Raw genomic sequence first — 56,435 nt, 5'->3', positions numbered from 1 at the left:
GCGGACCAGGACCTCCAGCAGATGCCACTCGGTGGGGGTGAGCCGGACGTCCCGGCCGTCCCGGTTGACCTTCTTCGCTGCGAGATCGACGGTGAAGTCCTCGGTCTCGACGATCACGATCTCGTCGTCGCCTCCTCCGGCCGGCTCGGCACGGCGGACCGCGGCGCGCAGCCGGGCCAGCAGCTCGTCCATGCCGAACGGCTTGGTGACGTAGTCGTCGGCTCCGGCGTCGAGTGCCTCGACCTTCTCGTCGGAGGTGTGGCGGGCGGAGAGCACGAGGATCGGGACGCGGGTCCAGCCCCGCAGGCCCTTGATCACCTCGACGCCGTCCATGTCGGGCAGGCCGAGGTCGAGGACGACGACGTCGGGGTGGCGGGCCGCCGCGAGCTGCAGCGCGGTCGCGCCGTCGGGGGCCGCGTCGACTTCGTACTTGCGCGCCTTCAGGTTGATCACGAGGGCGCGTACGATCTGCGGCTCGTCGTCGACCACGAGCACTCGGGTCATGAGTGCCTTCCTTCCGTCTCTTGTCCGTGCGTCGGGGTGGCTCTGCCGGGTCAGCCGGTGATCCGGGCGGGGAGTTCGGGGCTGACCGGAACGGCTCCGCGTGCCGCCCGGAGGGTGAGGACCATGGTCAGCCCGCCGCCAGGGGTGTCCTCGGCGGACAGTGTGCCGCCCATCGCCTCGACGAAGCCGCGGGCGACGGCGAGGCCGAGCCCCACGCCGACGCCGCGCGGGGCGTCGCCGTAGCGCTGGAAGGGCTCGAAGATACGATCCTTCGCCTCGTCCGGGACGCCGCGGCCACGGTCCACGACCCGTACGTCGACGCGGTCGCCGAGCGCGCTCGCGGACACCATGACGGGTGTCGCGTCGGGACTGTATTTGACGGCGTTCTCGACGATGTTGGCGACGGCCCGCTCCAGCAGCCCCTTGTCGACGCGCACCATCGGCAGCGTCTCGGGAATGTCCAGCTCGACCGCGGTGTCGGGGACGCCGACGAGCGCCATGGGCACCACCTCGTCGAGGTCGATGTCGCGGATGAGGGGGGTGACGGTGCCGGTCTGCAGGCGGGACATGTCGAGCAGGTTGCCGACGAGGTGGTCGAGCCGGTCGGCGCCGTTCTCGATGCCTTCGAGGAGCTCGGCGCGGTCCTCCTCGGACCATTCGACGTCGTCGGAGCGGAGCGAGGAGACGGCGGCCTTGATGCCCGCGAGCGGGGTGCGCAGATCGTGGCTGACGGCCGCGAGGAGCGCGGTGCGGATGCGGTTGCCCTCGGCGAGCTTACGGGCCTCCTCGGCCTCTCCGACGAGGCGCTGCCGCTCGAGTACGACGGCGGCCTGGGCGGCGAAGGCACCGAGTACGCGGCGGTCCTCGGCGGGCAGGACCCGCCCGGAGAGGGCCAGCGCCATGTGGTCGCCGACGGGCATGTCGACGTCGGCGTCCTCGGGCCGGCCGGCGGGGGCGGGGCCCACACTGCCCGCACAGGTCCACGGGTCGACGTCGCCCGCGCGCTCCAGCAGGGCCACCGACTCCATCCCGAAGGTCTCACGGACCCGCTCCAGCAGGGCGTCGAGAGCGGTCTCGCCGCGTAGCACACTGCCGGCCAGGAACGAGAGGATCTCGGACTCGGCACGCAGCCGGGCGGCCTGCTCGGTACGGCGGGCCGCGAGGTCGACGACCGAGGCGACCGATATGGCGACCGCCACGAAGATCACGATGGCGACGATGTTCTTGGGGTCGGCGATGGTGAGCTTGTGCAGCGGCGGGGTGAAGAAGTAGTTCAGCAGCAGTGAGCCGACGGCGGCGGAGGCCAGCGCCGGGAGCAGTCCGCCGAGCAGCGCCGCGGCCACGGTCAGCGTCAGGAACAGCAGCATGTCGTTGGCGAGGCCGAGCTCGGCGTCGATGTGCGTCAGCAGCAGCGTCAGCAGGGCGGGCCCGGCCACGCCGACGAGCCAGCCCCGGATGATCCGGGAGCGGCCGAGCCGGGCGCCGCGGGCGACGGGGAGGCCCCGGCCCTTGGCGACCTCCTCGTGGGTGACGATGTGGACGTCCAGGTCGGGCCCCGAATCACGGGCGACGGTCGCGCCCACGCCCGGCCCGAAGACGTACTGCCAGGTCTTGCGGCGGGAGGAGCCGAGCACGATCTGGGTGGCGTTGACACCCCGAGCGAAGTCGAGCAGCGCGGCAGGGATGTCGTCGCCGATGACATGGTGGAACGTGCCCCCCAGGTCCTCGACCAGCGTCCGCTGGACCGCCAGCTCCTTGGGGGACGCGGACGTCAGACCGTCGCTGCGGGCGATGTAGACGGCGAGGATCTCGCTGCCGGAGCCCTTGGCCGCCATACGCGCGGCGCGGCGGATGAGGGTGCGCCCCTCGGGGCCGCCGGTGAGGCCGACGACGATGCGCTCGCGGGCCTGCCAGGTGGAGCGGATGTTGTGCTCTCCGCGGTACTGCTGGAGGTATTCGTCGACCCGGTCGGCGACCCAGAGCAGAGCCAGCTCGCGCAGGGCGGTGAGATTGCCGGGCCGGAAGTAGTTGGAGAGCGACGCGTCGATCTTGTCCGGCTTGTAGATGTTGCCGTGCGCCATCCTGCGGCGCAGGGCCTGCGGCGACATGTCGACCAGCTCGATCTGGTCGGCGCGCCGGACGACCTCGTCCGGGACGGTCTCCCGCTGGCGTACGCCCGTTATCGACTCGACGACATCGCCGAGTGACTCCAGGTGCTGGATGTTGACGGTCGAGACGACGTCGATCCCGGCGGCGAGCAGCTCCTCGACGTCCTGCCAGCGCTTCGCGTTGCGGGACCCGGGGACGTTCGTGTGCGCCAGTTCGTCCACGAGAGCGACGGCCGGTCTGCGCGCCAGGACCGCGTCCACGTCCATCTCGGGGAAGACGGTGTCCCGGTAGTCCATCCGCCGGCGGGGAATCTGCTCCAGCCCGTGCAGCATGACTTCGGTCCGCGGCCGGTCGTGGTGCTCCACGAACCCGACGACGCAGTCGGTTCCCCGTTCGACACGGCGGTGCGCCTCGGCGAGCATCGCGTACGTCTTGCCGACGCCCGGTGCCGCTCCGAGGTAGATCCGTAGTTTGCCGCGTCCCATGGCCTCATTGTCCTTCGACCGCAGCCGTGCGGTGGCTGCGGCGTCCGCCGCGGACGCTTCGTCGAAGCTACCGCCATGAAATCCGGCGAAACGGACAGCGTGTGGTCCTGGGGGACGTATTGACGCGATTCTGACGCGCTGGGCAAGGCCGGCGTGCCTTCGACTGCGTGTGGCCCTGCCCTACCGCTCGGTGATCTCGCCGATCTCGCCGATCTCGCCGTCGCTCAGTTCGAGCACGCGGTCGGCGAGGCCCAGGAGCTGGGCGTCGTGCGTGGCGACCAGGGCGGTGACGCCCTCGCTGCGGACCACCGCCCGCAGCAGCTCCATGACCGCGAGACCGGTCTCGGCGTCCAGCTGACCGGTCGGTTCGTCGGCGATCAGCAGCGCGGGCCGGTTGGCCAGCGCACGGGCGACGGCGACGCGCTGCTGCTGGCCGCCGGACAGCTCGCCGGGCCGCTGGGCGGCGTGCTCGGCCAGACCGACCAGGGAGAGCAGCAGCTCGACACGCTCCTCGCGCTCGCGCGGGTCGGCCTTGCGCAGCCGCATCGGCACGCCGACGTTTTCGGCGGCGGTGAGGATCGGGATCAGCCCGAAGGACTGGAAGACGAAGCCGATACGGTCGCGACGCAGTTCCAGCAGCCCGTCCTCGCCGAGCTCGGAGAGGTCGGTGCCGTCGACGGTGATCCGGCCCTCGTCCGGGGCGTCGAGGCCGCCGATCAGATTGAGCAGCGTGGTCTTCCCGGAACCCGACCGCCCCTTGAGGGCGACCAGCTCACCGCGCGGGACCTCGAAGGACACCCCGCGCAGCGCGTGGACGGCGGCGGCGCCGGTGCCGTACGAACGGTGCAGATTCTCGACGCGCACCATGACGCCGGGCGCCGGGGCCGGCGCGACGGCCGTGCTCGAGTGTCCTGTGCCGCTCTCCGTCATGCGCTTCCTCCGTCGGACCGCTCATCCCCTCACGCCCGGGGTGGCGGACCAGTATCCGGTCGGACGACCAGGAGTGGCAAGGGAGTTGAACGCCGGTGGGCCGCACCCCGTAACCGGAGTGCGGCCCACCGCACACACTGCTCACAGTCCCGGCGTCCAGCGCCCGTCCGCCGCCATCCAGGAGGCGGGCGTCAACGGACCTCGGTACCGCAACCACCCGGAGGGCACCCCCGGACCCCCCGCCCGCAAGCCGAGAGCGCCACTCAGAAACCGCGGGCGTCAACGGACCTCGGTGATCTCCGGGCCGCGCTGGAGCTGGCCCATGCCGCCCGAGAACCGGGACGTCTCCTGCTCCTCCTGCTGGACACCCTCGGGCACCATCTGCGCGTCGTTCGGCAGCTTCAGGACGATCGGGTCGCGGGGCGCCATCGGGCCCTCGCCGCGGACCACGACCGTGTCCCGGAAGATCTGCTCCAGCAGACCTGCGGCCTGCGGCTGCACCGCGCCCTGTCCGGAGATCACTCCGCGCAGGAACCAGCGAGGTCCGTCGACGCCGACGAAGCGCACCAGCTGCACGCCGCCGGTGCCGTCGGGCAGCTGGACCGGGACCTGGGCCCGCAGCTCCCAGCCGAGGGGGCCCTCGACCTCGTCGATGATGCCGCCCTGCTGAGTGATGCCGGTGGCGATCTCCTCGCGGACCTCGCCCCAGATGCCTTCCTTCTTGGGCGCGGCGAACGCCTGCAGCTGGATCGCGCTGTCACGCAGCACGACCGTCGCCGCGACGATCGCGTCGCCCGCGACCTCCACACGCAGCTCCATGCCCTCGACTCCGGGCACGAAGAGACCGCCCAGATCCACGCGGCCCTCCTCGGGCCTGGAGACCTCGGAGAGGTCCCACGGACCGTCGGGCCGGGGCGCCGGCGGAAGGTTCACCCGGCGCGGCGCGTTCCGCTCCGCCGAGTCGTCCGTGTCGAGCTCGTCGACGACCTGCTCGGCCTCGCCCGCCACATCCGCTGCGTCCCCAGCGGGGCTGCTCTTCTTGCGACGTCCGAACACGTCACTGTCCTTCCCGGTCGGATACGACCGAAGCGTATCGATTCCCACCCTGTGAGCCGTCCACGGCGGCATGACCACCGGTGGACCCGAAGCCCCCCTCGGCCCGCGCCGAGCCGGGAAGCTCCGCCACCTCGTGGAAGCGCACCTTCTCGACCTGCTGGACAACCAGTTGAGCAATCCGGTCGAACCGTTCGAACCGCACGCTCTCACGTGGGTCCAGATTGACCACGATCACCTTGATCTCCCCACGGTACCCGGCATCCACGGTCCCTGGGGCATTCACGAGGGCCAGGCCGCAGCGGGCCGCCAGCCCCGACCGAGGGTGTACGAAGGCCGCATACCCGTCCGGGAGTGCGATCGACACTCCTGTCGGCAGAACCGTGCGCTCTCCGGGTGCGAGTTCGGCGGCCTCCGTGGTCACCAGATCGACACCGGCATCGCCCGGATGTCCGTACGCCGGAATCGGTACCTCCGGGTCCACGCGCCGGATGAGTACGTCGACGGGGTTGCGCATCAGGGGTTCACCTCGAAGGCGCGGGCGCGCCTGACCTGGTCGGGATCTGCCATGGCTGCCTGGATCTCGGCCGGGCGGCCGTTGTCGATGAAGTGGTCGACCTTGACCTCGATGAAGAGGGCCTCGGCCCGGACCGCGACGGGCCCTTCGGGGCCGCCGATCCGGCCGGTGGCCCTGGAGTAGATCTTGCGGCCGCTCACCGCGGTGACCTCGGCCTCCAGGAACAGCACCGTGTCCACGGGTACGGGACGGACGAAGTCGGTCTCCAGTCGCCCGGTCACCGCGATCACCCGCAGCAGCCAGTTGAGCGAGCCGAGCGTCTCGTCGAGCGCCGTGGCCAGGACGCCTCCGTGGGCGAGCCCCGGCGCGCCCTGGTGGGCGGGGGTGACGGTGAACTCGGCGGTGAGGCTGACGCCCTCACCGGCCCGTGCCGCCAGGTGCAGCCCGTGGGGCTGACCGCCGCCGCAGCCGAAGCAGTACTCGTAGTGCGCGCCGAGGAGCTCGCCGGGGGCGGGCGCGTCGGGGTGCCGTACCGGCGGTATGGCGTCGGCCGGAGGGGTCAGTGCAGTACTCACAGGCGCAGACCTTACCCGCGCGGGTAGCCGCAGGTCGCGCCGTGCCAAGCTTGGATTCATGCAGCCCTCCGCCACGCCCTCCGGCTCGCCTTCCGCGCCGCGCTACGACGAGCGTCTGACCGCCCCCCGCTCCTGGTGGCTGATCACCGCCCTGGTGGCGCTGTCGGGCGGTCTGATACTGCTTCCGCTGGGCCCGCTGCCGATGCTGGGCGGGCTGATCGGCGCGGGCGCGCCGACGGCGGCCGCGGTGAGTTCGTACGGCTCCGCCCGGATCCGGGTGGTTGCCGGCTCGCTGGTCGCGGGCGACGCGCGGATCCCCGTGTCGGCGCTCGGCGAGGCCGAGGTGCTGGACGCCGAGGAGGCGCGGGCCTGGCGCTCGTACAAGGCGGATCCGCGCGCGTTCATGCTGCTGCGCAGCTACGTCCCGACGGCGGTGCGGGTGACGGTCACGGACCCGGAGGATCCGACGCCGTACGTGTATGTCTCGACCCGGGATCCGCGGGGTCTGGTGGCTGCGCTGGACGCCGTACGGGCGGGCTGAGCAGCCAGGCCGCCGACGCGCGGGCTCCGCGCGGTCAGTTCTCCAGCGCCTGGCGCAGCTCGGGCGGAAGCTCGGCGGGCAGTTGCGGCTGCTCGAACCCGGGCATCTGGGGCAGTGCGTCCCACGGGACCTGGCGTGCGCGCAGATCCTTTCTGATGCGCTCCGCGACCTTCCTGGTGTCGCGCCGGTTCATCACGGCGCCCACCGCGGCGCCGATCATGAACGGCATCAGGTTCGGCAGATTGCGGACCATGCGCTTCATGATCTGCTGACGCAGTTCACGCTTCATCTGGCCGCCGAGAGCGAAGTTGATCGTCGACGGCTTGGTGACGTCGATGCCGCGCTCCTCCGACCAGCTGGTCAGATAGGCCGCGGAGCGCTCCTTGAGATTGCCCGGCGGCCGCATGCCGTAGACCTCGTGGAGCTCGGCGATGAGCTTCAGCTCGATCGCGGCGACGCCGATGATCTCCGTGGCCAGCTCGGCGGGCAGCGCGGGCGGGACGGGCAGCATGGCCGCCGCGCCGACACCTGCGCCGACGGTCGACGTGCCGTTGGCCGCGCCCGCGATCAGCTTGTCGGCGAGCTGCTCGGGCCCGAGGCCCGGGAACTGTGTCCGCAGGGTCGCGAGGTCACGGACGGGGATGCGCGGCGCGGCCTCGATGAGCCGGTCGGCGATGAAACCGAGCGTGGCCTTGGCGGCCTCGCCGCTCCTGCGTGCGCCGGCCCTGGCGACCTCGCCGCTTCTCCGTGCGCCGGCCCTGGCGGCCTCGCCGCCCCTCCGTACGCCCTTCCTGACCGTGTCCAGGCGCCGAGCCCTGGTCGGGGGCGTCGGGGGCGTCGGGGGCTGCGCCTGTGGCACTGCCTCGAGCGAGGCCGACCAGCCTCGCTCGCCGTCACTCGCACCGGGAGAGGGCAGGTAGGCAGCGTCTCCGTGCCCGTCAGGCGCCTGAGCGCCGTCCGACGGGCTCGGACCGCCCGGGAGCGCCTCCGGGGAGTGTTTCCGCCGGAAGCGTCGCTTCCTGGCCGGTTCGCCGCCTGCCACGACCGACCTGACCTCAGTCGCAGTCGCGGCAGATCGGCTGGCCGTTCTTCTCCCGGGCCAGCTGGCTGCGGTGGTGCACGAGGAAGCAGCTCATGCAGGTGAACTCGTCCGCCTGCTTGGGCAGCACCCGTACGGCCAGTTCCTCGTTCGAGAGGTCCGCTCCGGGCAGCTCCAGGCCTTCGGCGGCCTCGAACTCGTCGACGTCGACCGTGGAGGTCGTCTTGTCGTTCCGCCTGGCCTTCAGTTCTTCGAGGCTGTCGGAATCGATGTCGTCATCGGTCTTGCGTGGGGTGTCGTAGTCCGTTGCCATGTCGCTCTCCCCCTCTGGGTGTTTGCGGTGTCTCCAGCGCACGTAACGCGTGAGAGGCCGGACTTGTGCCCGACCTGAGGCGGAGATTTTGCCTCACATCAAGGTCTGTTACTCAATCGACACCCAACCGGACCCCTCAAGAGTGATCGGGTTGGATGGCGATCAGGACCGTACACGGTCCTAATGTCGCACTTCACGGGCGCCACCCCGTGTACTTCCCGTGATCTGGACCCCTGAAAACCCGGACGTTCCAGGCTTTACGACAGGATCTTTGATCACGGAGAGTAGATGGCTGGAAATTCGCGCCTGTGATCGATCACACATGAAACTCTCGGGCACCGATCCCGAAAATTCCGCGTAAAGCGAACAGAGCGATTTCCGGCGGACAGCATCGAGAACGCGCCTCAGACCGGCAGGGTCACGCGCATCACGAGGCCGCCTCCCTCGCGCGGCTCCGCGATGATACGGCCACCATGGGCGCGCGCGACGGATCGCGCAATCGACAGGCCGAGACCCACGCCCTTGTCACTGCCGGTACGCGCCTGACGCAGTCGCCGGAACGGCTCGAAGAGATTGTCGATCTCGTACGCCGGAACCACGGGGCCCGTGTTCGCCACCACCAGCACGGCCTGGCCGGGCTGGGTCTCGGTGGTGACCTCCACCCAGCCGTCCTCAGGGACGTTGTACCGCACGGCATTCTGCACCAGGTTCAGCGCGATCCGCTCCAGCAGGACGCCGTTGCCCTGTACGACGGCGAGCGCGCGCCGGCCGCGGATCTCCACGCCCTTGGCCTCGGCCTCGGCGCGGGTCTGGTCGACGGCGCGACCGGCGACCTCGGCGAGGTCGACGGGTTTGCGCTCCACGATCTGGTTGTCGCTGCGGGCGAGCAGCAGGAGGCCTTCCACCAGCTGCTCGCTGCGCTCGTTGGTGGCGAGCAGGGTCTTCCCGAGCTGCTGGAGCTCGGGTGGGGCGCCCGGGTCGGCGAGCTGCACCTCCAGCAGCGTCCGGTTGATCGCGAGGGGCGTACGCAGCTCGTGCGAGGCGTTGGCGACGAACCGCTGCTGGGCCGAGAAGGCCCGCTCCAGGCGGTCCAGCATCTCGTCGAAGGTGTCGGCGAGCTCCTTCAGCTCGTCGTCCGGGCCGTCCAGCTCGATCCGCCGGGAGAGGTCGGAGCCGACCACGCGGCGCGCGGTGCGGGTGATCTTGCCGAGCGGGGAGAGGACGCGGCCCGCCATGGCGTAGCCGAAGGCGAACGCGATGACGCTGAGGCCGAGGAGCGCGAAGAGGGAGCGCGTGAGGAGCTCGTCCAGGGCCTCCTGGCGCTGGGCCGCGAAGCACACCTTGAGCGCCGTGTTGGCCTGGTCGGCGGTCAGCCCTGACTGCAGCGCGGGGCATGCGTTGCTGGTCAGCTGGACCTTGCTCTCGGGCAACAGCTTGAAGGGCATCTCGTTGGCCGCGTGCAGAGCCTGCGCCGCGAGCAGATAGATGATCGAGAGCAGCAGAATGCCGGCGATCAGGAACATCCCGCCGTACAGCAGCGTGAGCCGTATCCGGATGGTGGGGCGCAGCCAGGGCCCGACGGGCTCTCTCGGGTCCCAGGTGGGTTTCGGGGGCGCCGCGGGGGGCGCGGGTGCGGTGGCCATCGGGTCAGATCCGGTAGCCGGAGCCCGGGACGGTGACGATCACCGGGGGCTCCCCGAGCTTGCGGCGCAGGGTCATGACGGTGACCCGGACGACGTTCGTGAACGGGTCCGTGTTCTCGTCCCAGGCCTTCTCGAGGAGCTGTTCGGCCGAGACGACCGCGCCCTCGCTGCGCATGAGGACTTCCAGCACGGCGAACTCCTTCGGAGCGAGCTGGATCTCCTTGCCGTCGCGGAAGACCTCGCGGCGGTTCGGGTCGAGCTTGATGCCGGCGCGCTCCAGGACGGGCGGGAGCGGCACGGTCGTACGCCGGCCCAGGGCCCGGACGCGGGCGGTGAGCTCGGTGAACGCGAAGGGCTTGGGGAGGTAGTCGTCCGCGCCGAGCTCCAGGCCCTCGACGCGGTCGCTGACGTCGCCGGAGGCGGTGAGCATCAGGACACGGGTGGGCATGCCCAGCTCGACGATCTTGCGGCAGACGTCGTCGCCGTGGACGAACGGGAGGTCGCGGTCGAGGACGACCACGTCGTAGTCGTTCACCCCGATGCGTTCCAGTGCGGCGGCGCCGTCGTACACGACGTCGACGGCCATGGCCTCCCGGCGCAGTCCGGTGGCCACCGCATCGGCGAGCAGTTGCTCGTCCTCGACGACGAGTACACGCACGTGGCTGGTCCTTCCTCTGGCGTTGCCGTGACCCCTGCGACGTGCCCCTGTGATCAGGGCAGACCGGAGGGTCAGTGGCTGGATCTGTAGCACTGACTGTGTGCCTCCATCCTGCCCCTTACGCGCGTAAACCGGATGTAAGGCGGAGACGGGGCCGACGGGGGCAGCGGGAATTCGCGGGATTCCTGGATGAGTTGAGGTTTCTCTGAGGGTGGCCCTGGGGAGGACGACTGCACACCCGCGATCACGCCATGTATGTGGCTTGCCACACCCCGCTCTCTGTCCCCCAGGGAGGGAGCGTGATCACCCCGCCACCGACCCACGACGAGGGGGCGCAACCATGGACGCATTCACCGCAGGACTACTGCAGCGCATCAAGGCCACGGAGACCGACCTCACGCGGGCCCGCGAGACGGGCGACGACTTCCTGGTGGACGTCGAGCAGGCCGAGCTGGACGACCTGCATCGCCTCGCCGCGGAGCACGGCGTGGAGGTCGGCGCCGCCAGCGCCTGACCACCCCGGAGAGGGCCCGACGCCGCAGGACGGCGCCGGGCCCTCTTCCATGCGCGGGCGCTTTTACGGGGGTGCAGAAAACTCTGCCCGCACGCTCCACCCTCACGGAACACCCGCCTCTGGCGGAAGGAGCTCCGGCAACGGGCCCGAGGGGGGACAGGGGGACTCCGGCCCCATGCCCCCAGGGGGAAGGGTCAGTCGTGCCAGGCGCCCAGGTCGTCCAGCAGGCGCTGCAGTGGCTCGAAGACGCCAGGTGAGGCCGCGATGGCCAGGGCTCCGGAGGGCGGCTCTCCGGGGCGGGAGCCGGTGAGGGCGCCGGATTCGCGGGCGATGAGGTCGCCGGCCGCGAGGTCCCAGGGATGGAGGCCGCGCTCGTAGTAGCCGTCGAGCCGGCCCGCTGCGACGTCGCAGAGGTCGACCGCCGCGGAGCCGCTGCGCCGGATGTCACGCAGGCGCGGGATCAGCTGCTGGGCGATGTCCGCCTGGTGGCTGCGTACGGCGTGGACGTAGTTGAAGCCGGTCGAGACCAGCGCCTGGTCCAGTGGCGGCGCGGGCCGGCACCGCAACCGCCGGTTCCCGCAGTACGCACCGCCCCCGAGCACCGCGTGGTACGTCTCTCCCCGCATCGGCGCCTCGACGACCCCGACGACCGTCTCGCCGTCCCGCTCGGCCGCGATGGACACCGCCCACGTCGGCAGCCCGTACAGGTAGTTCACCGTGCCGTCGAGCGGGTCGATCACCCAGCGGACACCACTGCTGCCCGCCGTCGAAGCGCCCTCCTCGCCGAGGAAGCCGTCGTCGGGCCGGCGTTCGGCGAGGAAGCCGGTGATGAGCTTCTCGGCGGCGATGTCCATCTCCGTGACGACGTCGATCGGACTTGACTTGGTCGCGGCGACCGCCAGGTCGTCCGGCCTGCCGTCGCGCAGCAGCGCTCCGGCCCTGCGCCCGGCCTCCAGGGCCAGCGACAGCAGTTCACCGAGCAGGGGATCGGTCACGTAGGGCTCCCTCGTAGGACTCACGCGTACGGGCTGTCGGCGCCGGCCGCCGCCGGCCGCTCCGACCGGGCGGGACAGCACCCGATCGGGCACAGGTCGTGCGACGGTCCGAGCGCGCCCAGCGCGCACCGCTCCACCACCTTCCCCCGCTCGGTCGCCGCACGCTCCACGACCAGGTCACGGACGGCGGCCGCGAAGCGCGGATCCGCTCCCACCGTCGCCGCGCGCCGCACCGGCAGCCCCAGCTCGGCGGCCTTGGCGGTGGCCTCGGTGTCCAGGTCGTAAAGGACCTCCATGTGGTCCGAGACGAACCCGATCGGCACCATCACCACCGCCGGCGCCCCCGCTCCGTGCAGCTCCTCGAGGTGGTCGCAGATGTCCGGCTCGAGCCACGGGATGTGCGGGGCGCCGCTGCGCGACTGGTAGACGAGCTGCCAGGGGTACTCGGTCCCCGTCTCCTCGCGCACGGCGTCGACGATCACCCGCGCCACGTCGAGGTGCTGCTTCACGTACGCCCCGCCCCCGCCGTGTTCCCAGAGCGGCCCCGACGCGTCCGCCGCGGCCTCCGGGATGGAGTGCGTCGTGAAGGCGAGATGAGCCCCGGCGCGTACGTCCTCGGGGAGATCGGCGAGCGAGGCGAGCACCGCCTCGGCCATGGGGCCGATGAACCCCGGGTGGTTGAAGTAGTGCCGCAGCTTGTCGACGCGCGGCAGCGGCAGCCCCTCGGCCTCCAGGGCCGAGAGCGCGTCCGCGAGGTTCTCCCGGTACTGCCGGCAGCCCGAGTACGAGGCGTACGCACTGGTCGCGAGGACCGCGATGCGCCTGCGCCCGTCCAGCACCATCTCCCGGAGTGTGTCGGTCAGATAGGGCGCCCAGTTGCGGTTGCCCCAGTAGACCGGCAGGTCGAGGCCCGCGTCCCTGAAGTCCTCGCGGAGTGCGTCGAGCAGCGCCCGGTTCTGGTCGTTGATCGGGCTGACCCCGCCGAACAGGAAGTAGTGCTGCCCCACCTCCTTGAGGCGTTCCTTCGGGATACCGCGGCCGCGCGTCACGTTCTCCAGGAACGGGACCACGTCGTCCGGGCCCTCGGGGCCGCCGAAGGAGAGCAGCAGCAGGGCGTCGTAGGGGGCGGGATCGAGCTGTTCGGACATGGTCCCGATCCTGCCACCCCCTTCTGACAGCGGGGAAACGGCGCTGGAGTAAGGGTTACCTAACCCGTAAGCTGTACCGGCCGTCCACATTCCTTACGGAGCGCCGCCTTGCCCAGTCCCTACCGCGCGATATTCGCCGCCCCCGGCACCCTGGCGTTCTCCGCCGCCGGCTTCTTCGGCCGAATGCCCCTGTCCATGATGGGCGTCGGCATCGTGACCATGGTTTCCCAGCTGACGGGGCGGTACGGTCTCGCGGGCTCGCTCTCCGCGACGCTCGCGCTGTCGGCGGCCGTGCTGGGCCCGCAGGTCTCGCGGCTGGTCGACCGGCACGGTCAGCGCCGGGTATTGCGGCCCGCCATGCTGATCTCGGTGGCGGCGGTGGCGGGCCTCCTCGTCTGCGCCCAGCAGGACGCACCCAGCTGGATGCTGTTCGCCTTCACCGCCTGCGCCGGCTGCATCCCGGCCGTCGGTGCGATGACCAGGGCCCGCTGGGCGGAGATCTACCACGGCTCGCCGCGCGAGCTGCACACGGCGTACGCGTTCGAGTCGATCGCCGACGAGGTGTGCTTCATCTTCGGCCCGATCATCTCCATCGGCCTCTCCACGATCTGGTTCCCGGAGGCGGGTCCGCTGCTCGCCACCGCCTTCCTCGTCATCGGTGTCCTCTGGCTGACGGCGCAGCGCGCCACCGAGCCGGTACCGCACCCGCGCGGGGAGCATTCCGGCGGATCCGCGCTGCGCTCCCCCGGTCTGCAGGTGCTGGTGGCCACGTTCGTCGCGACGGGCGCGATCTTCGGCTCGGTGGACGTGGTGACGGTGGCCTTCGCCGAGGAGCAGGGCAGCAAGGCCGCAGCGAGCCTGGTTCTCGCGGTGTACGCGCTGGGCTCCTGCGTGGCCGGAGCGGTCTTCGGACTGCTCCACCTCAAGGGCGAGCCGTCCCGCAGGTGGGTGCTGGGTGTCTGCGCGATGGCCGTGAGTATGATCCCCCTCCAACTGGCCGGGAACCTGACGATCCTGGCCGTGGCGCTCTTTGTCGCAGGCCTGGCCATCGCACCGACGATGGTGACCACGATGGCCCTCGTCGAAGCGCACGTACCGCGCACCAAGCTGACCGAGGGCATGACCTGGACGGGTACCGGACTCGCGGTCGGTGTGGCGCTCGGCTTGTCGGCCTCAGGATGGATGGTGGACGAGTACGGGGCCGGTGCGGCGTACGTGGTGCCCGCCGTGGCGGGAGCGCTCGCGGTCACGGTCGCGTTCCTGGGGTACCGCCGGCTGCGCAGGCCGGTACCGACGCGGGAGGGGCAGGATGACGAGCACATCCAGGACCAGCACGGCGAACGCGTGGCGTAACTGGGCGGGTACGGTGACCGCCCGCCCGGTGCGGGAGGTCGCGCCTGCCACGGCCGACGAGTTGGCCGCCGCTGTGCGCCGGGCAGCCGAGGACGGCTTGCGGGTGAAGACGGTCGGCACGGGCCACTCGTTCACCGCGATCGCCGCGACCGACGGCGTACTGATCCGGCCGGATCTGCTCACCGGTATCCGGGAGATCGACCGTACGGCGATGACGGTGACCGTGGAGGCGGGTACGCCCCTGAAGCGGCTGAACGCCGCCCTCACCCGTGAGGATCTGTCCCTCACGAACATGGGCGACATCATGGAGCAGACCGTCGCGGGTGCGACCAGTACCGGGACGCACGGCACCGGCCGCGATTCGGCCTCGATCGCCGCGCAGATCAGGGGCCTTGAGCTGATCACGGCGGACGGTTCGGTGCTGCACTGCTCCGAGAAGGAGAATCCGGAGATCTTCGCGGCGGCCCGGATCGGCCTCGGTGCACTGGGCGTGGTCAGCGCGATCACTTTCGCAGTGGAGCCGCTGTTCCTGCTGACGGCCCGCGAGGAGCCGATGCCCTTCGACCGGGTCACGGCCGAGTTCGACGAGCTGCACGCGGAGAACGAGCACTTCGAGTTCTACTGGTTCCCTCACACGGGCAACTGCAACACCAAGCGCAACAACCGCAGCGCCGGTCCGGTCGCCCCGCCCGGAGCGGTCAGCGGCTGGATCGAGGACGAGCTGCTCTCCAACGGCCTCTTCCAGGTGGTCAATTCACTGGGCCGGGCGGTGCCGGGCACCATTCCGGCGATCGCGAAGCTCTCCAGCCGCGCCCTGTCTGCCCGTACGTACACGGACATTCCCTACAAGGTCTTCACAAGTCCCCGCCGAGTGCGCTTCGTCGAGATGGAATACGCGCTTCCGCGGGAGGCCGCGGTCGAGGCGCTGCGCGAGGTGAAGGCGATGATCGAACGCTCGCCGCTGCGGATCAGCTTCCCGGTGGAGGTACGGACCGCCCCGGCCGACGACATCACGCTGTCCACGGCCTCGGGCCGAGAGAGCGCGTACATCGCCGTGCACATGTACAAGGGCACGGCGTACCGCTCGTACTTCACCGCGGTCGAACGGATCATGACCGCGCACGGCGGGCGTCCGCACTGGGGCAAGATCCACACGCGCGACGCGGAGTACTTCGAGGGCGCCTATCCACGGTTCGGCGAGTTCACGGCACTGCGGGACCGGCTGGACCCTGAGCGGGTGTTCGGCAACGACTACCTGCGGCGGGTGCTTGGCGCCTAAGGGCTGTCCGGGGCTACGGGACATCCGGACCGTCCGCTCCGGCGGGCGGGGACATGGACGGGAGCGGCGTGGGCGCCGGGGCGGGGTCCTCTCCGCCGGAGGACGCAGTCGGGCCGGGGGCCGGCTCGGATGCGTCCGGCCCACCGTCCTGGCCGCTGCCGCCCGTCGCTGAACCGCTGCCCGTTCCCGAACCGGTACTGCCCTCGCCCGTGTCGTTGCTGGTTCCGTCGTGGCGCCCGGGGTTCCCGCCCGGGCTCCGGTCGTCGCCGGAGCCGCTGTCCTCCGACGCGCTCCGCTCGCCGTCCCGGTTCTGCCGCGGGGTGGTGCCCGAAGGGGACTTCTCCGGCGCGGACTTGCCGTCGCCACCGCCGCGTACGGCGGAGCCGACGGTCGTGCCCCTGCCCCCGCCGAGGTCCTGGCCGGAAGCGAGTTCGTATCCGGTGATACCGATCATCGCGACGCCGAAGACGAGGGCGGCGGCGAGCGCGGACCGCTTCCGGCCGCGGACGCGGGTGCCGTGGGTCGTCGCCTCGCCGAACTCCCCGTGCGGAAGATCCTCACGCGCCGAACCGGCGGGCGTCTGGCGGGCCTTGGACCGAGGGTGCGTCGCGGCGTCGCGGATCTGTTCGCCGGTTCGCCGGAACAGGTGCTGGAAGACGGAGCCGCCACACGTCGCCACGACACTGACCACACCCGCGCCGATGACCGTTCCGTAGACGCCGAGCCGGGAGGCGAGCACCGCCGCCGCGACGGCCGCGAGCGCACTGCCAGCGACCTGCGGAACGCTCAAATCGAGCCGCCGATCCTTCTGTTGCACCGCGCTCCGGTCGCGGTCGTCCCGGTCGTGATCCATCTCCAGCCTTCGCTCACCCATCTGTCCCACCGTGCACCAAGAAGGGACATTTGAGCGAATCGAAAGGTTCCATTTCTGGCGATTCTGTGAAGCATGACACCCGTGGATCCTGGGTACAGCGACCCAACTCCCGCCCCCCGCGACAAGTTCGGCGGCGCGCCGGTCCACCCCGATGGCCCGAATGGAGTACTGTGGCGAGCCCTGGGTCCGGTCTCCCTCATGGGCGTCCGGGCTTACGGGAGGGGGCCGAAAGCGGCACTCGAACCGGCGGAGCCGCGGCATCGCACGGTCACCCGCTGCGCTGTGTGACGGAGCACGTCACACTGCGTTGCAAACAGGTAACCGTGCCATAACGGCGATCCAGGGCCCGTGCCCGACACGCCGGGCAACTCGGCAAGGTTGTGGCAGGCTGCACCCGGGCAGGCCACACTCGACTAGCGGAAGCAGCGACGCACGTGACGTCGGCAGGCACCACCCGGGAGGTCCCCATGCCCGAACTGCGTGTCGTGGCCGTCTCCAACGACGGCACACGACTGGTGCTGAAGGCTGCGGACAGTACGGAGTACACGCTTCCGATTGATGAGCGCCTGCGCGCCGCCGTGCGCAACGACCGCGCTCGCCTCGGCCAGATCGAGATCGAGGTGGAGAGCCACCTCCGCCCGCGCGACATCCAGGCACGTATACGGGCCGGTGCCTCCGCCGAGGAGGTCGCTCAGCTCGCCGGCATCCCGGTCGACCGGGTGCGGCGCTTCGAGGGCCCCGTGCTCGCAGAGCGCGCGTTCATGGCGGAGCGGGCCCGCAAGACGCCCGTACGCCGCCCCGGGGAGAACACCGGCCCCCAGCTCGGCGAGGCGGTGCAGGAGCGACTGCTGCTGCGCGGTGCCGAGAAGGACACCGTTCAGTGGGACTCCTGGCGCCGTGACGACGGCACCTGGGAGGTGCTGCTGGTCTACCGGGTGGCGGGTGAGCCACACTCGGCGAGCTGGACGTACGACCCGCCGCGGCGGCTCGTCCAGGCCGTCGACGACGAGGCGCGCGCGCTGATCGGTGAGACCGACGACACGATCACGCAGGAGCCGAGCTTCCCGTTCGTGCCGCGCATCGCCCGGCTGCCGCGGGACAGGCCGCTGGACCGCGCCCTCGACCGAGCCTTGGAGCGGCCCACGCCGGTCCCGGCGCCCGAGCCCGACGAGACCGAGCGCGACTCCCTGACCAGCCTCCTGGAGGCGGTCCCGAGCTTCCGCGGCGACATGGTGGTCCCGGACCGCCCCGCCCCGGTCGACCCTCCCGCGACCGACCCCGCCGCCCAGGAGCCCGACTCCGAGGAGCCGCCGGCTCCCGCGGCCTCCGCGGGAGCCGGCTCCGCGTACGCGGACGTGCTCATGCCCCGCTCCGTCAGCGGCCACCGCGACCGCCTCACCGGCACCACGGACCGCCAGGCCGAGGCGGACGGCGTCCGTCCGGGCCGCCGGGCCGCGGTGCCGAGCTGGGACGAGATCGTGTTCGGCACGCGGAGGAAGAAGCAGGAGTAGGCGCTGCGCCATGCCGAAGGGCTCGTACGGATTCCCGTACGAGCCCTTCCGCGCTGCGCCGCCCGCCCTTCCGGCTGTGTCGATGTGCGGCTCCGCCGCGTGGGAAGCTCTGCCCCCGAGCCCCCGAACCGCCGCGCCTCGGTCTCCCCCTGCGCCCTGCGGCGTGGGGAACCCCGAGCGGGGCTCATTCCGAGCCCGTCCGGCGCTTGAGAACACGGCCGAGGGCCGTACGGGGGTCTGGGACTGGCCTCCAGCTCCGGGGCGCTACCGCGGGTCCGGGCCCGTGGCCACCGGGCGGGAGGGGTCGGAGGACCACTCCGACCACGACCCCGCGTACAGCGCCGCCGGGATGCCCGCGATCGCCAGCGCCAGGACCTCGTGGGCGCCGGAGACGCCCGAACCGCAGTAGACGCCGACCTCCGGGGCATCCGTGGCGCCGAGGCGCTTGAAGCGGGCCGCCAGCTCCTCCGCGGGCAGGAAGGTCCTCGCGCCGGCCATGACGTTCTCGGTGGTCGGCGCGGAGACCGCGCCAGGGATGTGGCCGCCGACCCGGTCGATCGGCTCGACGTCACCCCGGTAGCGCTCGGCGGCCCGTGCGTCCAGCAGCACCCCCGAGCGGGCCAGGGCCGCCGCACCGTCCGCGTCGAGCAGCGGCAGGCCACCCGGCACCGGTGTGAAGTCGCCGGGCGCCGGGATGGTGATCTCCGTGGTCACCGGGCCGTCCCAGGCCTCCAGGCCACCGTCCAGGACCCGCACATCGGCGTGCCCGGTCCAGCGGAGCAGCCACCACGCCCGCGCCGCGGCCCAGCCCTGCCCGCCGTCGTACACGACGACCGGCGCGCCGGCCGACACGCCCGCGCGGCGCATCGCCGCGCCGAACGCCGCCACGTCCGGCAGCGGATGCCGGCCGCCCGCCCCGGGCGGGCCCGCCAGCTCGGAGTCGAGATCGACGTACACGGCGCCGGGGATGTGCCCGGCCGCGTACGCGGCCCGCCCGTCGAAGGGAGGAGCGCCGGCCGCCTTGGCCAGGCTCAGCTGCCAGCGGACGTCGAGCAGCACGGGAGGACGCGGGCCGGCCGACTCGCTCGCGAGTTCGGTAGCGGTGATGATGGGGTTCATAAGAGCCATCCTCGCGCAGGGCACGGCGGACCCGTGACAGCAGCGGAACGGATGGGGCATGCCAAAACGGGCATCCTCCCTGTGGGATCCCGGCCAATGCGGCGCGGCCGGGGCGCGCCGCACGCCCGGTGGTGCAAGCATCTGCACGGGATGTGCGGCCGTCCCGATCGACGGCCCCCATCCGGTCCCCCCGCACGGCCACGACGATGGTCCGAGGAGAGAGTGACAATGACGACCGAGGCGACTCGGCGCAGACCCGGCACACCCTGCTGGGTGAGCCTGATGGTGCACGGGCTTTCCGCGACGCAGCAGTTCTACCGGGCTCTGTTCGGCTGGGACTTCGTCCCGGGCCCACAACAGCTCGGCCCGTACGTCCGCGCACTGATCGGCGGCAAGGAAGTGGCGGGCATCGGCCAGCTCCCGCCGGACCGCCATCTGCCGATCGCCTGGACGACCTACATGGCCTCGGACGACGTCGACGAGACCGCCGAGCTGATCAGGGCCTGCGGCGGCACGGTCGGGGTCGGGCCGCTGGACGCGGCGGACGCGGGCCGGCTCGCCATCGCCTCGGATCCGGAGGGCGCGATCTTCGGCGTATGGCAGGCCGCGGCGCACACCGGCACCGCTCTGTTCGGCACCCACGGCACACCGGTCTGGAACGAGCTGGTGACCCGGGAGACGTCATCGGTCAGCAAGTTCTACCAGTCGGTCTTCGGCTACGACGTCGAGGCGGTCGTCTCGGCCGACTTCGACTACGTGACCCTGCACCTGGACGCCCGCCCGGTGGCGTCCCTCCACGGTGTGGGGCACAGCCTGCCCCGCGACAAGGGCTCGCACTGGATGACGTACTTCGAGGTCGAGGACACCGACGAGGCGGCGGCCCGGGTGGTGGACCTCGGTGGCCATGTCCTGCAGGCGCCGCGCGAGGGCACGAGCGGGCGGCAGGCGATGGTCGCGGACCCGGAGGGCGCGACCTTCACGATCGTACGGACCGCGAGAGACGAGTGATCACGATCGTGCGGAGTCGCGACGGACGAGTGATCACGATCGTGCGGAGTCGCGACGGACGAGTGATCACGATCGCCCGCCCGGCCGGGCCGCCGTCCACCCGGGCCCGTACGGTCAGCCGGCGGTGACCGGCAGTACGTCCGGGGACAGCGCGCCCGCGTGGGCCGTCGCGCTGGTCATGCGGCGGCGGTGGTGGCGTCGGCACAGCACCTCGTAGCCGATCTCCTCCGCGGGCTGGTTGACGTCCCCCACCACGACCTGGGCGCCCTCGACGACCATCTCCCCGCCGACGGTGCGCGCGTTGTGCGTGGCGCGCGCACCGCACCAGCACAGCGCCTCGACCTGGAGGGCCTCTATCCGGTCGGCCAGCTCGAAGAGACGCTGGGATCCCGGGAAGAGCTTGGTCCGGAAGTCGGTGGTGATCCCGAAGGCGAAGACGTCCAGTTCGAGGTCGTCCACGATCCGGGCGAGCTGGTCGATCTGCTCGGGCGCCAGGAACTGGGCCTCGTCCACGATCAGGTAGTCCGCCTTGCCGCCCTTGGTCATGTGGTCGACGAGATACGCGTACAGATCCATGGCCTCGACGATCTGGACCGCCTCGGTGACCAGACCCAGCCGCGACGAGAGCTTCCCCTCGCCGGCCCGGTCGTCACGGGTGAAGATCACACCTTGCAGGCCACGAGCCGAACGGTTGTGCTCGATCTGCAGCGCCAAGGTCATTTTGCTGAGGCATTCACCATTTCCTGGCTAGAGTCCCATCATGACCCTTCGCGTCCTCGGCTCCCTCCGTCTTTCCGTCGACACGGACGACTCGACCTCGATCTCCCGTCAGCAGGAACACGTCCAACACTGGGTGGACACACCAGGCCGGGAGGCTCGCGTCGTGGCCTGGGCCAAGGACACAGACGTCTCAGGGGGCCTCCACCCGTTCAAGCGGCCTGGGCTGGGCAAGTGGTTCGACGATGACCAAAAGGGCCTCTGGGATGCACTCTGCGTGATGAAGGTAGACCGGTTGAGCCGCGTCGCCCACTTCAGCGAAGTCGTGCAGTGGTGCCAGGAGAACGGAAAGATCATCGTGTCGACCCAGGAAGGGATCGACATGTCGACGCCCATGGGCAAGATGTTCGCCCAGATCCTGGCAGTCTTCGCCGAGGGCGAGCTGGACACCATCAGGTCCCGGGCGATCGACGCCGTCCAGACCCGGCTCACGGCCGGGACCTGGGTGGCTGGCCTGCCGCCCTTCGGCTACGAAATCGTCCCGGTCGGCACCGGGGCAGGCAAGCGCCTCGAACCCATCGACCACTACCGCGAGCTCACAGAGGAGATCGCAAAAAGGGTGCTCGGCGGGGAGAGCCTGCGGTCCGTGGCACGCGATCTCTCCGCCCGAGGTGAGCCGACATGGCTCTCACGTATCCAACCGAACAGTAAGCGGGCCCAGGAGAGCAAGTGGTCGAACTCGTCGATCCGCGGCCTCCTCCTCAACCCCAAGATCGCAGGTCTGTACACCTACAAGGGCGAGATCGTGGAGGACGGCGAGGGCAACCCGCGCCTGATCACCGACAAGCCCCTCCTCGACCTCGCCACCTGGAACAAGCTGGTCCTGAAGCTCCAGGACAACCGGGCGTTCGGCCCAAAAGTCACAAAGAGCCGGGCGATGCTCGTAGGCGTGGCCACGTGCGGCTCGTGCGAGGGGCCGCTGACAAGGGCCGTGTACACCAACCGAAAGCCAGCCGTGGGAGACCGACCGGCGAAAGAGTGGCACTACTCCCGCTACAAGTGCAGCCGGCAGAAGGTCCAGGGCACATGCGCGAGTCCCGCCGCAGTGAACTCGGCGGATCTCGAGGCCGAATTCACCAAGGTGTTCCTGGAGCACATGGGGCGCCTCCCCGAAGCGCGGGAGTTGGTGGCCGACCTGCACGACCCCACATCCGACATCACAGCCACGGAGGCTCGGCTCGAACGCCTCAAGGCCGACTTCGGGGCGGGTAGGTACGACGCCCCGGAGAAGGAAGAGGTCTACTGGTCCCTGCTGAACTCCCAGTCCGCCAAGTTGGCACGCCTGCGCGCTCAACTGGTTGAGTACGAGCAGCAGCGAGGGAAGTTCGCCCTGACCGGACGCACCTTCGCCGACATCTGGAACTCGCGGGACGACGAGGGCAAGCAGTTGTTCCTCAAGCAGCACCAGGTAGCCGTCAACGTGTACCGCGACCCGATTCCCGGCGAGAAATTCGGGTTTCTGGTTCAACTCGGCGACGTTCGGCAAATGGCCCGGGCGATGCACGTCGAGCTGGCGGACAACCTCGTGCACGGGGTCGTCACGTACAACCTGCCGACGCAGGAGCACGTTCTCGCCGGTCAGCTCGACGAACGGCAGCTTCGCATCGGCATGGACGTGATCGACGCGATCGAGGCATCAATGCGGCTGGCCGAACGAGAGCCCCAGTAGCCGACAAGGATCGAGGCATTGCATGGGTTCAGGGACATCCGCCACTTGCCGCCACGCGCCGGACTCGCTCGATCTCGCTTCGGAGGAACTGACGCGCCCTGCGCAGTTCGTCGGCGGCCCTCCCCTGCCCGGTCTAACGGGGTGGTGTACTTCACGATCGCGGCGTCAGAGCACTCATCCGTCAGGGAAACGTCGATACCGGACGGCCACCATGAGAGACCGATGATCTCACTGGCCGCCGGAAGGGACGAAGCTTCCAGGCCCGCAGCATTGCGGAGAGCTGAAGCGATCAGAACTACCTCCGAGGAAGAGGGCAAAGGGAACGACAGCTCCCCTTGCTCGTCGCGTGTCCTAGGTGCTGATTTCTCCGTCACTGCGTCATCTGCGTCTCTCGCGCGCCTGACTTGCGGTTTTGCGTGTCGCAGCGGGTCAGGTCGTGTGTCACTGGCCCGTCACTTGGTTTGTCACTGGTGACGCAGGTGACGCGGGGTGACGCAGCTTTCGTGCTCTTGCGTCACTGGTGTAGCCACAGGTCACATGCCGTTCGCCGGTGTGTCGTGACGCGGGTGACGCAGCGTTCCCCTTGTTAGGAAAAGGGGGTTGGGGTGTCTGTGGTGATGCGCGCCTTTAGAGCGTGAAGAAGGAGCCGCTTCGCGGCACGTCCTTGGCAGCGGCGGCGTTGCCGCCGGAAACAGCAAGAGGAGCACGCCGCGCCCCCGGCCGGGTGCTCCTCTTGCTTGTGCGGGCACAGCCGTGGTGGAGCCGGTTAGAACACAGCGTCCTGCTGCTCCGACGTCGGGGCGGACGGCCGGGTCATCTCGATGTAGCGGGCGGAGTTGGTGCGGCCCCAGTCGACGAGGACGCCGCGGGCGGCGAGCGTGGGTTGCCGCTTGAGGCGGTCGGACAGGACCTTGCCCGTGGTCGGCCAGCCCTTGGGAAGCGGGCGGAAGTCCTCGCCCGTGTAGAGCTGGGTGAGGCAGTGCAGCCACTCGGTCGACGTCATCCGCACTTCCGTTCCCGGAGTGAGGCCGGCAGCGTGCTTGAGGACGGTCTGGGCCAGCAGGTCGCCCTCGATGACGTCGTCGTTGAGGTCATCCAGGCTCGCCCGGTAGGCGTTCAGCGCTCCGAGGCTGGTGGCCGCGTCGAGCTGCGCGCAGAGGTGGGCGAAGTCGGCCATGCGCAGGTCGGTGGGGATGTCGGCCTGCGCGGCCCGGACCTTGACGGTCAGGTCGAGCAGGGACCCGAGGATCACGGGCAGGACCTCTTCGAACTCCGCCCACAGCTCTGCCTCGGTCCGCCGCACCCGCGGGCGTTCCAGGCGGAGCGGCAGGAGCCGTTCGGCGAGGTCGGGGCGGATGACGCCGACGTCGATGCCGGTCAGCAGCAGGGGACGTCGGTAGCGGGAGCGGACGACGTCGCCGTCGGTGAACAGGGCGCGTTTGATGGTCTCGGCTCCGGTGACGATGCAGCACATGAGGTCGGAGAGGTCCGGGGCGAGGTGGGAGAGGTTGTCCAGGGCCGTGACCCAGCCCGCGGCCACGGCGGCGATCAGGTTCTCCTCGTCCTTCGGGGGCCGGCGCAGATCGCTGCTCATGCCCTCGATGATCCGTACGAGCATCCGCCCGCCGGTGGACTTGCCCGCTCCCTGGGGGCCGGTGAGGAACGGGGCGGGGACGGGCACGGACGGGCCGAGGCATCCGATCATGCAGCAGTCCCCATTTTTTCGGAAAGCCTGGTAGGACCTTTTCTACTTCTTCAAGGCGCTCCTGCCGCGCACGGCGCGGCAGCGCGCGGCCCGACGGCTCGGCCCGCGCACCTGTCTTCGCCCGGCACGGCCCGGCCGCCGGCCGCACGCCAAAACGGCGAAGGGTTGACGGTGGAGGAGGCCCGTCGTGGCTGGGGCGGTCGGCTCCACGGCTTTACGCAGCCACCATGGGGCGAGCCTCGAAGATCATGGCCCCGATCGGGCAATTGCGGGCAGGCGAGGAGCCAGCCCGATTCGCGGCCAGCGTAAGGGGCCATGATCTCTCGCCTCATGGCAGCTCCCGCCCAAAGCCGCTCCACCGACCTTGCGCCGTCCCAAACAGCTGCCACCGCGAACCTCCTGGTCACACCTAAGGCCGTCGGCGGCAAGAAGGCCGTGATCACCACCATCACCACTCCCTAGCTTCCCGGACTTTGCGGCGAGCGTCCCGAATATGCGCAGGTCTGAAGGCTGTGGCTTTGCTCCTTGCTGCCTGCGCCTCGGCCGGGCGGTCCAGCTCCTCCAGCACAAGGCCGAGGCTGACCAGGGAGTGGGCGAGCTCGGCGAGGTAGCAGCCGGGGTCTGCCTCAGCCAGGCTACGGGGATCGAACCGAACACACGGTCAGCGATCAGCGGGGGCCGGAACTGGGCAGGTCACACGGGTGACCTGCCCTACCCCGCCCCTAAGGCGGTTGTCCGCCTCGCCTGTCGCGCACAGCCATTAGCCAGTCGCTGGCGTCAGCGTCACGGGCACCTGTCAGCCGCGCTTCAAGGCTGGCTCCACCAGGCCCGTACGCAACGCTTTGACTCCGTCGGTGGCCGCGCCTACGGCTCGAGCACTCCGCGCCTGACCACCCTCACTGCACCGCCCCACCTCGTTGCCCATCTGGCCTGGTCGCCAGAGCAGGGACTGCCTGGCTTCGTTGTGTGTCTGACCGGCACGGTTAAACACACAAGCTCACTGTGAGCGACTGCCACCCGAGATGTTCACCCGTTCGGGCTAAGCGGAATCGCGGCACACGCTATGCGTCCCTACGGTCGGAAGGGACGAGGTTCGGTCATCCGTTCGAGCCCCACAGATTGCGCCTGAAGGAGGCAACCATGCTTCGAATACCCGCTGTCGCCGTCGCGGGGTGCATCGTGCTGGGATTGTCGGCCCCTGCGGCGATGGCCGGCGAACCCATCGGCACCGTCGACCCCAAGACCGCAAAGCCCGGCGAAACCGTCATCCTGACCTTGCGCAACTGCGAGAACCCCAGCGAGGGTGGGCGTGCCGAGGGCGCGCTCATCGGCGGCGAGACCACGGCGAGATCGCCCATCGGGATCACGGAGCTCAAGCCTGACACCACCGGAACGCACCCCTCCGGAACGCTCGTGGGCACAACCAACATAAACGAACATGCCAAGCGCGGAACCACCGAGCGCATCTACTTCGCCTGCAACTCGAATCCGGACAAGGCCGTCGAGACCACCGTCACCATCGCGCCCTAGCTGGTGCGCGCTTCGCGAAGTGGGTCCCGGTGATCACGGCCCACTTCGCGCGAGCGGGTCACGACGCTCCCCGATGGAGAAGGTGCCGCACCGTAAGCGCGGTGGTCCAGCAGTCGGTACCTACCCTGATCGAACTTACAAAGCGGTAGTCAGCGGCAGGACTGACGGCCAAGGGGGAGCTGGTGCCCGTCTCGTGGCAGCCGTGCCAGATGCGTGCCAGAACAGGTGGGGAAGAGGGGTCAGCAGCGGTTACTTCAAGCGCGGTTAGATGTCACCACCTTCCACGAAGAGCTCCAGGCCAGTGGTCCGGGACTTGGCCGTTGTCTGGACCAGGCCGGAGCATCGGGCACGGGACGCCGCCTCTGGTGTTGGCCGCGTTCACAGCTTTCTTGCGCTCGGCCCTGACCCAGGAGTCAAGAAGCCAGATCCGCAGCCAGCGTGAGAGCCCAATTTTTACGCCCCGCTTCCCTTATGACGGGATCACCGACACAGAGCCCGAGTGTGCATTGGCCACGTACACCCGGCGCCCATCCGGGGACACCGCCACCCCTTCCGGCCACACGCCGACCGGGACGGGGACGCCCACGGTCCGGTTCCTCGCGGCATCGATCACCGAAACCGAGCCAGAGCGCGAATTGGCCACGTACACCCGGCCCCCGTCCGGGGACACCGCCACCCCAGACGGCCCCTCGCCAACTCGAATTGGGTCACACATGGTGCGATTCGCAGCAGTATCGATCACGGACACCGAGCCCGAATCGTGGTTAGCCACGTAGACCCGGCGCCCGTCCGGGGACATTGCCACTCCCCACGGCCCCTCGCCGACCGGGACGGGCACGCCCACGGTCCGGTTCCTCACGGTATCGATCACGGACACCGAGCCCAAGGCGTGGTTGGCCACATACACCCGGCGCCCGTCCGGGGACACCGCCACCCCAGCTGGCCCCTCGCCGACCCGGACCGAAGACCCGGATGTAGGCGCGGTGCGCCGGGCGGTGATCGGTGCAGTGGCGGTGGGGGGAGCGACTACGGGATGTGGCTCAGGAGATGAGGTCGCCTCCTGGGGGCCCGCCAGCCTCGGCATCGGGGGTGGTGTGGGCGGCGGCCCGTCCGCCGGCAGGGTCGGTGGCGGCGGCTCGGCGGCGATGAGGGCGAGCCGTCCTGCGGCTTCGGCGCCTCCCATTCTCTGGGCAGGGTCCTTGGCCAGAAGCCCGAAGAGTAGTGGGGTCAGATCCGCTGCCCTGCGCGGCGGGGCGGGGTCTTCGAAGAGCAAGGCGACCAGCGTGGCGTAGTCGGAGTCGCGGTCGAAGGGGCCTCTTCCTTCGACCGCGAAATAGAGGGTGGCCCCCAGCGCGAACAGATCGGCGGCAGGCGTGGGCGGCTCACCGCGGGCACGTTCCGGCGCAATGTAGCGCGGGGTCCCCATCACCTTGGTGGTGTCTGTCAGGCGGGTGGCGCCCGAGTCCTGCTCCAACGCAATGCCGTAGTCGGTCAACAGCACCTTTCCGCCCGCGGGGTGATGCTCGGGCCGCGGGTCCAAGGCAGGGCCAGCCAACAGGATGTTGGCCGGTTTAACGTCCCGGTGCAAAATGCCAAGCCGGTGGCCCTCCCGCAAGGCGTCCAGAACTGCCAGCCCGATCCGTGCGGTCTGAACGGCCGACAGCGGCCCATGGGAACGCACCACCGCATCCAAGTCCGTGGCGCCGGGAACGAACGCCATGACGATCCACGGCAGCCTGTCTTCCTCCACCAGGTCGTGAACAGTGACGACGTGAGGGTGGTCGCGAAGCCGGGCGGCATGACGGGCCTCGCGGCGGGCCCGGGCGATCCGGGCGCTCAACTCTGATTCCGGGACATCTGATGGCAGGGCGATCTCTTTGAGTGCGACCTTGCACGCCAGTTCCTCGTCGTAGGCTAGCCACACGCGGCCCATGCCTCCCGAGCCGAGTCGACTTAGGAGGCGATAACGCCCGGCGATCACGCGCCCCGCAGCCTCACGTCCTCCTGTCACGGCGCTCCCTCTCCCAGGATGGCCAGCAGGGTTTCCCGACGATCATTGAAGCTCCCTCTTCTGGTATCGCACATGCCTGAGGGAGGGGCAAATCATTCGAAGCTTGGACTCGGCCGGCACTAGACGCTGACATGGGGCCAAAATGGTGAGCTCACTCTCCGACGTGACCGGTCACCGAGAGTCTTTCGCTTGGATTGAGCGCTTGGCTGGCAGCGACTAGCAGGCCGGGGGCTGGCATGCGCTCGCGGCCTATCCGTGGACGAGGACTCCGTGTCGTCACGTTCCGAGCCACTGACCAGCGGATACGTGTGGGAGGCACAGGGCCTCCGGAGCCGTGTGCGTCCCTGTTCCTGGGCCGTCTGTGGGCCGTCGAGCAGTGGCCGGTAACGGGCCAACAACGACTAATGAACAACTGCCTGCTGCCTGCACGAGGGCCCCGGTGCGGACCCCTCCAGGGCCCTGCTGGAGCTGCACAAGTTCCTGCGCAACAAGAAGCAGGAGTGGGAGGAGTACCGCAGCGAGGTCACGGCCTTCGAGCTGCGGAAGAACCTGCCGGTGCTGTAAGCGCAGGTCAGGGCCGGTACTGAGCCTGAACCACACTCCGGGCCGACGGTCACCGACCGTCGGCCCGGAGGTGTCTCACTGGCCCTGGGCCGTCTGTGGGCCGTCCGGCGCCGCATCTGCGGCGTCGTCGTACGTTCTGTCTCGCGCGGGGCCGCTCCTGACTTCTCAGACGTCCTCTAGAACGTGATCACCGATACCGAGTCCGAGCCAAAGTTGGTCACGTAGACCCGGCGCCCGTCCGGGGACACCGCCACGCCCTCCGGGAGGTTGCCGACGGGGATGGGGCTGCCCACAGTGCGGTTCGTGGCAGTGTCGACCACCGATACCGAGTCCGAGGCGTAGTTAGTCACGTAGACCCGGCGCCCGTCCCGGGACACCGCCACGCTCCCCGGCTGCGCCCCGACGGGGATGGGGCTGCCCACGGTGCGGTTCGTGGCAGTGTCGATCACCGACACCGAGCCCGAGATGCCGTTGTCGGTCACGTAGACCCGGCGCCCGTCCGGGGACACCGCCAGCCCGGACGCACCGGAGGCGACGGGGATGGGGCTGCCCACGGTGCGGTTCGCGGCGGTGTCGATCACCGACACCGAGTATGAGCCGCCATCGTTGGCCACGTAGACCCGGCGCCCGTCCCGGGACACCGCCACCCCGCGCGGAGACTCGCCGACGGGGATGGGGCTGCCCACGGTGCGGTTCGCGGCGGTGTCGATCACCGACACCGAGCCCGAGATGCCGTTGGTCACGTAGACCCGGCGCCCGTCCGGGGACACCGCCGCCTCCGACGGGTCCGTACCGACGGGGATGGGGCTGCCCACGGTGCGGTTCGCGGCGGTGTCGATCACCGATACCGAGTCCGAGCCGTAGTTGACCACGTAGACCCGGCGCCCGTCCGGGGACACCGCCACGCCCCCCGGGAGGTTGCCGACGGGGATGGGGCTGCCCACGGTGCGGTTCGCGGCGGTGTCGATCACCGATACCGAGTCCGAGCCGTAGTTGACCGCATAGACCCGGCGCCCGTCCGGGGACACCGCCACGCCCGCTGGCTCGTTCCCGACCCGGATCGAGGTCACGGATGTCGGGGCGATGGGTGGCGCAGTGGTGGGCGGGACAGTGGTGGGCGGGACAGTGGTGGCCGGCGGAGTGGTGGGTGGGGCGGTGGTGGGAGCGGTGACGGTGGGTTCAGGGCTCGGGGAGCCGGACTGTGTCAGGTATATGGCGCTGCCTCCCGCGGCCAGTGCCGCCAGCACCGCCCCCGCGATGAGCTTGGTCAGCCGGCGCCTGGATCCCGGCGGGCCGGGCCCCGGCCGGGTCGCGCCGCCTTCTCCTGGGGGCGGGCCGATCGGTTCCACCGGCCCAGTGGGCGGCATGGACTCGGTCGGCGAGGCGGCCAGCTGGCTGTGCGCAGCAAACACCGGGGGCCGCGGGGCCGGTTCCTGGGGGACTGGTGATTTCACGGTGGGTGCCCGCTTGGGCGGCGGCTCCTCTTCCGGGAGGGGCGTTGGTGGCGAAGGGGGAAGGTGGGGCGCGGCGGCGATCTGCGCCAGTCGGCGGGATGCCTCGTCGCCGAACATGCGCTGTCCGGGGTCCTTGGCAAGCAGCCCGAGCACGACCGGGGCCAGCTCCTCTGCTCGCCTGGGCGGGGTGGGCTCCTCGAAGAGCAGGGCGGCCATCGTGGCGTAGTCGGTGTCGCGCTCGAAGGGCCCGGTCCCCTCGAGCGCGAAATACAAGGTCGCGCCGAGCCCATACAGGTCGGAGGCCGGGGTGGGCGGCTCGCCGCGGGCTCGTTCCGGGGCCATGAAGCGCGGGGTCCCGAGGATCTCGGCGGTGGCGGTCAGGCGCGGCTCGCCGGAGCTCAGCTCCAGCGAGATGCCGTAGTCGGTCAGCTGCACCTGCCCGCCCCTGGTGCGGTACCCGGGCCGCGGGTCGGGGCTGGTCAGCAGGATGTTGGCAGGTTTGACGTCCCGGTGCAGGACGCCGAGTCCGTGGCCCTCCAGCAGGGCGTCCAGGACAGCCAGCCCGATCCGGGCCACCTCGGCGGGTGGCAGCGGCCCGTGCTCGCGCACCACCGCCTCCAGGTCGGTGGCGCCGGGGAGGTACGTCATGACGATCCACGGCAGGCCGTCTTCCTCCACGATGTCGTGCACGGTGGCGACATGGGGGTGGTCGCGCAGCCGGGCGGCGTGCCGGGCCTCGCCGCGGGCCCTGGCGACCCGGGCGCTTACCTCGCGATCCGTGAGGCCGTGCGGTAGAGCGATCTCCTTGAGCGCGACCTCGCAGGCCAGTTCCTGGTCATAGGCGAGCCACACCCATCCCATGCCCCCGGCGCCGAGCCGGCGCAGAAGCCGGTAGCGTCCGGTGATCAATCGCCCCGCGGCCTCGTGCGCTCCGGTCATGGCACTGCCTCTTCCAGGACGGCCGGCAGGGTTCCCAGGCGATCACTGCCCCCTCCTCGAAAGCCCCTCTCCAGGTATCGCACACCAGTCAATGGCGGGCAAATCGTACAGAAATGTGCGCGTTTCGCGTTCGGCGGCGTCCGGCTCATGAGCGGGAAAGCGAGAGTGGGGGTACGGGATATGACCGGATACGCGGCGACCGCTGCCAGGTGACGAAGCACAGGTCGGGTGGCATGCACCCCGCCCACCTTCCCGAAAATGGGCGTCTGGCTGCCGTGGACCACGTGCGGACAGAGTGACCCGGAGCGGCCGACAACCACCACTGACAACCGTCCCGCTCTGGCCGCGAGCGACACTCCGGGGCTGACGGTCACCCGACCGTCGGCCCCGGAGGCGTCTCACCGGCCCTGGGCTGTCTATGGTTTGCCCGGCGCCGCATCGGTGGCGTCGTACATGCTGTCCACGGCCTTCCGGGTCCGCCCCTCGCTGCTCGGCATGAGGTGCGTGACCCTCAGCGTGAAGCCGGGGTCGGTGTGCCCGAGGTACGCGCTCAGGGCCCTGATGTTCTCCCCAGCATCCAGCAGTACTGAGGCATAGAAGTGCCGGAGCGCGTGCATGCCGTGCTCGCGAACGGCCTGGTGCCGCTCGCCGGGCTTCGGCTCGGGGATGACGCCGGCCGCCACGAGCGCCCGCTTCCACACGCGCGTGTTGAAGTCGGTTCGGCGGACCACCCCACCGCCGTCTATGCATGCGTGTGAACAGCAGCCGCTTGGTGACGAGCGGGCCGTCAGGCCGCAGCCAGGGCAGCGTGACGGTCACGGGCGGGAACTTCTCCCTGTGCAGCTTGAGGACCTCGGCCACCAGATGGATCCGCCCTGGGGAGTGAGCGGGGAGTGGATCAAGAAAACCGTGCGGATCGCCGCCCACGGGAACCAACTCGTACCAACGCCCTGACCTGCATAGAAGTCAAGTGATGCAGGTCAGCGATCTTTCCGCACATTATTCGGGACGAAGAGGTCGTGGGTTCAAATCCCGCCCCCCGACAGAGAAACACCAGGTCGTGCCCGGTACTGGGAGACCAGCACCGGCCCTGACTTGTTGTGCGACCCCGTTTTGGGAGCCATCTGGGAGCCGGACGCGGGGCCCAGGGCCGTGCTGGGCCGGTCGGGGCCGCTGAAGGTGACCGATGCGGGTGGGATGGAGGTCGTGCAGATCCCCACCGCCGTTGTGGCCCGGAGGGTCGCGGACCGTCCGGGCCGCAGGCGTGGGGTGGTCACTCCTCCCACTCGTCGACGATGACCGTCTCTTCCTCGTCGACGGTAACCGTCTCATCAAAGAGGTTGGCGCCATCGGGGGTGGCGGCGTCACTGAAGGCGCTGCCGGGTTCGGGGATGCCGTCGTGGGGGCCGAAGCTGTCGTCGCAGTAGACGGTGCCGCACTCGTTGACGAAGATTCCGTCGCCGTAACCGTCGGTGAGGGCGTCACTGGTGTAGCCGGTGCCGGGGTCGGTGACGGGGATGCCGTCAGTGGAGTAGCCCTCGCCGCTGTCGTCGGTAACGACGGTTGGCGCGGCCGTGGGGTGGCTCAGGGCCGACGTCGCGGCGGATGCCGGAAGAACGGCAGCCCCGGAGAGCAGCGCGGTCGAGACGACGACCGTCGCGATGCGGGAGTTCCGCCGCTTGGGCTTGGCGTCGGCGTGGGTGTAGATGTCGCGAGTCATGGGTCTTTTCCTGATGATACCGAGGGGTTTTCCTGCCCCTGCCTCGGGAGTGCGGGGTGGGGGTCGGTGGATGGGGTCCGACCGGGACCGCCGTGCGGATGGCCGGCGGTTCGGGGAGGGGGAATCCTCGCTGAGGATTTCTGCCTTACCATGCGGCCTCGTGTCTTTGTCCGGTGAGGCCCGCACGTCCAGTGGGCCTGCGGGGGCACGACTCCGTCACGTCCCGAGAACTCGGGACTTGACGGAGTCGGGGGCGTCGGGTACACGCCCGCGGAGTTGCCGCCGGACGCCCGGAGTGTCGGGAGCCCAGCGGCCGCCGCTGGGGGCGTACGGGTGTCCCTGCTGAAAGGCCTCGGAAGCGCTCTGCAGGCGGGAGCGACCAGCGCTTCACACCGAGGTGAAACGTCCATAAGGGACCGGGACCGCACCGAACTCTCCTGGGGTGGCGATCGCCCCGAGTGAGCAGCGAGTGAGATTCCCATCCGTGTGATCTCAAGAACACGCATGTGAGCTCAGGGCCTAAACGGAACACCGATCGACCATGCCCTCCGGAGCCGCGTGTGCTGAGGCATGTTCTCCAGGGGCTGCCGTTGGCTGATGGCAGCCGTTGACGGCAACGTCATGCACGCAGGAGCATCCCGACGGATGCATGGGCCGCTTCCTGGGCGAGCTGGCCACGCGGGGCCCGTGCTCATGGCTGGTTGGACGAACTTACAAAGCAGATGTCGGCGGTCCCCGTGCCCACCAGCGAGGAGCCCCCAACCGCACGACTGGGGGCTTATCCATGTCGCCTGAGCTCCCCGACTGGCATCACAAAGGAAGCTCACTCCGACGTGCCGAGCGTCGTGGAGCCGATGGACATGGTCGGCGTTCCTCGCGGCCTGTGCAGGTGCAGCCAAACGATTGATGGAGTTCGATCGACAGGTTTGCCACTTCCTGAGCAGCGAGGAGTACGCAGCCGGTCAATCAGGCACGATTGACCGGGAGGACGTCCGGGGAAAGGGCGGCGGCGCGTGCAGAGGCTGATGTCATTCGGCGTCGGTGGTGGCGCCGGCACAGGACCTCGTAGCCAACCTCTACGGGGCGGTTGACGTCGCCCACGACGACCTGTTCGCCCTCGACAACCATCTCCCCGTCGACGGTACGGGCGTTGTGGGTAGCACGTGCGCCGCACCAGCACAGCGCCTCGACCTGGAGCTGCTCTATGCGGTCCGCGAGTTCGATGAGGCGCTGCGAGCCCGGGAAGAGCTTCGTGCGGAAGTCCGTCGTGATCCCGAAGGCGAAGACGTCCATGTCGAGGTCATCCACGATCCTGGCCAACTGGTCGATCTGCTCTGATGCCAGGAACTGGGCCTCGTCCACGATCACGTAGTCCGCTCTCCCACCCTGGGACAGCTCACCGACCACGTACGCATAAAGGTCCATCGCGTCGGTCACCTCGACCGCGGCGGTCACCAGGCCCAGTCGAGACGAAAGCTTGCCCTCGCCAGCGCGGTCCTGGCGGGTGAAAATCACGCTCTGGAGGCCGCGGGCTGAGCGGTTGTGGGTAATTTGCAGCGCCAGTGTGCTCTTCCCACAGTCCATGGTGCCTGAGAAAAAGACCAGTTCGGACATCAGGAAGCAGTGACCTTTCGGGTCATCGGGCGGGCAGCGCCAGTGCATGGCGGATTCCCTAGTGAGAGGGTGCTCTTTCCGCAGTCCATCGTTCCGGAGAAGAACACCAGCTCGGACATAGGGATCTGACGGCCTTTCAGTTGTGCGCGACGGGGGCGGGGGTTTACGAGCGTACTTCGAGGAGCGGGACGAGCTGCTCGACGGGGGTCATGGAACCGTGCATTCCGACCATCGCGGACTCGTTCGGCTCGTTCACCGAGGCGGTGATCACGACATCGTCGCTCGCCGCGGCGACGACGTCCCCGATGCGCCGGTGGACGCGGTCGTCGACCTGGGGCCCGAACCAGCCTGCCGCGATCGCCTCGTCCCGGCTCGCCACCCAGAACCGGTCGCCGAGCACCTCGCGCCAGACGGCGAGCACATCGGCCTCGGCGCCCGGGACGGCGTAGACATGGCGGGCCCGGCCCTCGCCGCCCAGCAGGGCGACACCGGCGCGCAGCTCCCAGTCCTCGTCGAAGTCGATCCGCGAGTCCTCGTCGAAGGGGATGTCGATCATGCCGTGGTCGGCGGTGACGTAGAGGGCGGTGCGCGGCGGAAGCTGTTCGGCGAGGCGCTGCACCAGGCGGTCGACGTACATCAGCTGGCCGCGCCACGCGTCGGAGTCGACGCCGAAGCGGTGCCCCTTGCCGTCGAGCTCGCTGTAGTACGTGTAGACGAGGGAACGGTCGCCGGCGGCGAGCTGCTCCGCCGCGAAGTCCATCCGTTCCTCGCCGGTGAGCCTGCCGTGGAACGTCCCGCCGCTCAGCGCGATCTTGGTGAGGGGGGTGTCCTGGAAGGCTGGGGACGACACCTGCGCGGTGTGCACACCGGCCTCGTCGGCCAGCTGGAAGACCGTCGGGTACGGCTGCCAGACGCGCGGCGAGGTCCACGGCCTCCAGCGCAGCTGGTTCATCAGCTCGCCGGTCTCCGGGTTGCGGGCGGTGTAGCCGGGCAGGCCGTGCGCGCCGGGCGGCAGGCCGGTGCCGAAGGAGGCGAGTGAGGTCGCGGTGGTGGCGGGGAATCCGGCGGTGAGGGGCCGTCCGGTGCCGCCGCACGAGGTGGCGAGGAGCGAGGTGAGGTAGGGCGCGTCGTCGGGGTGGTCCCTTAGCTGCTCCCAGCCCAGGCCGTCGATCAGGAAGACGCAGTTGCGGTCCGCGGGAGTGATCTCCGGGATGGCGGAGTGCAGGCCCGGGACGCCCTGGCCGGCGGCGAGCGTCGGCAGCAGATCGGCGAGCGAGGCGGAGCCGTACGCGGGCACGGGTGCCGAGTCGAGGGCGAGCGGGGCGGGGTCCTCGGGCCAGTAGGTCTGGGTCATCAGCGGGTGGTCGCCGTGGCGGCCGTGGCCTCGGAGAGTGCCTGCGCGAAGGCGAGCGTCTGCCGGACCGTCTCCGGGCCGTCGCCGGCCTCGCTGACACGCAGGCTGAGATCGTCGGCCGTGGAGTTTCCGGTGTAGCCGTGGTCGGCGTCGCAGTTGGGGTCGCCGCAGGCGGCGGGCTCCAGGTCGATACGGGAGACCGCGCCCCAGCCGATGGTGAGGACGACCTCGCGGGGCAGGGTGCCCGGGGTGTACGACTCGGGGTTGGCGACGACACGGCTGACGACGACCGACGAGATCCGGCCGAGCTTGACCGACTCGGTGGAGGTCGTCGCGTACGGAGTCGGGGAGCTGCCGTCGGCGGCCTGCTCGTCGGTGTGGCTGACGATGAAGCGGGTGCTGGTCAGGACGAGGACGGTGACATGGCGGCGGACCTCGTTGGCGTCGAACGTGGTCTCCTGATGGACCAGATACGACGCGATCTGCTCGCCGCCGACAGCGGCCTCCACCGCTTCGGCCACGAGAGCCGGGTAGTAGCCGCTGCGCTCGATCGCCGCGCGCAGCCCCTGGGTCGTCGTACCGGTCTTCGCCATGGGCTCCATCCTACGGGGCCTCGGGACCTGGGAGCGCGGGTGAAGGTGGGGGTCCCCCAGGCCTCCGGCCGAGGGGGAGGTACGAGGGCCGAGCATGGCAAGGCGCGGGAGAAGAGCGCTGGGGGCACCCCCACGTCCGAAGGGCTGTGGGGGAGGTGCTGCGCGCGACGATCCGACGCAGCTGGGGCACCCCGGGCGAAGCTCCCGGGGAGACAGCCATCGCGACGCGACACCGCGCGCCCGGGTTCCGAGGGCCCGCAGGCCCTGTCCGGCCGGTCCGGGCCGCTCAGCCGGTCAGTAGCTGGGTAGCCTCCGCGGGCCGAGGTCGGTGCGGGGCGGTGGCGGGGCGAGCCGTACCGAGGCGCTGAGCACCGAGAGGCCGTGCTCGGCGACCACGACCGGTTCGAGACTGATGGCGACCACTTCCGGATGGTCGTCGACCAGCCGGGAGACACGGAGGAGCAGTTCTTCGAGGGCGGCGGCGTCGACAGGCGCAGAGCCGCGCCAGCCGAAGAGGAGCGGGGCGGTCCGGACGGACCGGATGAGCTCGGCGGCGTCGCGGTCGGTGGCGGGGACGAGGCGGTGGGCGGTGTCGCCGAGCAGTTCCGTGGCGGGGCCGGCGAGTCCGAAGGACAGCACGGCGCCGACGGCCGGGTCGATGGCGGCGCGGACCACGGTGTCCACACCGCGGGGGACCATCGCCTGCACGACGGGCTCGAGCTCCTCGGACTTTCCGAAGGTATCGGTCAACTCGGCGTACGCCTGGCGCACTTGGTGCTCATCGGCGAGGTCCAGGCGTATGCCGCCGAGGTCGGCCCGGTGACGCAGGTGCGGGGCGGTGGTCTTGAGGGCGACGGGGTAGCCGAGCCGGGCTGCGGCGTGGGCGGCCGCGTCGGGGGTGGGCGCGGGCCGTACCGGCCGTACGGCGATCCCGTACCGCCCGAGCAACTCCCTCGTGTCGTCGTCCGCGAGGGTGACGCCCCGGTCCCCCGGGACTCCGTCGAGCAGCCGCTCGATGAGCGTGGCGGCCCCGCTCTCGTCGATGTCCTCGTACTGCGGCACCTTCCCCGGCTCGGCGGCATCCCGCCGCCACTGTGCGTACCGCACGGCCTCGGCCAGCGCCCGCACGGCACGCTCGGCTGCCGGATATGCCGGAATCCAGCGGTCGGCGACCGGTCCGCGCTCCGGGTGGGTCTCTCCGGGCGTCGTGGCACCGGCCGGGAACGGGTCCGGCCGCACCGGTGCGGCCGGACCGGTGCGGGGCCCGGGGCCCGCCGGGGGCCGGGCGCTCGACTGCGGTGCGGGCAAGGGCCCGCGCGCCTGGGCGGCGAGGGTGTCGGCATCGGCTCCCGGGCCGGCTGACGGGCGTGGAGGCGCCGAACTCGTCGCCGCGGAGAGCGCCTCGGCCAGTCCGCCGAGTTCGACGTGGACGACGACGACCGGCTTCGCCGGGGCCGTCGCGGCGGCGGCGCGCAGCGCCGCGGCCAGGACCTCACCGTCGCCGGATTCCGTGACGCCGTTGTCCCCGACCCAGGGGATCGCGTTGACGACCACCGCGTCGCACGCCTCGTCCCGAAGCGCTGCCACCAGCGCGTCGCAGAAGTCCTGCGGCGTCGCCTCCGTCGTCAGGTCGCGCGGCGGCAGCGGCCGCAGCCCCTCCGTGAGGCAGGCGTCGTACGTCAGCAGGCCGAGCGACTCGGAGTTGCCGAGGATCGCCACCCGCGGGCCGGCGGGCAGCGGCTGCCCGGCCAGCAGCAGCCCCGCGTCGACGAGTTCGGTGACCGTGTCCACCCGGATGACGCCCGCCTGCCGTAGCAGCTCCGCCACCGTCTCATGGGGAATCCGCGTCACCGGCACCGCGTGCCCGGGCGGCGCGCTGCCGCTGTGCCGCGCGCCCTTGACCACCACGACCGGCTTGACCGCCGCCGTACGCCGGGCGAGCCGGGTGAACTTCCGCGGGTTGCCGATCGATTCGAGGTAGAGCAGGACGACGTCGGTGTCCTGATCCTCGTACCAGTACTGCAGGAAGTCGTTCCCGGAGACGTCGGCGCGGTTGCCGGACGAGATGAACGAGGACAGCCCGGCACCGCGCCGGTGCAGCCCGCTGAGGAGCGCTATGCCGATCGCACCGGACTGGGTGAACAGCCCGATCCGCCCGTGCGCCGGGCTCTCCGGCGCGAGCGACGCGTTCAGCCCGACGGCGTCCGCCGTGTTGATGATCCCGAACGCGTTGGGCCCGATGATCCGCATTCCGTAGGAGCGGGCCTGCCGCACCAGTTCCCGCTGCCGATCGAGTCCTTGCGCACCGCTCTCCGCGTACCCGGCGGCCAGCACGACCAGGCCCTGCACCCCGTGCTCGCCGCAGTCGGCGACGACCTCCGGCACTCGTTCGGCCGGTACGGCGACGACCGCGAGGTCGACAGGCTCGCCGGTCTCCGCGACGATCTGCGCGACCGATCGGAAGGCGGGCACGCCGTCCAGCTCGTTCATGTCCGGGACGAGGGCGCGATTCACCGCGTACGTTCGCCCGGTGTACCCGGCTTCGAGCAGATTGCGCAGCACCGTACGGCCCACTCCGCCGGGCGCTCGGCCTGCCCCGATCACGGCCACCGACCGGGGCGCGAGCAGCCGCTGCACCGACCGCGCCTCGGCCCGCTGCTCCCGCGCGCGCTGCACAGCGAGCGACCTGGCCGTCGGTTCGAGGTCGAGTGTGAGATGGACGGACCCCTCCTCGAAACTGCGCTTCTGTGTGTACCCGGCGTCCGTGAAGACCTTGATCATCTTGTTGTTCGCGGGCAGCACCTCCGCCGCGAACCGCCGGATGCCCCGCTCCCGTGCGACCGCCGCGATGTGCTCCAGCAGGGTGGACGCAACGCCCCTGCCCTGGTGGGCGTCCTGCACCAGAAAGGCGACCTCGGCCTCGTCGGCGGGCGCCGACGCCGGCATGCCGTCGGCGTTGATGCGGTCGTAGCGGACGGTCGCGATGAACTCGCCGCCCACCGTCGCGGCGAGTCCCACCCGGTCCACGTAGTCGTGGTGAGTGAACCGGTGCACGTCCTTCGCGGAGAGCCGCGGGTAGGGCGCGAAGAAGCGGTAGTACTTCGACTCGTCCGAGACCTGCTCGTAGAAGCTGACGAGCCGCTCGGCATCCTCGGTGGTGATGGGCCTGATGCGCGCGGTGCCACCGTCACGCAGCACCACGTCGGCTTCCCAGTGGTCGGGGTACGCGTGATCCGACGGGGTCTGCATGGGGCAAGAGTACGGCCAGGACACCGGTCGCGAACCCGGATGCGCCGGGGCAGGCTGGGGGCACCCCCAGAGGGCCGGCCGGCGGGCGCACCCGGACCGGAGGCCGGTTCGGGAGCACTCCGCAACCCATGAGAGACTGGTCTAGACAACCGCTGAGACTTCGAAGGGCAACACCATGGCTGAGCGCCGCGTCAATGTCGGCTGGGCCGAGGGCCTGCACGCCCGCCCCGCCTCCATCTTCGTTCGTGCCGCCACGGCCTCCGGCGTCCCGGTGACGATCGCCAAGGCCGACGGTGCACCGGTCAACGCCGCCTCGATGCTCGCCGTGCTGGGCCTGGGCGCGCAGGGCGGCGAGGAGATCGTGCTCGCCTCGGACGCGGACGGCGCGGACGCCGCCCTCGACCGTCTGGCGAAGCTGGTCGCCGAGGGTCTCGAGGAGCTCCCCGAGACCGTCTGAGTCCCCCTCGAATTCGCGGCGGAGCCGCGGCCCTGAATTATCGGGCCGCGGCTTCTTCGTTTATCCGCGCATCCGTCACCAGGGCAGCGAAGAACAGGCCACCCATAAATAGCTGCTCTTTGTATACGGCGCTTTTGTTAATTTCCGTCGCCTGTCGTGTTTACAGAGTGTTGCGAAGCCCTCACGCCCACCGGGATGCGCAACCGGTGCGCGCTCGTGGCCCGCTCGGCGTGCATCGAGGTGAGCGCCCGGGCCCGCTCGGCGTCGCCGCGCGCCACCGCGTCCACGATCGCGCCGTGCTCGGCCCAGGACTCGACCGGCCGGGCGGGCGGCTCGACGGAGTACATCCAGGCGATCTTGTGCCGGAGCTGGGTGAGAAGCGCGGTGAGCCCGGGGCTGCCGGATGCCTGGGCGAGGGTCTCGTGGAACCACCCGCCGAGCGAGCGCAGATCCTCGCCCTGGCCCCGCCGGGCCCGCTCCTGGCCCAGTCTGACCAGGCCACGCAGCACCTTGAGATGGGCCTCCGTGCGCCGCTGGGCGGCCCGCGCCGCGCCCAGCGGCTCCAGCAGCATCCTGATCTCCAGCAGGTCGACGGCCTCCTGCTCGGTGGGCTCGGCGACACACGCGCCCGCGTGCCGGCGCGTGACGACGAAGCCCTCCGACTCCAGCGTGCGCAGCGCCTCGCGCACGGGGACGCGTGATACGCCGTAGCGGCGCGCCAGCTGCTCCTCGGTGAGCCGGCTGCCGCGCTCGAAGACACCGGAGACGATGTCGTCGCGGATCGCCGTGCATACCGAGCGCGCAGGAATGCGCATACCGAACCTCCGCCTTAATTCGCGCGAAACCCAGTCGAGCGACGCCTGTTCAGTGACTCTATTGCAGCGGGCCGGAATTTCGGATGGCAAACGAGAATCCGTGGATATCTTTTGGCCTGAATACGCCGAAGGCCCCGGCTCGATCCGTACCGAGCCGGGGCCTTCGTCATGCGCGAGGGGTCGTCCGAGGGGTCATACGCTGACGCCGTGCGAACGCAGATACGCGACCGGGTCGATGTCCGAGCCGTAGTCGGGGCTCGTGCGGGCCTCGAAGTGGAGGTGCGGGCCGGACGAGTTGCCGGTCGACCCGGAGAGGCCGATCTGCTGGCCCGGGGTGACGGTCTGGCCGACCGAGACGCCGATGGACGAGAGATGGCCGTACTGGGTGTACGTGCCGTCGTGCATCCGGATCACGATGTTGTTGCCGTACGCACCGCCCCAGCCGGCCTCCACGACCGTGCCCATGCCGACGGCGACGACCTGCGTGCCGGACGCGGCGTGGAAGTCGACGCCGGTGTGGCTGCCGGAGGACCACTGCCCGCCGCCGGCGTGGTAGCTCGTGCTGACGTACGAGCCGGCGACCGGGAGGTTGTAGGACATCAGCCGCTTGCGCTCTGCCTCGCGGGCGGCGCGCTCACGGGCCTCGCGGGCCTCCTTGGCGCGGGCCTCGGCCTTGCGCTTCGCCTCGGCCTCGGCCTTCGCCTGGGCGGCGGCGAGGGCGGCCTCCTCCTGCTGGGCGGCGGCCTGGGCGTCGATCTGCTCGGCGAGCGAGTCGTCGACGGCGATCGCCTGGGTGAGGCCGGTGTCCTCGGTGGGAGAGCTGTCCGCGTCGGCGGCGAGCGCCGGGGAGGCGAGGGTTCCGATGACGCCGGTGGTGGCGAGGGCCGCGACCGATGCGACACCCGCGCTCTTGCGCGACAGCCGGCTCGGACCACGATGCTTCCCGGTGGCACGGGTGAACGCCATGTAGTGGCTGATCCTTTCCTTCCTTCTCGCCTACCGGGTTAGCTGACGGGTTCGGAGCAGGAAGGTCTCCTACGGGCCCCTCCGCACGGATGCGAAGGCGTCCGATTCACCCCAGGGGGACGTGTGGGTCCCCGGCTCCCCAGGCTCGCGCCCGACGGGGACTCGGCGATGGCTGACCGATGCCGCGGGTGCGGCTGGTGCAACTGGCGGACAGCGCAAAAGACGCTAAGCCGATCTTCGTTCAATCACCAAACAGACACGCCGTTTTGTAGTGCACGCCACAGGGCAGACACCCCGCCTCTCCAATAAAACGGACATAGGGGAAGGCCCCGTTGGCGTGTGGCCAACGGGGCCTTCCCGGTCCGCCGGATCGCCCGGCGGTCAATCAGCCCGTGACAACGGTCACTTCACCGATTCCGAGGGCCTTGACCGGCTCCTCGATCTCGGCGGCGTCCCCGACGAGGACCGTGACGAGCCGGTCCACCGGGAAGGCGCTGACGGCCGCGGCCGTCGCCTCGACCGTGCCGGTCTCGGCCAGGCGCGCGTACAACTGCGTCTGGAAGTCGTCCGGGAGGTGCTGCTCGACCTGGTCGGCGAGCGTGCCCGCGACGGATCCCGCCGTCTCGTACTTCAGCGGGGCGACGCCCACCAGGTTCTGTACGGCGACATCGCGCTCCGCGTCCGTCAGTCCCTCCGCGGCGAGGGTGCGCAGCACCTTCCAGAGGTCGTCCAGCGCCGGGCCGGTGTGCGGGGTGTCGACGGAACCGCTGATGGCCAGCATCGCGGCGCCCGTGGCCCCTCCCGGGGACGTGGGGGCTCCGGAGCGCAGCACCTGGCCGAAGGCACGCACTCCGTACGTGTATCCCTTCTCCTCGCGCAGGACGCGGTCCAGGCGCGAGGTGAGGGTGCCGCCCAGGCAGTACGTGCCGAGGACCTGGGCCGCCCAGACCTGGTCGTGCCGGTCCGGACCGATCCGGCCGATCAGCAGCTGCGTCTGGACGGCGCCGGGGCGGTCGACGATGACGACGCGGCCGTTGTCGTCGGCGGTGATCGGCGGCACGGGACGGCTCTCGGCCGCGTCACCGGTCCAGTCGCCGATCGTGTCCGCGAGCACGGCGTCCAGATCGACACCGGAGAGGTCACCGACGATCACGGCGGTGGTCGCGGCGGGCCGGACATGCGCCTCGTAGAAGGCGCGGACGGCGGCGGAGTCGATCCGCTCGACGGTCTCCTCGATGCCCTGGCGGGGCCGCGACATCCGCGAGGAGGCCGGGAAGAGCTCCTTCGAGAGCTCCTTGGCGGCGCGGCGGCCCGGGTTCGCCGTCTCGTGCGGGATCTCGTCCAGCCGGTTGCGTACGAGCCGCTCGACCTCGCTGTCGGCGAAGAGCGGGGCGCGCAGCGCCTCGGCGAGCAGGCCGAGGGCCTTGGGGAGCCGGGAGACCGGCACCTCGAGGGAGACCCGGACGCCTGGGTGGTCGGCGTGCGAGTCGAGCGTGGCGCCGCACCGCTCCAGCTCCGCGGCGAACTCCTCCGCCGTGTGCTTGTCGGTGCCCTCCGAGAGCGCCCGCGCCATGATCGTCGCGACGCCGTCCAGACCCTCCGGCTCGGCGTCCAGGGGAGCGTCGAGGAAGATCTCGACCGCCACGACCTGCTGGCCGGGGCGGTGGCAGCGCAGAACGGTCAGACCGTTGTCGAGCGTGCCGCGGTCGGGAGCGGGGAAGGTCCACGGCTTGGCCTCGCCGGCCTGCGGCTGCGGATGGAAGTCCATGGTCACGGCAGCGTCGGTCACTGGTCCGCTCCCTCTGCGTCGTCGTTGTCCTCGGTGGCGTCAGCTGCTTGGACGGGCTCGTACACGAGCACCGCCCTGTTGTCCGGGCGCAGCTGAGCCTTGGCGACCGCCTGCACCTCCTCGGCGGTGATGTCGAGGACGCGCTGGACGGCGCTGAGCGCCAGCTGGGGGTCGCCGAAGAGCACGGCGTACCGGCACAGTTCGTCGGCGCGGCCCGCGACCGTGCCGAGACGGTCCAGCCACTCGCGCTCCAGCTGGGCCTGCGCCCGCTCCATCTCCTCGGCGGTGGGGCCCTCGGCGGCGAACCTGGCCAGCTCGTCGTCGACGGCGGCCTCGATGTCCGGCACCTCGACGCCGGCGGACGTCTTCACGTCCAGCCAGCCGAGCGAGGGCGCTCCCGCGAGGCGCAGCAGACCGAAGCCGGCGGCGACGGCCGTCCGGTCGTGGCGCACCAGACGGTTGTGGAGCCTGGACGACTCGCCTCCGCCGAGCACGGTGAGCGCCAGGTCGGCGGCGTCGCACGCGCGCGTGCCGTCGTGCGGCAGCCGGTAGGCGGCCATCAGGGCCCGGGCCGGGACGTCCTCGCGGATCTCCTCGCGCAGCTGCTCCCCGATGATCTCGGGCAGCGTGCCGTCGCGCGGCGGCTGCTTGCCGTCGTGCAGGGGGATGGAGCCGAAGTACTTCTCGATCCAGGCGAGGGTCCGCGCCGGGTCGATGTCGCCGACGACCGAGAGCACCGCGTTGTTCGGCGCGTAGTACGTACGGAAGAAGTTCCGCGCGTCCTCCAGCGTCGCCGCGTCCAGGTCGGCCATCGAGCCGATCGGGGTGTGGTGGTACGGGTGGCCCTCCGGGTAGGCGAGCGCGGTGAGCTTCTCGAAGGCCGTGCCGTACGGAACGTTGTCGTAGCGCTGGCGGCGCTCGTTCTTGACGACGTCCCGCTGGTTCTCCATGGACTCGTCGTCCAGCGCGGCGAGCAGCGAACCCATGCGGTCGGCCTCCAGCCAGAGCGCGAGCTCCAGCTGGTGGGCGGGCATGGTCTCGAAGTAGTTGGTGCGCTCGAAACTGGTGGTGCCGTTGAGCGAGCCGCCCGCTCCCTGCACCAGCTCGAAGTGGCCGTTGCCCGGCACCTGCGCGGAGCCCTGGAACATCAGGTGCTCGAAGAGGTGAGCCAGGCCCGTACGCCCCTTGACCTCGTGGCGCGAGCCGACGTCGTACCAGAGGCAGACCGCGGCGACCGGGGTCAGGTGGTCCTCGGAGAGCACCACGCGAAGGCCGTTGGCCAGGCGGTGCTCGGTCGCTGTCAGGCCGCCGGAGCCGGCCTCAGCTGTGGCCGTGTGACCCATGGGCATGTCGTCCCTTCGATCGCGTTGCAGGATGTCCTGCCACTGTATGCAAGCGTGCTGACACCTGGCGAAGTTCCGGGTGCTTCCGCCGTCTGTACCGGGTCGCGGTCGGCCCTCTGTTCCGGGTCGCGGTCGGCGTTGTCAGCGGGACGGTCCACAATGGTCCGCGTCAGATCCCGTACATCATGTTGGTGAAGGAGCCGCAGCAGCGATGGCCCGCCGCAGCACGAAGACGCCGCCGCCCGACGACTTCGAGGAGAAGATCCTCGACATCGACGTCGTGGACGAAATGCAGGGCTCCTTCCTCGAGTACGCGTACTCGGTGATCTACTCCCGTGCCCTGCCGGACGCCCGGGACGGCATGAAGCCGGTGCACCGCCGGATCGTGTACCAGATGAACGAGATGGGGCTGCGCCCCGACCGGGGCTATGTGAAGTGTGCCCGTGTCGTCGGCGAGGTCATGGGCAAGCTCCACCCGCACGGTGACGCGTCGATCTACGACGCGCTGGTGCGCATGGCCCAGCCCTTCTCCATGCGCCTGCCGCTGGTCGACGGCCACGGCAACTTCGGATCGCTGGGCAACGACGACCCTCCGGCCGCCATGCGGTACACGGAGTGCCGGATGGCCGACGCGACGAGTCTGATGACCGAGTCGATCGACGAGGACACGGTCGATTTCGCGCCGAACTACGACGGGCAGGAGCGGGAGCCCGTGGCGCTGCCCGCGGCCTACCCGAATCTCCTGGTCAACGGCGCCTCCGGCATCGCGGTCGGCATGGCGACGAACATGCCGCCGCACAATCTGGGCGAGGTCATCGCCGCCGCGCGCCATCTGATCAAGCACCCGGGCGCGGATCTCGAGACGCTGATGCGTTTCGTCCCGGGTCCGGACCTGCCGACCGGCGGCCGGATCGTCGGTCTGTCCGGGATCAAGGACGCGTACGAATCGGGCCGCGGCACCTTCAAGATCCGCGCGACGGCCACCGTGGAGGACGTGACGGCGCGCCGCAAGGGCCTCGTCGTCACCGAACTGCCCTTCACCGTCGGCCCGGAGAAGGTGATCGCGAAGATCAAGGACCTGGTCGGCTCGAAGAAGCTGCAGGGCATCGCGGACGTGAAGGACCTCACGGACCGTGCGCACGGACTGCGCCTGGTCATCGAGATCAAGAACGGTTTCATTCCCGAGGCCGTGCTGGAGCAGCTCTACAAGCTGACGCCGATGGAGGAGTCCTTCGGCATCAACAATGTGGCGCTGGTCGACGGCCAGCCGCTGACGCTGGGCCTCAAGGAACTGCTGGAGGTCTATCTCGACCACCGCTTCGAGGTCGTCCGGCGCCGCAGCGAGTTCCGGCGCGGGAAGAAGAGCGACCGGCTGCATCTGGTCGAGGGCCTGCTCGTCGCCCTGCTCGACATCGACGAGGTCATCCGTCTCATCCGCTCCAGCGAGAATTCGGCGCAGGCCAAGGAGCGGCTCATCGCGCACTTCTCGCTCAGCGAGGTCCAGACGCAGTACATCCTGGACACGCCGCTGCGTCGGCTCACCAAGTTCGACCGGATCGAGCTGGAGAGCGAGCGCGACCGGCTCAACGCGGAGATCGCGGAGCTGACCCGGATCCTGGAGTCGGACGCGGAGCTGCGCAAGCTCGTCTCCTCCGAACTGGCCGCGGTGGCCAAGAAGTTCGGCACCGAGCGGCGCACGGTGCTGCTGGAGTCCGCGGGCGCGGCGGTGACGTCCGTGCCGCTGGAGGTGGCGGACGACCCGTGCCGGGTGCTGCTGTCCTCGACGGGGCTGCTGGCCCGTACGGTCACCGGGGAGCCGCTGCCGGGCGACGGCGGCAAGCGCGCCAAGCACGACGTGATCGTCTCCGCGGTGCCCGCGACGGCGCGCGGTGACGTGGGCGTGGTCACCTCGGCGGGCCGGCTGCTGCGGCTCGCGGTGATCGATCTCCCGCAGCTTCCGGACACCGCTTCGGCGCCGAACCTGTCGGGTGGGGCGCAGCTCTCCGAGTTCCTGTCCCTGGAGGCGGACGAGACGGTGATCTGCCTGACCACCCTCGACGAGACCTCGCCCGGCCTGGCGCTGGGCACGCTCCAGGGTGTGGTCAAGCGGGTCGTGCCGGACTATCCGGCCAACAAGGACGAGCTGGAGGTCATCGGCCTCAAGGAGGGTGACCGGATCGTGGGCGGCGTCGAGCTGCGCACGGGCGAGGAGGACCTGGTCTTCATCACCTCGGACGCCCAGCTGCTGCGCTTCCAGGCGTCGCAGGTCAGGCCGCAGGGCCGCCCGGCAGGCGGTATGGCGGGCATCAAGCTGGCCGAGGGCGCGGAGGTGATCTCGTTCACCGCGGTGGACCCGGCGGCGGACGCGGTGGTCTTCACGGCCGCGGCCTCGACGGGGGCACTGGACGACTCGGTGACGTCGGCCAAGCTCACGCCGTTCGACCAGTACCCGCGCAAGGGCCGGGCGACCGGCGGTGTGCGCTGCCAGCGGTTCCTCAAGGGCGAGGACGTGCTGGTGCTGGCCTGGGCGGGGGCGGCCCCCGCCCGCGCGGCGCAGAAGAACGGCAGCCCGTCGGAGCTCCCGGAGATCGATCCCCGGCGCGACGGATCGGGTACGCCGCTGACGAAGCCGGTCGAGTCGCTGGCGGGCCCTGCGTCGTAAGCGCGGCCAGGTCGTGGTAGCGCCCCTCCGAACCTCCGAATCCCGGCACGGCGGAGGGGCGCTCAGCTCCAGGGGATGTTCCGCCAGGGGCTGCCCTCGTCCTCCATGAGGAGCCGGTGGGCGGTCAGCGCGCCCTCGTAGAACGAGCCGTACTCCTCGTCGTCGAAGCGCAGCACCCTGCCCAGCAGATAGCCCGCCGAGAACTCTCCCCACGAGCGGTACGCGGCCTTGCTGAGCGCACCCGCGTGCACGATCGCCTGTTCCGCTTCCTGTGGGTTGCAGAACCGGGCGGCCAGGCCCCAGCGTGCCAGGCAGGTCGCCCGCCCGTAGTCGTACGCCGAGGCCGTGGCGACCCAGCCGTCCTCGGGGAGCAGTCCGTCGGCCCGGAACCTGGCCTCGTAGCGCATGATGCGGCGGACCAGTTCCTCCATCTCCTTGACCATGTGGGGCGGGGCGCACCGGTCCTGAAGCGACCCGGCGGCGGTTTCGCGCCAGAGGTCGGGGGGCGGCGGCTCGCCCAGGTTCCTGCGCAGCTGTTCGCGGACCTGGAGTGCGAACTCGGGCTCGGGCGGGCTGTTGGAGTAGTCCAGCAGGGCTGCCGTCTGCCGCTGCCAGCCGGTGTGGTCGGTCAGCCCCCAGGACCGGCGCAGCGAGCGCCGCTCGGTCGTGTAGTCACGGCAGACGGTGCCGACCTCGTTCCACGGCACGCCGTTGGCCACCGCGAGGTGTCCCCCGCACGCCAGCCCGAAGGCGAGCGGTCCGAACAACGGCCCGGTGTGCAGTGCGGTCAGCCGGTTGTCCGTCGTACGGTCGTTCTCCGCGTAGTAGCGGCGCCAGACCGCGCGGTGCTGGGGTGAGGCCGGCAGATGTACGGCGGCGGGGGTACCGCCGTTGACCGCGAGCCACTGGGCCGGGTCGGACCAGCTGAAGTCGGCCACCCACTCCAGCGTCACCTCGTGGAACACCCAGTCCGGGTGCCAGGGCGGCAGCATGCCCCGGGTGAGCAGGGGTTTGCAGCGCCCTCCGCTCGCCGGATCCGTGACCGCACGCCAGCGGATCATGTCCGGTTCGGCGTCGACCTCGTGCCGGGGCTGCCCGATGAAGAGCTCCTCGGCCGCCAGCACCCGCAGTTGCGCCTCCATGTCTCCGCGCAGCCCGGCTTCGTACAGCTGACGCTCCACCGCCGTGGGAGGGATCCAGTTCATGACCACGGAATGCTCCGGTACGGGCTGTTCGGATCCTGGGTGAGCATCCTGTGCTGGACGACCGACTCCTGGTACGTCCGCCCGAACTCCTCCTCGTCGAAGGCGAGTACACGCGCCAGGCAGTACGCCGCCGAGAACGCGCTCCACGAGGCGTACGTCTCCCGGCTCAGCCTGCCCGCCTTCAGCACCGCCTGCTCCGCCTCCTGCGGATCGCACAGGCGGGCTCCGAGCCCCATCCGCACGAAGGTGATGATCCGTCCGTAGTCGAACGCGGCCAGCGAGTCGACGCGTTCATCGGCGCCGAGCACCCCGTCGGCGCGGAAGCGCTCCTCGTAGCGGGCGATCCGCCTCGCGGTGTCCCGGACCTCGGCGACGGTCTCCTCGTCCGCTCTGCGCGTCATGAGGGTCTGCGTGACGTCGTCCAGCCACTCCTCTTCGGAGGGGTGCCGGCCCAGGCGTCCGGCCAGCCCGGCACGGGCACTCTGGGCGATGGCCTCCTCCCTGCCGGAGAGCCTGGCCTCGTACAGGTCGGCGAGCTTGTCGCGGTACTGGGCGCGGTTCCTCACCCTCCAGGTGCCGCGCAGCGTGCCGATGTCCGTGGGGTAGTCGAAGTACGTCGTGCCGAGTTCGTTCCACGCGACGCTGTTGTGCAGCGCCAGATGCGCGCCGCAGGCCAGACCGTGGGCCAGGGCGCCGTGCGACGGGCCGTGGGAATGCGTGACCAGCAGGCCGCGCGGTGGACCGCCGGCCTCATCGGCTGTCTTCAGCCACGCCTTGCGGTGGGACCGCTTGGCGTCGACGCTGATGGCGCACGGCGTACCCGGGTTGACGGCCAGCCGCCACTTGTCGTTCGGCCATGCCCGGGCCAGCTCGGCGAGGGTCGTGGACCGGTGCACCCACTCCGGGTGCCAGGGCGCCAGCATGCCCGCCGTGAACACCGCGATGCCCCACCGACCGGTCAGCGGGTCCTTGACGGGAACGAGCGGGGCGGTGGAACCGGGGGTGTCCGCGTACAGCCGGCCGACGGGCAGGAACAGCCTGGCGCGCGAGAGTACGGCGAGTCCCGCCTCCTGGCCGCCGGCCGTCCTTGCCTCGTACAGCAGTTGTTCCGTTCCGGTCGGCGGTACCCACCCCGTTGTCCCTGTCGTCACGGGTTGATCCTATGAACCGCCTACTTCCCGTCGAACAAGGGGTCACTGCAAGTAGCCGTCCGGGCCCTGCTGTTCGGGCACGTATCGCAGGACGCCCCACATGCTGTGTTCGGCGGGGGCGTCCTGCGGTCCGGTCACCCGGGCGGCACCGAGCTCTTCGAGCAGGGCGCCGGTGTCGGTGCCGGATCCGATGAGGACCAACTGGGTCTGCCGCTCTGCGGTGTCGCCCGCCGGCCAGGGCTCCGGGTAGAAGCGGAGGAAGCGGCCGACCGCGTGGACGGCGTACCGGTTTCGGGGGTCGGCCTCGCCGAAGTCGACGAAGCCCTTGATCCGGTAGAGCCCCTCGGGCCGTGAGTCGAGGAAGTCCAGCAGCCTGCGCGGGTGGAGGGGCTCGGCGGCGGTGAACGAGACGGTCTCGTAGGCGGCGTGCAGATGGCCGTCGTGGTCGTCGTGGTCGTGGTCGTCCTGCTCGTGCTCGTCGTAGAGGTCCTCGAACGACAGCTGGCCCACGCGCTCGCCACGCGGGCGGCACTCGAAGAGCAGCTCGGGATCGACGCGCCCGTACGTCGCCGGGATCACCGCGGCCTCGGCGAGCCCCTCGATCCGCTCGCGCAGCAGTTGCCCGGCGGCCTCATCGATCCGGTCCGCCTTGTTGAGCACGATCAGATCGGCAATGGCGAGATGCCGGTCGACCTCGGGGTGCCGCTCGCGGGTGGCCTCGAACTCGGCGGCGTCGACGACCTCGACGAGGCCGCCGTACACGATCCGGTCGTTCTCACTGGCCAGGAGCATTCGGACGAGTTCCTGCGGCTCGGCGAGACCGCTCGCCTCGATGACGATCACATCGAGCCGGGCGGCGGGCCGGGTGAGCTTGTCGAGGAATACGTCCAGCTCGCTCGCGTCGACCGCGCAGCACAGACAGCCGTTGCCCAGGGACACCGTGGAGTCGCCGAGCTGGCCGGCCACGGTCATGGCGTCGATCTCGATCGACCCGAAGTCATTGACGATGGCGCCGATCCGAGTCCCGCGGCCGGCCCGCAGCAGATGGTTGAGCAAGGTCGTCTTGCCGGATCCCAGAAAGCCCGCGAGGACGATGACGGGGATCTGCGGCTGGCTCAAGACGGCTCCTCCGGGGCTCTCGATCGAGGCTCTCAAATCGGTCGGAGCCCCAGGATAGGGCGGGTCAGGAGGCCGCCGGGAGCGGCTGGGGCGGCGGCGGTCCCACATAGCGCGCCGCCGGGCGGATGATCTTGGAGTCCTCGGCCTGTTCCAGGATGTTGGCGCTCCAGCCGACCACCCGGGCCGCGCAGAACGTCGGAGTGAACATGTCCCGCGGCAGTCCGCACAGCTCCATGACCACGCCCGCGTAGAACTCCACATTGGTGTGCAGTTCGCGTCCCGGCTTCAGCTCCGCGAGGATCGCCTCGACGCGTGCCTCCACCTCGACCGCGAAGTCGACCAGCGGCCCGCCGAAGCTCCGGGCGATGGAGCGCAGCATGCGTGAGCGAGGATCCTCCGTGCGGTAGACCGGGTGCCCGAAGCCCATGATCCGCTCCCCCGCGAGAACCCGTTCCCTGATCCACGGGTCGATGCGCTCCGGTGTGCCGATCGCGTCGAGCGTGTCCAGCGCGCGGCTCGGCGCGCCGCCGTGCAGCGGCCCCGAGAGCGCTCCGACCGCGCCGACCAGGCAGGCCACGAGGTCCGCACCGGTGGAGGTGATGACCCGGGCGGTGAAGGTGGAGGCGTTGAACCCGTGGTCGACGGTGGAGATGAGGTACTGCTCGACCGCCCGCGCGCGGGCGGCGTCCGGCTCGGAACCGGTCAGCATGTAGAGGTAGTTGGCGGCGTACGGAAGATCCTCGCGCGGTTCGACCGGCTCGAGTCCCCGGCCGAGCCGGTACAGCGCGGTCAGCAGCGTCGGCACGGCGGCGCAGGCCGCGAGCGCGTCGGCACGGCGGCGTTCGGCGTCGAGGTCGTACACGGGCCGCAGCCCCGCCGACGCTCCGAGCAGTGAGAGCGCGGTGCGCAGTCCGGCGAGCGGGCCGGACGGGGCGCAGGAACGGGCGATGGCGGGCAGTGCCGCCCGGACGTCGTCGGGCAGTCGGCGCAGTGACGCGGTCCGCGCCAGGAAGGCCTCGCGCTGCGCGGCCTCCGGCAGCCGGCCGTGGAACATCAGATGCCAGACGTCCTCGAAGCTGCTGCTCTCCGCGAGCTCCACGGCCGAGTACTGGCGGTAGTGGTAGAAGCCCTCGCGCCCCCGGACGTCCCCGAGCGCGGTGTCGGTGACGACGACGCCCGCGAGTCCGCGCGGTACGTCGAGAGGCGCGGCTGCCCCGTTGGTGCTCTGCATGGTTGGTGTCCTCCCTCAGTTGATTCGACTGTCCATGCTTGACTTCATCACTGTCAATATTGATTCAATCAATACATGTACAGGGTGTGTACGGTGTCCTCATGACGGATCAGGATCACGCCGCGGACGGAGAGCGGCTGACCACGCGCGAGGCGGCCGAGCGGCTCGGCGTGAAGCCCGAGACGGTGTACGCGTACGTCAGCCGCGGGCAGCTCGCCAGCCGACGCGATCCCGCCGGACGCGGCAGCACGTTCGACGCCAAGGAGGTCGACGCGCTCGTCCGCAGGGGCCGCCGGGAGCCCGCCGCCGGCAGCGACGCCGTCCAGCGGATCCGCACGGGCATCACGCTGATCGACAAGGACCGCTACTACTTCCGCGGCGTCGACGCGACCGAACTCGCGCGCCGGTACGACTACGAGGAGATCGCCGACTGGCTCTGGACCGGCACGCTGCGGGCAGGCATCCGCTTCACCGCACCGCCCGACGCGCTCGCCGCGGCCCGGCGCGCGGTCGCGGCACTGCCGGGGCACAGCGGCTCGACGGACCGGCTCCGGGTGGCCGCGATCGCCGCGGCGGCCGCCGATCCGCTCCGCTTCGACCTCGACCGGGACGCCGTGCTCGGCGTCGCCCGCATGCTCATCCCCACCCTGGTCGACGCGCTCCCCAGGGTCGGCCGCGCGCATCGTGGCGAGGGCAGGCTCGCCTGGCGGCTCTGGTCACGGCTCACCGCCGAGCAGCCCGACGAGGCGTCCCTGCGCGCCCTCGACATGGCGCTGTCGCTGCTGATAGACCACGATCTGGCCGCCTCGACACTCGCGGTGCGGGTCGCGGCGTCGGCCCGCGCTCATCCGTACGCCGTCGTGTCGGCAGGACTCGGTGCACTGGACGGTCCGCTGCACGGGGCCGCCAGTGGGCTCGCCCACCGGATGCTCGCCGAGGTGCTGGAGCGCGGCAGTGCGGCGCCGGTCGTCGCCGACCATCTGCGCGCGGGCCGCCGGGTGCCGGGGCTCGGCCACCGCCTGTACCCGGCCCAGGACCCGCGCGCCGAGGCCCTGTTCGACGTACTGGCGACGATTCCCGTCGCCCGCCCCGCGCTGGACGCCGCCCGGGAGGTCGAGGCGACGACCGCCCGCCAGGTGGAACTGCACGCCAATGTGGACCTGGCGCTCGCGGTGCTGTCGGTGTCGGCCGGAATGCCGGCCGAGGCGGGCGAGACCGTCTTCGCGGTGGCGCGTACGGCCGGCTGGATCGCGCATGCCCTGGAGGAGTACGAGGAGCGTCCACTGCGGATGCGTCCCAGCGGGCAGTACAACGGCCCGCGCCCGCCGAGACCGCTGCCCTGAGGCGTCCGGGCCGGCCGACCGGGCCGGTCCGGGCGCCGGGCCCACCGGCTCAACGGGCCCAGAGCCGACCGCCGTTGAGACCCCCACCGCCGGCAGGCCGGTCGCAGCGCCGGTCCGGGCGCCGGCCCGCGCCGCCGGACCGCCGTCTCGAGCCCGCAGCCACGCGGCGGTGTGTCCCGGGACAGCCCGCCCTCCTCCAGCGGGCCGCTCGTCAGCGGGACTGAGTCGTACACCGGCAGGACGGCCGGCTCCGCGCCAGGTTCACTACGCGCACCAGCCCGTCCTGGCGGGCGAAGGCCGACGTTACGGGTCTGCGGGTGGTGTTTCCGTCCTCTGCCTCGCACGCGATGCGGACGACAGCACAGCAGCACCTGGGGAATCACCGCGCACCAGGGGCCACCGACGGGGGCTCGGGCTTTCAGCGGTGCCGGAACCGCGGCACATGGCCTGCGGTTCACGCGAACGGCTTGCGCGAACCGCCTGGGCACGGACGGTGACATTTCCCGAAGGGTGTCGGGGCCCCTTACCGTGCATGGGTATGAGCCCCGCACCGACCGGCCCCGCAGCCGCCCCCGCGAGACGGCGGCGGCTCGGCTGGCCGCAGCGGGTCTTCGCACAGGTCCTGCTGATGCAGCTGGCCGTCGCCACCGGCGTCACCGTGCTGGCCACCGGCCTTTTCCTGGCACCGCTGAGCGCCCAGCTCGACGACCAGGCCATGCGGCGCGCGCTCGCGATCGCCGAGACCTCCGCCTCGCCTCAGGTAGCCGAGGATCTCCTCACCACACCGCCGTCCCTCCGCGGCCCCGTACAGGCCGAGGCGGAGCGCATCCGGAAGGCAGCCGGCGCCGAGTACGTGGTGGTCATGGACACGCGGGGTGTGCGCTGGTCGCACACCGACCCGGGCGAGATAGGCAGGGTCGTCTCCACCGACCCGAGTGAGCCTCTCGCGGGCAAGCATGTGATGGAGATCGACAGCGGCACCCTCGGCCGCTCCGCCCGCGGAAAGGTCCCGCTGCGCGACGACCAGGGCAAGATCATCGGCGCGGTCTCCGTCGGCATCGAGTACGACAGTGTCCGCGACCGTCTGCTCGCCGCCATTCCCGGGCTGCTCGCCTACGCAGGCGGCGCCCTGGCCGCCGGCGCCCTCGCCGCGTACATGATCTCCCGGCGGCTCCAGCGGCAGACCCACGACCTGGCCTTCTCCGATATCTCGGCGCTGCTCGCCGAGCGCGAGGCGATGCTGCACGGCATCAGGGAAGGCGTCGTCGCCCTCGACAGGTCCGGCCGGATCCGGCTGATGAACGACGAGGCGCAGCGCCTTCTCGGTCTGGGGCCTGAGGCCACGGGGCAACCGCTCGACGAGGTGCTCGGTGCCGGCCGCACCACGGATGTGCTGGCCGGACGGGTGACGGGCGAGGACCTGGTGACGGTGCGCGGCCATCGCGTACTGATCGCCAACCGGATGCCGACCGACGACGGCGGCGCCGTCGCCACGCTCCGCGACCGCACCGAACTGGAACAGCTCGGCCGCGAACTGGACTCCACGCGCGGGCTGATCGACGCGCTGCGCGCCCAGGACCATGAACACGCGAACCGTATGCACACGCTGCTCGGGCTGCTGGAGCTGGAGATGCACGAGGAGGCCGTGGAGTTCGTGACCGAGGTCGTCGGGGTGCACCGGGCCACCGCGGAACAGGTCACCGAGAAGATCCACGACCCGCTGCTGGCCGCGCTGCTGGTCGGCAAGGCGACGGTGGCGGCGGAGCGGGGCGTCTCGCTGCGGATCTCGCCCGGCACCCTGCTGCCGGACCGGCTGGTCGACCCCCGTGGCCTGGTGACCGTCGTCGGCAATCTCATGGACAACGCGCTGGACGCCGCCGCCGGCTCCGAGGACCCGCGCATCGAGATCGAGCTGCGCGGCGAGGGGCGTACGGCCGTCCTGCGGGTCTCCGACAGCGGCCCGGGCGTCCCCGCCGAGCAGCGCGAGCTGATCTTCACCGAGGGCTGGTCCACGAAGGAGCTTCCTGCGCATGGCAAGCGGGGGCTCGGGCTCGCGCTGGTCCGGCGTTTCGCGGAGCGGCAGGGCGGCAGTGCCCGGGTGGCCGAGGCCGGTGCGGCCGTGGGCGGCGGTGCGGAGTTCACGGTCGTACTCCCCGAGGCCTTGACGGAACCGGGTCTCGCGACCGTGGGAGAGCCACGATGACCACGCTGCCCGACGAGCTGATCAACGTCCTGGTCGTGGACGACGACATCCGGGTCGCGAAGATCAACGCTGCCTATGTCGCCAAGGTGCCGGGCTTCCGGGTGGTCGCACAGGCGCACTCCGCAGCCGAGGCGCTCGCGCGGGTCGCCGAACTGCCCGTGGACCTGATCCTGCTGGACCACTACCTGCCGGACGAGAACGGACTCTCGGTCGTCCGGGAACTGCGCCGCCAAGGCCACCAGACCGACGTGATCATGGTGACCGCGGCGCGCGATGTCGCCACCGTCCAGGCAGCGATGCGGCACGGGGCGCTCCAGTATCTGGTGAAGCCGTTCAACTTCGCCGGCCTGCGCGCCAAGCTGGAGGCGTACGCGGGACTGCGCCGCACCCTGGAAAGCGGCGGCGAGGCCGAACAGGACGAGGTGGACCGTATCTTCGGCGCCCTCTCTGCCGCCGGCGCGCCCGGCCTCCCCAAGGGCCACTCCCCCACCACGGCCGAGCTGATCCGCAAGGTCCTGCTGGCCGCCGACGCCGCGCTGTCCGCCCAGGAGATCGCCGAACGGGCGGGCGTCAGCCGCCAGACCGCGCAGCGCTATCTCAAGCTCCTGGAACGCTCGGGCAGGGTGCGTCTGTCCTTGAGGTACGGCGAGACGGGCCGCCCGGAGCACAGATACACGTGGGCGACGAGCGCCTAGGCCGTGTCTGACAGATCCCGCCTGGCGCGCGACGCCCGGCACGCCCTCCCCCGTAGCCCTTCGGGCACGGGAGGTGCCCCCACGCTGCGTTGTCGGAGTCATCCAAGTA

At 70.6% G+C, this 56,435-nt stretch carries 44 protein-coding genes, 3 pseudogenes and 1 riboswitch (1 of these 48 running past the window's edge); of the genes and pseudogenes, 15 read left to right on the top strand and 32 right to left on the bottom strand.

Features of this window, described 5'->3' with window-relative positions:
* The 6 genes from ACZ6ZQ_RS32580 to ACZ6ZQ_RS32555 all read right to left on the bottom strand — a co-directional run.
* Positions 1-504, bottom strand: partial view of a response regulator gene (locus ACZ6ZQ_RS32580; RefSeq protein ID WP_469772113.1) — the 5' portion only. Its footprint begins 183 nt before the window's first position; the window shows 504 of its 687 coding nt (coding positions 1-504); the start codon lies at positions 502-504; its stop codon lies beyond the left edge, outside the window.
* Between the two features lie 50 nt (positions 505-554).
* Complete coding sequence (locus ACZ6ZQ_RS32575; protein WP_469772112.1) at positions 555-3,098, bottom strand: DUF4118 domain-containing protein; 2,544 nt, start codon at positions 3,096-3,098, stop codon at positions 555-557.
* 180 nt (positions 3,099-3,278) lie between these two features.
* Complete coding sequence (locus ACZ6ZQ_RS32570) at positions 3,279-4,028, bottom strand: ABC transporter ATP-binding protein (protein ID WP_469772111.1); 750 nt, start codon at positions 4,026-4,028, stop codon at positions 3,279-3,281.
* A 279-nt stretch (positions 4,029-4,307) separates the two neighbouring features.
* Positions 4,308-5,084: a DUF3710 domain-containing protein gene (locus ACZ6ZQ_RS32565; RefSeq protein WP_469772110.1), complete on the bottom strand. Its 777-nt coding sequence runs from the start codon at positions 5,082-5,084 to the stop codon at positions 4,308-4,310.
* 1 nt (position 5,085) lies between these two features.
* Complete coding sequence (dut, locus tag ACZ6ZQ_RS32560; protein ID WP_469772109.1) at positions 5,086-5,598, bottom strand: dUTP diphosphatase; 513 nt, start codon at positions 5,596-5,598, stop codon at positions 5,086-5,088.
* A complete protein-coding gene (locus tag ACZ6ZQ_RS32555; protein WP_469772122.1) occupies positions 5,598-6,140 on the bottom strand; it encodes a PaaI family thioesterase in 543 nt (180 codons plus the stop codon). Before ACZ6ZQ_RS32555 ends, dut begins: the two co-directional genes overlap by 1 nt.
* Positions 6,141-6,231: 91 nt before the next feature.
* On the opposite strand from ACZ6ZQ_RS32555, the gene ACZ6ZQ_RS32550 reads away from it, so the two are divergent.
* On the top strand, positions 6,232-6,714 hold the full coding sequence (locus tag ACZ6ZQ_RS32550) for a DUF3093 domain-containing protein (protein WP_469772108.1): 483 nt from the start codon (positions 6,232-6,234) through the stop codon (positions 6,712-6,714).
* A 34-nt stretch (positions 6,715-6,748) separates the two neighbouring features.
* On the opposite strand, the gene ACZ6ZQ_RS32545 is transcribed toward ACZ6ZQ_RS32550, so the two are convergent.
* From ACZ6ZQ_RS32545 to ACZ6ZQ_RS32530, 4 genes are all read right to left on the bottom strand, one after another.
* Complete coding sequence (locus tag ACZ6ZQ_RS32545; protein ID WP_469772107.1) at positions 6,749-7,756, bottom strand: hypothetical protein; 1,008 nt, start codon at positions 7,754-7,756, stop codon at positions 6,749-6,751.
* Positions 7,757-7,769: 13 nt separating this feature from the next.
* On the bottom strand, positions 7,770-8,066 hold the full coding sequence (locus tag ACZ6ZQ_RS32540) for a DUF4193 domain-containing protein (RefSeq protein WP_017946571.1): 297 nt from the start codon (positions 8,064-8,066) through the stop codon (positions 7,770-7,772).
* Positions 8,067-8,470: 404 nt separating this feature from the next.
* On the bottom strand, positions 8,471-9,709 hold the full coding sequence (locus ACZ6ZQ_RS32535) for a sensor histidine kinase (RefSeq protein WP_469772106.1): 1,239 nt from the start codon (positions 9,707-9,709) through the stop codon (positions 8,471-8,473).
* A 4-nt stretch (positions 9,710-9,713) separates the two neighbouring features.
* Positions 9,714-10,367 carry a response regulator transcription factor gene (locus tag ACZ6ZQ_RS32530; protein ID WP_266388256.1) on the bottom strand — a complete coding sequence of 218 codons (654 nt, stop codon included), beginning with the start codon at positions 10,365-10,367 and terminating at the stop codon, positions 9,714-9,716.
* 340 nt (positions 10,368-10,707) lie between these two features.
* Here ACZ6ZQ_RS32530 and ACZ6ZQ_RS32525 point away from each other — a divergent pair, with 340 nt between their 5' ends.
* Positions 10,708-10,881, top strand: coding sequence for a hypothetical protein (locus ACZ6ZQ_RS32525; protein ID WP_385417616.1), 174 nt, complete (start codon positions 10,708-10,710; stop codon positions 10,879-10,881).
* A gap of 194 nt (positions 10,882-11,075) precedes the next feature.
* On the opposite strand, the gene ACZ6ZQ_RS32520 is transcribed toward ACZ6ZQ_RS32525, so the two are convergent.
* Entirely contained in the window at positions 11,076-11,876 is an 801-nt protein-coding gene (locus ACZ6ZQ_RS32520; protein WP_469772105.1) for an inositol monophosphatase family protein, read from the bottom strand.
* A 20-nt stretch (positions 11,877-11,896) separates the two neighbouring features.
* Positions 11,897-13,024 carry a ferrochelatase gene (locus tag ACZ6ZQ_RS32515; RefSeq protein WP_469772104.1) on the bottom strand — a complete coding sequence of 376 codons (1,128 nt, stop codon included), beginning with the start codon at positions 13,022-13,024 and terminating at the stop codon, positions 11,897-11,899.
* Positions 13,025-13,132: 108 nt separating this feature from the next.
* Between ACZ6ZQ_RS32515 and ACZ6ZQ_RS32510 the strand changes: the two genes are divergently transcribed.
* Both ACZ6ZQ_RS32510 and ACZ6ZQ_RS32505 read left to right on the top strand, forming a co-directional pair.
* Positions 13,133-14,377 carry an MFS transporter gene (locus ACZ6ZQ_RS32510; RefSeq protein WP_469772103.1) on the top strand — a complete coding sequence of 415 codons (1,245 nt, stop codon included), beginning with the start codon at positions 13,133-13,135 and terminating at the stop codon, positions 14,375-14,377.
* Positions 14,334-15,656 carry a D-arabinono-1,4-lactone oxidase gene (locus tag ACZ6ZQ_RS32505; RefSeq protein WP_469772102.1) on the top strand — a complete coding sequence of 441 codons (1,323 nt, stop codon included), beginning with the start codon at positions 14,334-14,336 and terminating at the stop codon, positions 15,654-15,656. Before ACZ6ZQ_RS32510 ends, ACZ6ZQ_RS32505 begins: the two co-directional genes overlap by 44 nt.
* A gap of 13 nt (positions 15,657-15,669) precedes the next feature.
* Here the strand turns inward: ACZ6ZQ_RS32505 and ACZ6ZQ_RS32500 are convergent, their stop codons facing one another.
* The gene (locus tag ACZ6ZQ_RS32500; RefSeq protein ID WP_469772101.1) at positions 15,670-16,530 is read right to left on the bottom strand and encodes a hypothetical protein; all 861 of its coding nucleotides are present in this window, start codon (positions 16,528-16,530) and stop codon (positions 15,670-15,672) included.
* 467 nt (positions 16,531-16,997) lie between these two features.
* Between ACZ6ZQ_RS32500 and sepH the strand changes: the two genes are divergently transcribed.
* A complete protein-coding gene (gene sepH / locus ACZ6ZQ_RS32495; protein WP_469772100.1) occupies positions 16,998-18,041 on the top strand; it encodes a septation protein SepH in 1,044 nt (347 codons plus the stop codon).
* A gap of 264 nt (positions 18,042-18,305) precedes the next feature.
* Here the strand turns inward: sepH and ACZ6ZQ_RS32490 are convergent, their stop codons facing one another.
* Positions 18,306-19,160 (bottom strand): sulfurtransferase, encoded by an 855-nt coding sequence (locus tag ACZ6ZQ_RS32490; RefSeq protein ID WP_469772099.1) that lies wholly within the window; start codon positions 19,158-19,160, stop codon positions 18,306-18,308.
* A 228-nt stretch (positions 19,161-19,388) separates the two neighbouring features.
* Between ACZ6ZQ_RS32490 and ACZ6ZQ_RS32485 the strand changes: the two genes are divergently transcribed.
* A complete protein-coding gene (locus ACZ6ZQ_RS32485) occupies positions 19,389-20,168 on the top strand; it encodes a VOC family protein (protein WP_469772098.1) in 780 nt (259 codons plus the stop codon).
* A 114-nt stretch (positions 20,169-20,282) separates the two neighbouring features.
* On the opposite strand, the gene ACZ6ZQ_RS32480 is transcribed toward ACZ6ZQ_RS32485, so the two are convergent.
* Entirely contained in the window at positions 20,283-20,888 is a 606-nt protein-coding gene (locus tag ACZ6ZQ_RS32480) for a thymidine kinase (protein ID WP_469772097.1), read from the bottom strand.
* 40 nt (positions 20,889-20,928) lie between these two features.
* Between ACZ6ZQ_RS32480 and ACZ6ZQ_RS32475 the strand changes: the two genes are divergently transcribed.
* The gene (locus ACZ6ZQ_RS32475) at positions 20,929-22,614 is read left to right on the top strand and encodes a recombinase family protein (RefSeq protein ID WP_469772096.1); all 1,686 of its coding nucleotides are present in this window, start codon (positions 20,929-20,931) and stop codon (positions 22,612-22,614) included.
* Positions 22,615-23,380: 766 nt separating this feature from the next.
* Here the strand turns inward: ACZ6ZQ_RS32475 and ACZ6ZQ_RS32470 are convergent.
* Positions 23,381-24,319: pseudogene (locus tag ACZ6ZQ_RS32470) on the bottom strand (ATP-binding protein); the annotation flags it as partial.
* 315 nt (positions 24,320-24,634) lie between these two features.
* Here ACZ6ZQ_RS32470 and ACZ6ZQ_RS32465 point away from each other — a divergent pair.
* Positions 24,635-24,781, top strand: a complete 147-nt coding sequence (locus tag ACZ6ZQ_RS32465) for a hypothetical protein (protein ID WP_469772095.1) — start codon at positions 24,635-24,637, stop codon at positions 24,779-24,781.
* A gap of 678 nt (positions 24,782-25,459) precedes the next feature.
* A complete protein-coding gene (locus ACZ6ZQ_RS32460) occupies positions 25,460-25,849 on the top strand; it encodes a hypothetical protein (protein ID WP_469772094.1) in 390 nt (129 codons plus the stop codon).
* A gap of 469 nt (positions 25,850-26,318) precedes the next feature.
* On the opposite strand, the gene ACZ6ZQ_RS32455 is transcribed toward ACZ6ZQ_RS32460, so the two are convergent.
* Positions 26,319-27,782 carry a serine/threonine-protein kinase gene (locus ACZ6ZQ_RS32455; RefSeq protein ID WP_469772093.1) on the bottom strand — a complete coding sequence of 488 codons (1,464 nt, stop codon included), beginning with the start codon at positions 27,780-27,782 and terminating at the stop codon, positions 26,319-26,321.
* Between the two features lie 555 nt (positions 27,783-28,337).
* Between ACZ6ZQ_RS32455 and ACZ6ZQ_RS32450 the strand changes: the two are divergent.
* Positions 28,338-28,424, top strand: a pseudogene (locus ACZ6ZQ_RS32450) (glutamine synthetase); the annotation flags it as partial.
* Positions 28,425-28,600: 176 nt separating this feature from the next.
* On the opposite strand, the gene ACZ6ZQ_RS32445 reads toward ACZ6ZQ_RS32450, so the two are convergent.
* From ACZ6ZQ_RS32445 to ACZ6ZQ_RS32415, 7 genes and pseudogenes are all read right to left on the bottom strand, one after another.
* Positions 28,601-30,817: a protein kinase domain-containing protein gene (locus tag ACZ6ZQ_RS32445; protein ID WP_469772092.1), complete on the bottom strand. Its 2,217-nt coding sequence runs from the start codon at positions 30,815-30,817 to the stop codon at positions 28,601-28,603.
* A gap of 416 nt (positions 30,818-31,233) precedes the next feature.
* Positions 31,234-31,678, bottom strand: a pseudogene (locus tag ACZ6ZQ_RS32440) (site-specific integrase); the annotation flags it as partial.
* 412 nt (positions 31,679-32,090) lie between these two features.
* Positions 32,091-32,537, bottom strand: coding sequence for a hypothetical protein (locus tag ACZ6ZQ_RS32435; protein WP_469772091.1), 447 nt, complete (start codon positions 32,535-32,537; stop codon positions 32,091-32,093).
* Between the two features lie 966 nt (positions 32,538-33,503).
* Positions 33,504-34,151 carry a thymidine kinase gene (locus ACZ6ZQ_RS32430; protein ID WP_469772090.1) on the bottom strand — a complete coding sequence of 216 codons (648 nt, stop codon included), beginning with the start codon at positions 34,149-34,151 and terminating at the stop codon, positions 33,504-33,506.
* A gap of 163 nt (positions 34,152-34,314) precedes the next feature.
* The gene (locus ACZ6ZQ_RS32425) at positions 34,315-35,505 is read right to left on the bottom strand and encodes an alkaline phosphatase family protein (protein ID WP_469772089.1); all 1,191 of its coding nucleotides are present in this window, start codon (positions 35,503-35,505) and stop codon (positions 34,315-34,317) included.
* Positions 35,505-36,098, bottom strand: coding sequence for a DUF5998 family protein (locus ACZ6ZQ_RS32420; protein WP_469772088.1), 594 nt, complete (start codon positions 36,096-36,098; stop codon positions 35,505-35,507). Before ACZ6ZQ_RS32420 ends, ACZ6ZQ_RS32425 begins: the two co-directional genes overlap by 1 nt.
* A gap of 294 nt (positions 36,099-36,392) precedes the next feature.
* The gene (locus ACZ6ZQ_RS32415) at positions 36,393-39,347 is read right to left on the bottom strand and encodes a bifunctional acetate--CoA ligase family protein/GNAT family N-acetyltransferase (RefSeq protein ID WP_469772087.1); all 2,955 of its coding nucleotides are present in this window, start codon (positions 39,345-39,347) and stop codon (positions 36,393-36,395) included.
* Between the two features lie 175 nt (positions 39,348-39,522).
* Between ACZ6ZQ_RS32415 and ACZ6ZQ_RS32410 the strand changes: the two genes are divergently transcribed.
* Complete coding sequence (locus ACZ6ZQ_RS32410) at positions 39,523-39,804, top strand: HPr family phosphocarrier protein (protein WP_453663478.1); 282 nt, start codon at positions 39,523-39,525, stop codon at positions 39,802-39,804.
* Positions 39,805-39,941: 137 nt separating this feature from the next.
* On the opposite strand, the gene ACZ6ZQ_RS32405 is transcribed toward ACZ6ZQ_RS32410, so the two are convergent.
* The 4 genes from ACZ6ZQ_RS32405 to ACZ6ZQ_RS32390 all read right to left on the bottom strand — a co-directional run bounded on the left by ACZ6ZQ_RS32405 (position 39,942) and on the right by ACZ6ZQ_RS32390 (position 44,717).
* On the bottom strand, positions 39,942-40,619 hold the full coding sequence (locus ACZ6ZQ_RS32405) for a GntR family transcriptional regulator (RefSeq protein ID WP_469772086.1): 678 nt from the start codon (positions 40,617-40,619) through the stop codon (positions 39,942-39,944).
* Positions 40,620-40,811: 192 nt separating this feature from the next.
* A complete protein-coding gene (locus ACZ6ZQ_RS32400; protein ID WP_469772085.1) occupies positions 40,812-41,585 on the bottom strand; it encodes a M23 family metallopeptidase in 774 nt (257 codons plus the stop codon).
* 13 nt (positions 41,586-41,598) lie between these two features.
* A riboswitch (cyclic di-AMP (ydaO/yuaA leader) is annotated at positions 41,599-41,763 on the bottom strand.
* Between the two features lie 207 nt (positions 41,764-41,970).
* Positions 41,971-43,353, bottom strand: coding sequence for a M16 family metallopeptidase (locus tag ACZ6ZQ_RS32395; protein ID WP_469772121.1), 1,383 nt, complete (start codon positions 43,351-43,353; stop codon positions 41,971-41,973).
* Between the two features lie 17 nt (positions 43,354-43,370).
* Positions 43,371-44,717: a M16 family metallopeptidase gene (locus ACZ6ZQ_RS32390; RefSeq protein WP_469772084.1), complete on the bottom strand. Its 1,347-nt coding sequence runs from the start codon at positions 44,715-44,717 to the stop codon at positions 43,371-43,373.
* A 211-nt stretch (positions 44,718-44,928) separates the two neighbouring features.
* On the opposite strand from ACZ6ZQ_RS32390, the gene ACZ6ZQ_RS32385 reads away from it, so the two are divergent.
* A complete protein-coding gene (locus tag ACZ6ZQ_RS32385; protein WP_469772083.1) occupies positions 44,929-47,379 on the top strand; it encodes a DNA gyrase/topoisomerase IV subunit A in 2,451 nt (816 codons plus the stop codon).
* A 62-nt stretch (positions 47,380-47,441) separates the two neighbouring features.
* Here ACZ6ZQ_RS32385 and ACZ6ZQ_RS32380 read toward each other — a convergent pair whose 3' ends face one another.
* From ACZ6ZQ_RS32380 to ACZ6ZQ_RS32365, 4 genes are all read right to left on the bottom strand, one after another.
* Positions 47,442-48,584, bottom strand: coding sequence for a DUF1266 domain-containing protein (locus ACZ6ZQ_RS32380; protein ID WP_469772082.1), 1,143 nt, complete (start codon positions 48,582-48,584; stop codon positions 47,442-47,444).
* Entirely contained in the window at positions 48,581-49,735 is a 1,155-nt protein-coding gene (locus tag ACZ6ZQ_RS32375) for a DUF1266 domain-containing protein (protein WP_469772081.1), read from the bottom strand. The genes ACZ6ZQ_RS32380 and ACZ6ZQ_RS32375 overlap by 4 nt, the downstream gene beginning before the upstream one ends.
* Positions 49,736-49,777: 42 nt before the next feature.
* Positions 49,778-50,854: a CobW family GTP-binding protein gene (locus ACZ6ZQ_RS32370; RefSeq protein ID WP_469772080.1), complete on the bottom strand. Its 1,077-nt coding sequence runs from the start codon at positions 50,852-50,854 to the stop codon at positions 49,778-49,780.
* A gap of 64 nt (positions 50,855-50,918) precedes the next feature.
* The gene (locus ACZ6ZQ_RS32365; RefSeq protein WP_469772079.1) at positions 50,919-52,085 is read right to left on the bottom strand and encodes a citrate synthase/methylcitrate synthase; all 1,167 of its coding nucleotides are present in this window, start codon (positions 52,083-52,085) and stop codon (positions 50,919-50,921) included.
* 101 nt (positions 52,086-52,186) lie between these two features.
* Here ACZ6ZQ_RS32365 and ACZ6ZQ_RS32360 point away from each other — a divergent pair, with 101 nt between their 5' ends.
* The 3 genes from ACZ6ZQ_RS32360 (at position 52,187) to ACZ6ZQ_RS32350 (ending at position 56,326) form a co-directional block, all read left to right on the top strand.
* The gene (locus tag ACZ6ZQ_RS32360; RefSeq protein WP_469772078.1) at positions 52,187-53,428 is read left to right on the top strand and encodes a citrate synthase; all 1,242 of its coding nucleotides are present in this window, start codon (positions 52,187-52,189) and stop codon (positions 53,426-53,428) included.
* Between the two features lie 538 nt (positions 53,429-53,966).
* Positions 53,967-55,631 carry a sensor histidine kinase gene (locus tag ACZ6ZQ_RS32355; protein ID WP_469772077.1) on the top strand — a complete coding sequence of 555 codons (1,665 nt, stop codon included), beginning with the start codon at positions 53,967-53,969 and terminating at the stop codon, positions 55,629-55,631.
* A 17-nt stretch (positions 55,632-55,648) separates the two neighbouring features.
* On the top strand, positions 55,649-56,326 hold the full coding sequence (locus ACZ6ZQ_RS32350) for a response regulator (RefSeq protein ID WP_469772120.1): 678 nt from the start codon (positions 55,649-55,651) through the stop codon (positions 56,324-56,326).
* Positions 56,327-56,435: the final 109 nt, after the last annotated feature.

It is taken from the genome of Streptomyces sp. NPDC053673 (assembly GCF_055585225.1).
Note: the sequence above shows the minus strand (reverse complement) of the source record. Positions and strands in the feature narration are given on the sequence as shown.

What these genes read in the sequence shown, in the direction of transcription:
- ACZ6ZQ_RS32365 (WP_469772079.1), bottom strand. Translation starts at nt 52,085, where the DNA reads ATGCAGAGCACCAACGGGGCAGCCGCGCCTCTCGACGTACCGCGCGGA.
- ACZ6ZQ_RS32550 (WP_469772108.1), top strand. Translation starts at nt 6,232, where the DNA reads ATGCAGCCCTCCGCCACGCCCTCCGGCTCGCCTTCCGCGCCGCGCTAC.
- sepH (WP_469772100.1), top strand. Translation starts at nt 16,998, where the DNA reads ATGCCCGAACTGCGTGTCGTGGCCGTCTCCAACGACGGCACACGACTG.
- ACZ6ZQ_RS32425 (WP_469772089.1), bottom strand. Translation starts at nt 35,505, where the DNA reads ATGACCCAGACCTACTGGCCCGAGGACCCCGCCCCGCTCGCCCTCGAC.
- ACZ6ZQ_RS32430 (WP_469772090.1), bottom strand. Translation starts at nt 34,151, where the DNA reads ATGTCCGAACTGGTCTTTTTCTCAGGCACCATGGACTGTGGGAAGAGC.
- ACZ6ZQ_RS32460 (WP_469772094.1), top strand. Translation starts at nt 25,460, where the DNA reads ATGCTTCGAATACCCGCTGTCGCCGTCGCGGGGTGCATCGTGCTGGGA.
- ACZ6ZQ_RS32525 (WP_385417616.1), top strand. Translation starts at nt 10,708, where the DNA reads ATGGACGCATTCACCGCAGGACTACTGCAGCGCATCAAGGCCACGGAG.
- ACZ6ZQ_RS32490 (WP_469772099.1), bottom strand. Translation starts at nt 19,160, where the DNA reads ATGAACCCCATCATCACCGCTACCGAACTCGCGAGCGAGTCGGCCGGC.
- ACZ6ZQ_RS32410 (WP_453663478.1), top strand. Translation starts at nt 39,523, where the DNA reads ATGGCTGAGCGCCGCGTCAATGTCGGCTGGGCCGAGGGCCTGCACGCC.
- ACZ6ZQ_RS32475 (WP_469772096.1), top strand. Translation starts at nt 20,929, where the DNA reads ATGACCCTTCGCGTCCTCGGCTCCCTCCGTCTTTCCGTCGACACGGAC.
- ACZ6ZQ_RS32360 (WP_469772078.1), top strand. Translation starts at nt 52,187, where the DNA reads ATGACGGATCAGGATCACGCCGCGGACGGAGAGCGGCTGACCACGCGC.
- dut (WP_469772109.1), bottom strand. Translation starts at nt 5,598, where the DNA reads ATGCGCAACCCCGTCGACGTACTCATCCGGCGCGTGGACCCGGAGGTA.
- ACZ6ZQ_RS32405 (WP_469772086.1), bottom strand. Translation starts at nt 40,619, where the DNA reads ATGCGCATTCCTGCGCGCTCGGTATGCACGGCGATCCGCGACGACATC.
- ACZ6ZQ_RS32480 (WP_469772097.1), bottom strand. Translation starts at nt 20,888, where the DNA reads ATGACCTTGGCGCTGCAGATCGAGCACAACCGTTCGGCTCGTGGCCTG.
- ACZ6ZQ_RS32355 (WP_469772077.1), top strand. Translation starts at nt 53,967, where the DNA reads ATGAGCCCCGCACCGACCGGCCCCGCAGCCGCCCCCGCGAGACGGCGG.
- ACZ6ZQ_RS32445 (WP_469772092.1), bottom strand. Translation starts at nt 30,817, where the DNA reads ATGACCGGAGCGCACGAGGCCGCGGGGCGATTGATCACCGGACGCTAC.
- ACZ6ZQ_RS32515 (WP_469772104.1), bottom strand. Translation starts at nt 13,024, where the DNA reads ATGTCCGAACAGCTCGATCCCGCCCCCTACGACGCCCTGCTGCTGCTC.
- ACZ6ZQ_RS32575 (WP_469772112.1), bottom strand. Translation starts at nt 3,098, where the DNA reads ATGGGACGCGGCAAACTACGGATCTACCTCGGAGCGGCACCGGGCGTC.
- ACZ6ZQ_RS32420 (WP_469772088.1), bottom strand. Translation starts at nt 36,098, where the DNA reads ATGGCGAAGACCGGTACGACGACCCAGGGGCTGCGCGCGGCGATCGAG.
- ACZ6ZQ_RS32395 (WP_469772121.1), bottom strand. Translation starts at nt 43,353, where the DNA reads ATGGACTTCCATCCGCAGCCGCAGGCCGGCGAGGCCAAGCCGTGGACC.
- ACZ6ZQ_RS32400 (WP_469772085.1), bottom strand. Translation starts at nt 41,585, where the DNA reads ATGGCGTTCACCCGTGCCACCGGGAAGCATCGTGGTCCGAGCCGGCTG.
- ACZ6ZQ_RS32465 (WP_469772095.1), top strand. Translation starts at nt 24,635, where the DNA reads ATGATCTCTCGCCTCATGGCAGCTCCCGCCCAAAGCCGCTCCACCGAC.
- ACZ6ZQ_RS32485 (WP_469772098.1), top strand. Translation starts at nt 19,389, where the DNA reads ATGACGACCGAGGCGACTCGGCGCAGACCCGGCACACCCTGCTGGGTG.
- ACZ6ZQ_RS32535 (WP_469772106.1), bottom strand. Translation starts at nt 9,709, where the DNA reads ATGGCCACCGCACCCGCGCCCCCCGCGGCGCCCCCGAAACCCACCTGG.
- ACZ6ZQ_RS32390 (WP_469772084.1), bottom strand. Translation starts at nt 44,717, where the DNA reads ATGGGTCACACGGCCACAGCTGAGGCCGGCTCCGGCGGCCTGACAGCG.
- ACZ6ZQ_RS32500 (WP_469772101.1), bottom strand. Translation starts at nt 16,530, where the DNA reads ATGGGTGAGCGAAGGCTGGAGATGGATCACGACCGGGACGACCGCGAC.
- ACZ6ZQ_RS32505 (WP_469772102.1), top strand. Translation starts at nt 14,334, where the DNA reads ATGACGAGCACATCCAGGACCAGCACGGCGAACGCGTGGCGTAACTGG.
- ACZ6ZQ_RS32415 (WP_469772087.1), bottom strand. Translation starts at nt 39,347, where the DNA reads ATGCAGACCCCGTCGGATCACGCGTACCCCGACCACTGGGAAGCCGAC.
- ACZ6ZQ_RS32435 (WP_469772091.1), bottom strand. Translation starts at nt 32,537, where the DNA reads ATGACTCGCGACATCTACACCCACGCCGACGCCAAGCCCAAGCGGCGG.
- ACZ6ZQ_RS32455 (WP_469772093.1), bottom strand. Translation starts at nt 27,782, where the DNA reads ATGGGCCGCGTGTGGCTAGCCTACGACGAGGAACTGGCGTGCAAGGTC.
- ACZ6ZQ_RS32385 (WP_469772083.1), top strand. Translation starts at nt 44,929, where the DNA reads ATGGCCCGCCGCAGCACGAAGACGCCGCCGCCCGACGACTTCGAGGAG.
- ACZ6ZQ_RS32540 (WP_017946571.1), bottom strand. Translation starts at nt 8,066, where the DNA reads ATGGCAACGGACTACGACACCCCACGCAAGACCGATGACGACATCGAT.
- ACZ6ZQ_RS32570 (WP_469772111.1), bottom strand. Translation starts at nt 4,028, where the DNA reads ATGACGGAGAGCGGCACAGGACACTCGAGCACGGCCGTCGCGCCGGCC.
- ACZ6ZQ_RS32380 (WP_469772082.1), bottom strand. Translation starts at nt 48,584, where the DNA reads ATGAACTGGATCCCTCCCACGGCGGTGGAGCGTCAGCTGTACGAAGCC.